This window comes from Demequina rhizosphaerae (assembly GCF_000971255.1).
Classification (GTDB): domain Bacteria; phylum Actinomycetota; class Actinomycetes; order Actinomycetales; family Demequinaceae; genus Demequina; species Demequina rhizosphaerae.
Map to the genome: position 1 here is coordinate 168,575 of NZ_BBMC01000006.1, position 53,728 is coordinate 222,302.

A 53,728-nucleotide genomic window follows, 5' to 3' on the forward strand; every position below is an offset into this window, starting at 1 on the left:
TTCGTCGCGGATCTGTCGCGCGAGCTGGGCCGGGAGTTCGACGTGCGGGTGCTCGCGCCGGCGGTCCCGGGCGGCGCGGAGCGCGAGCGGCTGAGCGACGCGGTCGAGGTGGTGAGGTACCGCTACTTCCCGTCGCGGTGGGAGGACCTCGCCGACGGCGCGATCCTCGAGAACGTGCGGTCGCGCCGGTCGCGCATGGCGCAGGTGCCGTTCCTCCTGGGCGGGATGGCCGCCGCGGTGCGGCGCGAGATGCGCGACTTCCGGCCCGACGCCGTGCACGCCTTCTGGATCATCCCCCAGGGGATCGTCGCGCACCGCGTCGCGCGCTCGGTGCCCACGGTGGTGACGACGCTCGGGGGCGACCTCTACGCGCTCGACAACGCGCCGGCCCGCGCCGAGAAGTCGCGCGTGGTGCGCGACGCCGCCGCCGTCACCGTGATGAACGCCGACATGCGCGAGCGAGTGCTGGCGCTCGGCGCGGACCCGGCGACCACGCACGTCATCCCCATGGGCGCGCGCTTCGTGCAGGTCGAGCACGACGACCGGCAGGTGACCAAGCCCGCGACGTGGAAGCACCCGGTGCACCTGCTCGCGGTGGGCCGGCTGGTCGAGAAGAAGGGGTTCGACGTGCTGCTCGAGGCGCTGCGGCGCTCCCGCGCGCGCATCGACCTCACGATCGTGGGCGACGGCCCCGAGCGCGCGCGGCTCGAGGCCCTGGCGGAGGGGCTGCCCGTGACGTTCCGCGGCCAGCTGAGCCGCGCGGAGCTCGACGCGGCGCTCGCGCGGGCCGGCATCGCGGTCTTCCCGTCGCGCCGGGCGGCGTCGGGCGACCAGGACGGCCTGCCGGTGGCGATGCTCGAGGCGATGGGCGCGGGCTGCGCGATCGTGGCCTCGGACCTGCCGGGGCTCAACGAGGCGATCGAGCCCGGCCGCTCGGGAGTGCTCGTGCCCGAGGGCGACGCCGGCGCGCTCGCCCGCAGCCTCGAGGTGCTGGCCGAGGACCAGGAGCTGCGCGCCGCGCTCGGCGTCGCGGCCCGCGAGCGGTCGCGCCGCTACTCCGTCGAGGCCGTGGGTGCCGACTACCGGGAGCTGTTCCGCTCCGTGCTGCGCTGAGCCGCACCAGGAATCGCACTGTAGTTGGCGCGCGCCGCAAGCAACCCGATCTATTTCCTGCTATTTCACTGGCATGACCAGTGTGCCAGCTAATACCAGCCGTTCAGTCGAGGATCGATTCATCGGGTCCGTTGGAGGAATGCTGTCTCGACCCGACTTCCTGCTGCCGCTCGCAGCGGCAGACCGCCAGTTTCGCGAGCACTACTACGGGCTCAACTCCGCAGCGCTGCTTGAGGACCTGTTCTACGACGCGCTCGGCAACTACATCAAGCAGGTCGAGCCTGCCACCGCGCTCGTCCGCCCACCGGCCGGACAGAAGGGCTGGGACTACGAGTACGAGGGGGTGAAGTTCTCGCACAAGGTGGCTCAGTCGATAGGAGCGATCGCCGCGATCTGGGACGCGACGATCGTCGTAGACCGATGGACGGTCAATGAGCCAGTGGTGTACTCCGTGACCGAGAATGCACCGGCCAAGGGCATTCGCGTCACCCTGCCTACGGGCTCCGAAATCCGGACGCGATCGCTCGCTTCGCTGAATCGCAATGACCCGCTCGGCGGACGCTCGATTCTCATGGTCGAGTGGCCCCAGTCCTCGCGCACACCCAAGTTGATTTCCGCGTTCCACGGCGGCGCAAACGACTCCGTTGGCGCGGTCCTGCCGTTTGCGCAGGCGTGGGCTTCGATCACGGATGCGGTGACTCCGAACCGAGCGATCAACGAGATCGACTTCCTCGTGAGCGCTCGCGCGCTTTCCAAGAGCGAGTTGCAGGCCCTCGCTCAGGAGGCACCGATCGACATTGCCGCCAAGGTACGCGCCGGCTTCTATGTCTTCCCACGCAGTGAACTCGTCGATCTTGAGGTCGAACGCAACAACCGGGCGGTGCTGATTCCCAAGCGCATCGTCGAGCAACTCGTGGCGAATGCCCGCGCGTTCGGACATTTCGTTCCGATGCCGCGCTGGTACGGACCGTACGCCGCCGACACGCCTCCAGACATGTACCTCGCCCAGCGCCGGGAGTTCGACCTGCGCTTCAGCGCCCGCGGCGCACATTGAAACCGCTGGTAGTTGAGCCGTACTAGCTATTGTCTGGACCGACAGGTAAGCTTTCAGCGTGTTCACTTTCATCGACCTCTTCGCCGGCATCGGAGGCTTCCACCACGCGCTCAGTGGGGCAGGTGGCCAGTGCGTGTTCGTCAGCGAGATCGATGAACAGGCGAAGCGAATCTACGAGCAGAACTGGGGCGACCACGTCACACCCAGAGAGGGCCGTCCGCTGCTCGAAGGCGACATCATCCCGTTGACTGACCCTGAGGTCCAGCACATCCCCGACCACGATGTGCTTGCCGCCGGCTTCCCATGCCAGCCCTTCTCGAAGAGCGGCTTCCAGCGCGGCATCAACGAGACTCGCGGAACGTTGTTCTTCAACATCGCAAAGATTTTGGAGGCAAAGCGGCCCCGCGTGATCATTCTCGAGAACGTTAGAAACCTCGCAGGTCCACGCCATCGCGAGACGTGGAGCACGATTATTCGGACCCTGCGGGACCTCGGCTACAAGGTGAGCGACACGCCCACCGTATTCTCGCCGCACCTCCTTCCACCGGAGCTCGGGGGCACACCCCAGATCCGCGACCGCGTCTTTATCGTCGGCACCCATGTTGGGCGGGAGCGTGCGTGGGCGGAAGCCGACTCAACGCCCACACTCGAGCGCAAGCCCGTGGACGGCTGGAACCCGAGCATGTGGGACCTGGACACTCACGTTCTCCTAGACGAATCCGAGGTCCCATCAACTGGGCCGCACCGGCTCTCGGCAGAGGAGATCCGCTGGATCGACGTGTGGGACGACTTCGTCACGACGCTCCTAGAAGTCCGAGATGGAACACCGCTACCGGGGTTCCCGATCTGGGCCGACGAGTTCCGGGACGTCCCTGCGATCACTTCCTCGACTCCGAAGTGGAAGGCAGATTTCCTGCGCAAGAACTCCGAGTTCTACGTCGAGCACAGAGACGCCATTGACACCTGGCTGGCACGCCACGGCGGTCTCGCCGGCTTCCCGCCCTCGCGCCGCAAACTCGAGTGGCAAGCTCAGGATGCACCTTCGCTTTGGGCCACCGCCATGCACTTCAGGCCGAGTGGAATCCGGGCCAAGAAGCCGACGTATCTTCCCGCTATGGTCGCGATCACCCAGACATCGATCATTGGACCTCGACGTCGTCGCATTACGGTCCGTGAGGGCGCTCGACTCCAGGGCCTACCTGACACATTTTCATTCGAAGGCCAGCCCCAGTCAGCCAGTTTCAAGCAGTTGGGCAATGGCGTGTCCGCCGGAGTGGTTGGTTTCATCCTGCGTGAGTCAGGCGCGCTGGAACTGCTCGCCGAACAAACCCAAGCGGGAGCCGCGTAGTCACCGCCCGAGGCGCTGGTACCGGAGCTCGGTCTCGAGCTTCTGGGGCCGCCACCACGCCTCGTTGGCCCGATACCAGTCGATCGTCGCGGACAGGCCGGCACGGAAGTCACCGTAGAGCGGCTCCCAGCCCAGCTCCTCGCGCAGCCGCGTGGCGTCGATCGCGTACCTGAGGTCGTGGCCCGGGCGGTCGGGCACGTGCGCGTAGTCGTCGCGCTCGTGCCCCATGAGCTCGAGGATCGTCTCGACGACGTCGCGGTTGGACGCCTCGCCGTCGGCGCCGATGAGGTAGGTCTCCCCGATCCGGCCGGACTCGAGGATGGTCCACACCGCCCGGTTGTGGTCGTCGACGTGGATCCAGTCGCGCACGTTCAGCCCCGCGCCGTAGAGCTTGGGCCGCACCCCGTCGATCAGGTTGGTGATCTGGCGCGGGATGAACTTCTCCACGTGCTGGAGGGGACCGTAGTTGTTCGAGCAGTTCGACAGCGTCGCCTCGAGCCCGAAGGACCGCACCCATGCCCGCACCATGAGGTCGCTGCCGGCCTTGGTCGACGAGTACGGCGACGACGGGTTGTAGGGGGTGTCGGGCGTGAACCGGTCGGCCCCGTCCAGCGGCAGGTCGCCGTAGACCTCGTCGGTGGAGATGTGGTGGAAGCGCACGCCGTGGCGGCGGGCCGCCTCGAGCAGGTGGAACGTGCCCACGAGGTTGGTGTGGACGAACGGCCACGGGTCGTCGAGCGAGTTGTCGTTGTGCGACTCGGCGGCGAAGTGCACCACCGCGTCCGCCTCGGCCACGAGCGCGTCGACCGTCTCCGCGTCCGCGATATCGCCCTTGACCAGCGTCACCCGCGGGTCCTCGGGCAGCGACGCCGCGTTGCCCGCGTACGTGAGGAGGTCCAGCACCGTGACGTCGACGTCGGGCCGCGTCTCGAGCGTCAGCCGCACGAAGTTCGCCCCGATGAACCCCGCCCCGCCGGTGACGAGCAGCCTCATCGGGCGGCCTCCGCGGCGGCCCGCTCGCGCGCGAGCAGGTCGAGCAGGTACCGGCCGTACCCGGACTTCACCAGGCTCTCGGCGCGGGTGCGGAGCTCGTCGTCGCTGAGGAATCCGCGGCGCCACGCGATCTCCTCGGGCGCGCCGATCTTGAGGCCCTGGCGGCGCTCGACCGCCTGCACGAACTGGCTCGCCTCCAGCAGCGAGTCGAACGTGCCGGTGTCGAGCCACGCGGTGCCGCGCGGCAGCACCTCGACGTGGAGGCGGCCGCGCTCGAGGTAGTGCCGGTTGACGTCGGTGATCTCGTACTCGCCGCGCGGCGAGGGCTCGATCGACCGCGCGATCTCCACCACCTCGTTGTCGTAGAAGTACAGGCCCGGGACCGCGAACTCGGAGCGCGGGCGCTCGGGCTTCTCCTCGAGCGACAGCGCGCGGCCGTCCGCGTCGAACTCGACCACGCCGTAGGCCCGCGGGTCCGCCACCCGGTACGCGAAGATCGCGCCGCCCTCGACGTTCTCGAAGCGCTGGAGGTGCAGGCCCAGGCCCGGGCCGTAGAAGAGGTTGTCGCCGAGCACGAGCGCGACCGGCTGGTCGCCGATGAAGTCCTCGCCGATCGTGAACGCCTGCGCGAGGCCCGCCGGGCTCGGCTGCTCCGCGTACTCGAGGCGGATGCCGAACTGCGAGCCGTCGCCCAGCAGCCTGCGGAACTGCGGCAGGTCGTGCGGCGTCGAGATGAGCAGCACCTCGCGGATGCCCGCGAGCAGCAGCGTCGACAGCGGGTAGTAGACGAGCGGCTTGTCGTACACGGGCAGCAGCTGCTTCGAGACGCCCTGGGTGATGGGGTGCAGGCGCGTCCCTGAGCCGCCCGCGAGGATGATGCCGCGCATGGGCGCCAGTCTGCCGTGCCGGGACGATGCGCCGCCACCGTCCCGCGGGCGCGCCGCGCCCGCGCCTCCCGCGCATCGTCCCTGCGCACGTCGCCGCAGGGGACGAATGTTAAATGTGCGAGACGTCCCGGGCGAGCGCCGCGGATAACGCTTACATTGGCCAGTGTGAACGACTTCCCGCCTCCCATGGCCGCGCCCGACCACACCGTCGAGGCCTTCACCTGGCATTTCCTGCACGAGATCAACTTCGGGCAGGGCACGGACCTGTACCGCGCGTCCACGAACGACAAGTACCTCGCGCTCGCGCGGACGGTGCGTCACTACCTCGCGGCCCGCTGGCTCGTGAACCTGCGCCACCAGTACGAGACCCAGTCGAAGGCGGTCGCGTACCTGTCGGCGGAGTTCCTCCTGGGCCCGCAGCTCGAGAACAACCTGCTCGCCGCGGGCCTCGAGGACATCGCGGCGCAGTCGCTCGCCAACCTCGGGATCGACATCGACGAGCTGCGCGGCGTAGAGGTCGAGCCGGGCCTGGGCAACGGCGGCCTCGGCCGCCTCGCGGCGTGCTTCATCGACTCGCTCGCGACGCTCAACGTGCCCTCGGTGGGCTACGGCATCCGGTACGAGTACGGCATCTTCCGCCAGACGTTCGTCGACGGCAAGCAGGTCGAGAAGCCCGACAACTGGCTCGCGATGGGCTCGCCGTGGGAGATCGCCCACCCGGAGAACGCGGTCGAGGTGAGCTTCGGCGGCCACGTCGAGGACGAGGGCGAGGGCCGCCGCTGGGTGCCCGAGTGGTCCGTGCTGGGCGTGCCCTACAACTACATGGTCCCCGGCTACCTCAACGGCCGCGTCAACACGCTGCGCCTGTGGAGCGCGGAGGCGACCAAGGCGTTCGACCTCAAGATCTTCAACGCCGGCGACTACGCCCAGGCGGTGCGCGCGCAGACCTTCGCGGAGAACATCTCCAAGGTGCTCTACCCCGAGGACTCGACGCCGCAGGGCAAGGAGCTGCGCCTCCAGCAGCAGTACTTCTTCGTCGCGTGCTCGCTGCGCGACTTCATCGAGACGGTGCTGCCGGAGGACTACGACCTGCACCGCCTGCCCGAGCGCATCGTCTTCCAGCTCAACGACACGCACCCCGTCATCGCGGTGCCCGAGCTCATGCGCCTCCTCATCGACGAGCGCGGCTGGGACTGGGACGAGGCGTGGGCCGTCACGCAGCAGGTGTTCGCGTACACGTGCCACACGCTGCTGCCCGAGGCGCTCGAAGTGTGGTCCGTCGACCTGCTCGGCCGCCTGCTGCCGCGCCACCTCGAGATCATCTACCGCATCAACGAGGAGTTCCTCGTGAAGGTGCGCGAGGCGTACCCGGGCGACGAGCTGCGCGTGCGCCGCATGTCGATCGTCGCGGAGCAGCCCGAGCGCGCCATCCGCATGGCGCACCTCGCGACCGTGGCGGGCCACAAGGTCAACGGCGTCGCGGAGCTGCACTCGCAGCTGCTCGCCGACAAGGTGCTGCACGACTTCGCCGAGATGTGGCCCGAGAAGTTCACCAACGTCACCAACGGCGTGACGCCGCGCCGCTTCGTAAGGCTCGCGAACCCGAGCCTGTCGGGACTCATCACGGAGGCGATCGGCGACGGCTGGATCACCGACCTCGAGCAGCTGCGCGGCCTGGAGCCGCTCGCCGAGGACGCCGAGTTCCGGCGCCGCTTCCGCGAGGTCAAGGGCTTCAACAAGCGCCAGCTCGCGGAGACGCTGTGGGTGCGCGACGGCGTCGAGCTCGCGGGCGACGCGATGGTCGACGCGATGGTCAAGCGCCTCCACGAGTACAAGCGCCAGTCGCTCAAGCTGCTCCACATCGTGTCGCTGTACGAGGGCATCACGTCGGGCCGCATCCCGCTCGAGTCGGTCACGCCGCGCACGTTCGTGTTCGGCGCGAAGGCGGCGCCGGGCTACGTCCGCGCAAAGGAGACCATCGAGCTCATCAACGCGGTGGGCCGCACCATCAACGAGGACAAGGCCCTCGAGGGGCGTCTCAAGGTGGTCTTCCCGCCCAACTACAACGTCACGCTCGCGGAGCGGCTCATCCCCGCCGCCGACCTGTCGGAGCAGATCTCGCTCGCCGGCAAGGAGGCATCCGGCACGGGCAACATGAAGTTCGCGCTCAACGGCGCGCTCACCATCGGCACGGACGACGGCGCGAACGTCGAGATCCGCCAGCTCGTGGGCGACGACAACTTCTTCCTGTTCGGCATGACGGAGCCGGAGGCGGCCGCGCTGCAGTCGAAGGGCTACGACCCGGGCTCGTACTACGAGTCGGACCCGCAGCTGAAGGCCGCGCTCGACATGATCGTCTCGGGCGTCTTCACGGACGGCAACCGCGACGGCGCGGCGGGCTCGATCTTCTCGAGCCTCACCGAGCGCGACCGCTTCATGGCGCTCGCCGACTTCCGCTCGTACATGGACGCGCAGGACCGCGTCGACGCGGCGTACACGGACCACGAGGCGTGGAGCCGGTCCGCGGTGCTCAACGTGGCGCGCAGCGGCTTCTTCTCCTCGGACCGATCGATCCGCGACTACCTCGACCGGATCTGGGGCGCGCACCCCGTCGACAACGGCTGAACGCGCATCGCCCCTGGCAGGTCGGCGCGCCTGCCACCTGCCGCGGCGACGGATCGATGTCGCTTCGGTCCGTCATGCGGGTCGGAACCGACCCGCATGACGGACCGCCGGGCCATGCCTCCGACCGCGAGGCTGGCGCGGCGGGAGGCAGGCTGGCGCGGCGGGTACGCGGGGCTGCAGCGGGGCGCAGGGGGACGATGCGGCGGCCGCCTGCCGTCAGCGCGCGGCGAGCGCCTCCCGCGCGGCGACGATCACGCCCTCCGCGCCCGCCTCGACCTGCGCGAGCGTGGTGCGGAAGTCCTCCATGCCGCCGTACCAGGGGTCGTCGATGTCGAGCACGTGCTCGTCGAGCCCGTCGACCGCGGGCGCCTCGGGGTCGAACTCGCGGTACATCCGCACCACCGGCCGGTCGGTGAGGTCGCGCAGGCGGCGGGCGTGCCCGGCCGTCATCGCGAGCACGAGGTCGGCGGAGCCGAGGTCCGCGGCGGTGACGCGCCGGGCCGCGCGGCGGGGCACGATGTAGCCCGCGTCGCGCAGCACGGCGGCCGCGCGGCGGTCGATGGGGTTGCCGTGCTCCTCGGAGCTCACGCCCGTCGACCACACCTCGACCACATCGCCCAGCCCCGCGTCGGCGAGGCGCGCCTTGAGCACCACCTCCGCCATCGGGGAGCGGCAGATGTTGCCGGTGCACACGGTCATGATGCGGAACGGGGAGGCCATGGCCCCATCATCCCTTGCCGCCCCCGCGCCCCTTCCCGTCACGATCCCGCCGCGTCCAGCCGGCCACCCGCGGCCGCGACGCGCGCTCCCACGCGTCGCGCTGCGCGTCGAGCGCGTGCCTGGCGCGCGTGTGCTCGCCCGCCGCGAGCACGCCATAGGTGAAGGACGGCTCGCCCGCCTCGTGAGCGTGCCTCGCCTGGCTCCGCAGCAGGTCCGCGAGCGCGATCGCGTCGTGCTGCGTGCCGAGCGCCTCCTGCACCCCGTCGAGCCGGCTCGCGAGGCGACGGGCGCGGTGCCCGAACACGGGCTCGACGGCCTCGGCCGCGTAGCGGGCCCGCTTGGCGGCCTTGCGCGCCTCGTGCAGCAGCTCGTCCCGGTGGGCCGCCGGGGCGGCCGCCGCGGCCGCATGCCTCCGGTCCACCCGCCTCCACGCGCGGCGCACGTGGCGTCGTAGTTCGCGGTCCGCGCGACGGCGCGCGCGCGGCGTGAGCGGCGGGTCGGCCGCGAGCGCCTCGAGCCCGCGCAGCAGCGCCAGGTAGCGCGGCCCCGCCATCTTCTCGGTGGCGAGCCGCCAGGCCTCGCGGTACTCAGTCGTGGCGCCCCCCACGAGCTCCTCGCGCACCGGGCCCACCACGAGCGCGCCCGGCAGCGCGTCGATCGCCGCCGCGAGGCGGTCGCGCCGCACCTCCGCGTCGCGCGCGACCCCCAGCACCCTGCCCCACCAGCGGAGCTCGTAGCGCAGCGGCTCCGTCACATCGGGGTCGAGCAGCGGACCGAAGCTCGCGAGCGCGGCACGCAGCCGGCGGGTCGCCACCCGCGCCCGGTGCACGGAGTCGGGAAGGTCGCGCCGCACGTCGGGGTCGCGCCGCGCCAGCTCGTCGACCTGCGCGCGCAGGTACGCCGCGACGACGTCGCCCGCGGTCGGCCGGTCCGGGATCGCCGGCTCGGGCTCCTCCTCGAGGGCGAGCGCGCGGGCGAGCTTGGGGCGGGACGATGCGGCGGTCGCGCCCGCCTCGACGAGCGCCTCGACCACCCGGCCCAGCAGCGCATCGTCCCCTTCCACGGCCTCGGCCTCGATCTCCGCCCACCCGCGGTCGCCCTCCCGGTCGCCGAGCCCGGTGGCGGCGACCTCGTCGCGCGCGATCGCGACGAGCGGGGCGCCGGCCCGGTCGCGCAGCTCGGTGACGCGGCGCCGGGTGACGAGGCGCGCCACGGGGACGAGCGGCTCGCCCAGCGCGAGCCCCGTGACGAGCGCCGTCAGCGCGGGGGGCGACTCCTCGCCGGACCCGAGGGGACGCTGGATCTCGGTGCGGGAGCCGTCGCCGGCCGGGAGCTTGAGGTGCCAGCCGGGCTCGTCGTCGCCGGTGCGGCGGCGCAGGGTGACGCCGCGGCGCAGCAGGCGCAGGTCCGCGGTGTCGAGGTAGAGGGCGTCGAGCTCGACGGCCGGGAGGTCCGCCGCGGCGGCGACGCCGGCCTCGCGCAGGTCGTCGCGTCCGGCCAGGTCGGGAAGGTCCCAGCCGCGCGGCGCCTCGAGCGTGACCTCGAGCTCCCGGTGCTCGCTCATCCCTCCGGTCTAGCAGGCGGGACGGCGGCGCGTGCGGCGGGGCGCCGGGTCAGCGGGACGTGCGTCCCCGGAGCCGGTCGATCTCGCGCCTCTCGCGCTTGGTGGGACGGCCCGCGCCGCGGTCGCGCTGGCCGAACGGCGAGGCGAGCTCCTTGGGCGGGGGCGGCGGGCTGTGGTCGAGGTAGGCGGACTGCGCGACGGGAGCGCCCACGCGCTTGGTGAGGAGCTGGCGCACCTCGACGATGCGGAGCCGCTCGCCGCCGCGCACCTCGACGGTGCTGCCGACCCCGACCTTCTGCGCGGGCTTGGCCCGCTCGCCGTCGATGCGGACGTGGCCGGCGCGGCACGCGGCGGTCGCCTGCGAGCGCGTCTTGTACAGGCGCACCGCCCACACCCACGCGTCCACCCGCACCGACTCGGCCATCCGTCGAGGGTACGCCCGCAGCGCATCGTCCCTGGGCCACGCCTACGCTGAGGGGCATGGACACCCTGCTCGAGGTGATCGGCTGGATCGGCACCATCCTGGTGGTGCTGTCGCTCACGCAGTCGCGCGTGATGCGCTTCCGGTGGATGAACCTCATCGGCTCGCTGCTCGCGACGCTATACAACGGCGTGATCGGGATCTGGCCGTTCTTCGCCATGAACCTCGCGATCAGCATCATCAACACGTACTGGATCCTGCGCCTCAACCGCGAGCGCCACGACCCGGGCGTGTACAAGGTGCTCCCGATGGACCCCGAGGACCCGTTCCTCCAGCACGTGCTCGCGGTGCACGCCAAGGACATCGCCGCGCACCAGCCCGACTTCACCGCGAAGGCGCTCGGTGCCGCGCGGCGGGCGACCTTCCTGGTGACGCGCGGGGACGAGGCGGTGGGCGTGGTCGCGGTGCGCGACGAGGGCGCCGGCACCGGGCTCGTCGAGCTCGACTGGGTCAAGCCGCGCTTCCGCGACTTCACGCCCGGCGAGTTCGTCTACCGCGACTCGGGCGCGCTCACCGCGGCCGGGTTCCGCCGCGTCGAGATCGAGACGCACGAGGCGCTCGACCGCGAGTACCTGCGCAAGGTCGGGTTCAGCACGCAGGGCACCCGCTGGGTGCGGGACCTCTAGGCCTCCCGTGCGTGCCGTCCGTCCCGCGAACGCGTGACAGACTTCTGAGGTGAACCGCACCGTCCACTTCGCCTCCGACAACTACGCCTCCGTCCACCCCGAGGTCATGGCCGCCATGGCCGCGGCCAACGAGGGCCACGACGTCGCGTACGGCGCCGACGCCGCCACCGCGGCCTTCGACGCGGCCATCGCCTCCACCTTCGGCGACCACGCCCTCGGCTTCCCCGTCTTCAACGGCACCGGCGCGAACATCGTGTCGCTCATGGCCCTCAGCCCCCGCTGGGGCGGGATCGTCGCGTCCGAGCACGCGCACATCAACGTCGACGAGAACGGCGCGCCCGAGCGCGTCGGCGGCCTCAAGATCCTGCCGCTGCCGTCGACCGACGGCCGCCTGCACCCCGATCAGCTCGCCCGCTACGCCGGCGACCTCGGCGACGAGCACCGCGCGCAGCCCGTCGTCCTGTCGGTCACCCAGTCGACCGAGCTGGGCACCGTCTACCCGCTCGACGCGATGGCGGACCTCACGTACGCGGCGCACGAGCTCGGCATGCGCGTCCACATGGACGGCGCCCGCATCGCCAACGCCGCCGCCGCGCTCGGCGTGAGCCTGCGCGAGGCGACCGCCGGCGCGGACGTGCTGTCCTTCGGCGGCACCAAGAACGGCGCGATGCTGGGCGAGGCCGTCGTCGTCCTGGCCGAGGACCTGCGCGCCAGCCTGGCCCACGACCTCCCGTACCTGCGCAAGTCGACCATGCAGCTCGGCTCGAAGATGCGGTACGTCTCCGCGCAGCTCACCGCGCTGCTCGCCTCCACGGACGTCGCGGGCGAGCCGCTGTGGCTGCGCAACGCGCGCCACGCCAACGCCATGGCCGCGCGCCTGCGCGCCGCGCTCGCGCCGCTCGCGCAGGCGGGGGTGCTGCGCTTCACGCAGCCGACCGAGTCGAACGCCGTCTTCGTCGAGCTGCCCCGCACCGCCGCCGACGCGGTCCGCGCCGCCTTCCGCTTCTACGACTGGCAGGCGGGCGCGACGCCCGGCACGGTCGAGGCGCGCTGGATGTGCGCGTGGGACACCAGCGAGGAGGACGTCGACGGCTTCGCGCAGGCCATCACCGACGCGCTCGAGGCCGCCCGCTGATGGCCGCCGCCTGCCCCTGCGGCTCCGGCGCATCGTTCGCCGACTGCTGCCGCCCGTATCTGCGGGGGCAGGCCGAGGCACCCACCGCGGAGGCGCTCATGCGCTCGCGCTACACGGCCTTCGTGCGCCGCGACGCGGGCTACCTCGCCCGCACCTGGCACCCCTCGACGCGCCCGCTCGACCTGGGGGCCGGTCTCGACGACGTCGAGTGGCGCGGGCTCGAGGTCCTCGCGACCGAGGGCGGCCGCGAGGGGGACGACGCGGGCACCGTCACCTTCGTCGCGCACCACGCGACCGGCGTGCTCGCGATGGACGCGCTGCGCGAGACCAGCCGGTTCGTGCGCGAGGACGGCCGCTGGCTCTACGTCGACGGCGACGTCGCGTAGATCACATCCGCAGCATCGTTCCTGGCAAAGTTGCCTCACGGGGGCAAAGGGGACGCTTCGGAGGTGCCCCCGGGGCACCCTGTGACGATGTGCCCACGGAGCACCCCTGAACTTCCCTCACAATGGAGGCCGTGACCGAACCCCTGCTTCTCGCGGTCGTGGTGCTGACCGCGCTCGCCTTCGACTTCACCAACGGGTTCCACGACACCGGCAACGCCATGGCGACCTCGATCGCCACCCGAGCGCTCAAGCCCAAGCAGGCCGTGCTCCTCTCCGCGTCGTTGAACCTCGTGGGCGCCTTCCTCTCGCTGACCGTTGCGGCGACGATCGCCAAGGGCATCGTCGACGCCGGCATCATCACCCTCGACGTGGTCCTCGCCGGACTCGTGGGCGGCATCGTCTGGAACCTCGTGACATGGCTGTTCGGGATACCGTCCAGCTCGTCCCATGCGCTCATCGGAGGTGTGGTCGGCGCGGCCCTCGCGGCCGCCGGCACCTCGGGCGTGCTGTGGTCCGGCCTCGCCGCGAAGGTCCTCATCCCCGCGCTGGTCGCGCCGCTGGTCGCGATCCTCGTCGGCTCGATCGGCACGCGGCTCGTCATGCACTTCACGCGGGACGTGCCCGAGGACCAGAACGAGCGCATGTTCCGTTGGGGCCAGATCGGCTCGGCGTCGCTCGTCTCCCTCGCGCACGGCACGAACGACGCGCAGAAGTCGATGGGCATCATCCTGCTGGCGCTCATCGCCGCGGACGCGGTGCCCGAGGACTCGGGCGTCCCGTTCTGGGTGGTCCTGTCGTGCGCCCTCGCGATGGCGATCGGCACGTACCTGGGCGGCTGGCGCGTCATCCGCACGCTGGGCAAGGGCCTCGTCGAGCTCGAGTCCCGCCAGGGCATGGCGGCGGAGACCTCGTCCGCCGCGGTCATCCTGCTGTCGAGCCACTTCGGCTACTCGCTGTCGACCACGCACGTCGCGACCGGCTCGATCCTGGGCTCGGGCGTCGGCAAGAAGGGCGCCGCGGTCCGCTGGTCGGTCGCCGGCCGCATGTTCATGGCGTGGCTCATCACCGTGCCCGCCGCCGGCCTCGTCGGCGCCGCCGCCTACGGCCTCGACGTGTTGGTGGGAGGCACCGCCGGCTCGTACGTCGTGTTCGCGGTGCTCGTGGCGGTGTCGTTCGGCATCTGGCTGTGGTCGCGCCGCGAGCCGGTGGGCCACCACAACGTCAACGACGAGTGGGAGCCCGAGGCCGACAACGAGTCGATCGTGGCCGAGTCCGTGGTCGACCACGACATGGAGCTGCTGACGGTCGCCGCCGACCACGAGCAGCCGCGGGAGGAGCAGCGATGAGCGAGTTCGTGGAGTGGGGCGCCCTGGGCCAGGTGGTCCTGTTCGGCCTCCTCGTGGGCGCCGGCCTGCCGGCCATGTTCGCGCTCGGCGTGCGGTCCCTCGCGGGCCCGGGCGCGCGCGGCGACGACGGGCAGGTGCCGCTCGTGCGCCGGGTCGTCGCCTACGCGTGCTTCAGCACCGTCGTGCTGGCCGTGCTCGGCGCGGTCGCGTACATCGCCGCCGGCGGTCACTGAGCGCGGGCCGCACGGCCGGCCACCTCATCGTCCTGCCCCACGACCTCCCTCGTGATGGACTGGAGGGGTGGACGGTGAGAGCCCCGGCGGGGCGCCACCGGAGGACGCCCAGGCACGCGCCCGGGTGGACTCCGCCTTCGCGGCCCAGCCCCGCACGCGCTTCCTTCCCGAGGGCGCCCGCTTCGCGGCGGACGTCGATGCGCCCCTGCAGATCGGCTACGGCCAGACCAACAGCCAGCCCCGCACGGTCCGGGACATGCTGCACCTGCTCGACGTCCGGCGCGGGATGCGCGTGCTCGATGTGGGCGCGGGCTCGGGCTGGACGACGGCGCTGCTGGGGGAGCTGACCGGCCCGGAGGGATCCGTGCTCGGCACCGAGATCGTCCCCGAGCTCGTCGACTTCGGGTCCGCCAACGTGGCGGGCGCCGGCGTGCCGTGGGCGCGCCTCGTGCCGGCCCTGCCCGGCGTGCTCGGCGCGCCGGACGAGGCGCCGTTCGACAGGATCCTGGTGTCCGCGATGGCGCGCGGGCTGCCGGTCGAGCTGGTCGCGCAGCTGCGTCCCGGCGGCGTGATGGTCCTCCCGTCCGACGGGACGATGCTGCGGGTGGTGCGCGGCTTCCCGCCCCGGGAGGATGTGACCGATGCGGAGGTCACCGAGCACGGCTCCTACCGCTTCGTGCCGCTGCTGGGCGGCTGACGGCGCTCGCGCCCCGACCCGTAGGGCGGATCGATGGCGGAACGGTCCGCCATCCGGGTCGGAACCGGCACGTCTGGCGGACCGATCCCGATCCGATCCGACAGGCGGGATCGCCGATCGGCTCAGAGCGACCCGGCACACCCACAGCGCGAGACAAAGAAGAAGGCCCCCGGGGATACCCCGGGGGCCATTCTGTTGGTGGGTGGTTCGGAGAATCCTGGTACCTGGGGTGACACCCGGGGTCGGATGTCCGTTTCCCACGGCGACCCGTGCGATTTCCCACGGCACGGCCGCCGCAACGCGATCTGCCAGGCACGAGACGTCCGCTACACGGCCGGCGGCTTCAGCAACAGCATCCGCAGGGAGGATCGGTCGGATCCGTCAGCCATGCCGCCGGCTGGCCGTCAACCAGGTCAAGCTCGCCACCCCGGAGCAGGTCTGCCGGTGGAACAACAGCGCCCGCACCGCGGGATCGGGACGCGGACCGGCTCCAAGTCGAGGATGCTCACCGCGCTGACCTCAGTCGTCCCAAGCCGGCAGCTGCCGTACAGGAAGGCTGAGCGGAACGAAACTCAGGCCGATTCATATACCGCTTCGCAGCCGCCACCTCACACCTCCACAAGCACTCTCACCATTGGACAGGACTCACAGAAGAAACGGACCAAGGAACGGGGGGCAGGACAATCCCAATCATGGAAAGGGCCTGCCCTGGAATCGATTGACTCTGACCGCCACGCCCGGGGGTCCTCCCGGTGTCCAGGAAACCCGGTCAGGCTCCACACGCCCTCTAGGAAACACTGGGCGCTTCAATCGACCATCTTGAGCACTCGGAAGTCATCCGTGCGAGGGCTAAGCCGGCGTCGCAGGGCAAATCGTCATTGGCTCGCCTCGTAGCGATCGCGGTGCTCCGCGAGCTTCGCCACTTCGTCGATGCCCGCAACGAACTCATGACCGCCAACGACGAGTTGCTGGAGGTCATCGTCGACGCGGCCGAACTCGACTTCTTGCCATTGATGGTTCGCCGGACTCCTCAACGGCCTGAAGCCGACGGCCCAATACCTGGCGACGAGAACGCCATCAGGGCCATACCCGAGTAGGTAGTGGCCGGAGCGCCTGAGGGCCCGCGGGCAGAGCAGCCATTGGGCGATCGAATATTGACGCGAGGCGATAACGAACCACGCTCGCGCGCGCGAAGTCGCCGCTCCACACGGACAGTGCGCCATCAAAGCGCCGCCGGTAACGGAGAGTAAGCATCCGTCGAGCGCCTTTCGCCGGGATCTCGGCCCTCTCCGCGTGCTTATCCACCAGATGAGTCCTCCAAGGTGATCCGACACCCAAGTCCAGTCAGGCCCGAAGTCCGAATACGAGGTTCGGTACTCCTCCGAGGGAATCAGCGATGTCTGCTGACCTGCCCCGATGAATTGGTCCACTTCGGCTGCGAGTAGTTCGGGATCTCGGGGGCCTCGAGGGCGATCTGGACCGGTCCAGCCAGAGTATTGGTAGTCACTCTCATCCACCCCCTCTCACTTCAGACCGGCTGCCGTGACGGGGTGTCGTGGCTGCCTGCTCGGCACAGTAGCGCGCGAACGCCGCCGGGGTCTGCATCAGCAGTCCCGTAACTGCGAAGATCGCTCGAGACGACGGGTCACGAACAGCCCGCCTCCTCTCCTCGCCATGTGCCCACTCGCCGACAGCCAAGTTCCCTCGGCCCGTTCCAGAACTGCTCGCCGGCCTCTCACAGGGCACCTGACCTGCCCCGATGATTTGGTCCACGTCGACTGCGAGTGGGTCGTGATTCCGGGGCCCTCGAGGGCGATCTGGACTGGTCCAGCCAGCGTGTTGGTAGTCACCCTCATCCACCCCCTCTCACGTCAGACAGGCTGCCGTGGCACGGGTGTCGTAGCTGCCTGCTCGGCACAGTACGGCGGTGGAGCAACCAGCAACTGCGCGGCGAACTCGGGACGCGGACCCGCTCCAGGCCGTGGGTGGCTACCGCACCGACCTCGAACCATCCCGCCGGCACCAGCCGGACAGGAAGACTGAGCGGAACGAAAGTCAGGCCGATTCATCCGACCGCGAATGGCACCAGCAATAGTCCACATGCAAGCGTGGTGCCCCACGTTGACGGCGCACGAAGGACGCCCATAGAACCGCTTAGGGTCAGCCTCAGAGAACGCCTGTTCGGAACCCCGCGGATGAACGACGCCCCGTCGCCGTATGCAATTACTGGCACTCCGAGACTTTGCGCCAGATCGTGCGCTGCTTGAACCTTGTCTCCGACATGAGATGCCTTGCCACGGGATGCATCGGTAAACACGACGGTCGTGTCGCCCAACTCGATGCCGATGCCGCTCGCCAAGGGAGGAAGGTGAAGCCGCGTGATCGCGCCAATTGGAACTCGCTCCGCAATCAATAGCGCGCGTATCTCAATGTCATCGCCTGAGAGTCGCACTCCGCGCCTTCGGATGGATCCGAAGAACACCCCGGCAAGTAGCGCGAGCACAAGAGCAGGCAACTTCCCGATCCCCGGCGGGAGCGTCGCAGCCATCCCTACGTACACCACGAGCAGCAGCACTGATCCAACGGCGGTGCTCACCCGCTCTTGGATCGTTGGGCGCACCAGCCAGACGTGCGCCTCTTCCAAGACACCGACGCCGTCACTCATCGAAAATTCCAGCGACCTGCCCCGATAACTTGGTCCACGTCGACTGCGAGTTGATCGTGATCTCGGGGGCCTCCAGGACGATCTGGACTGGTTCAGTCAGAGTGGTGGTACTCACCCTCATCCACCCGCTCTCACGTCAGACCGGCTCCGGTGACCCGGGTGTCGCAGTCGCATGCTCGGCACAGTAGCGCGCGGATGCCGCCGAGGTCCGCGTCTTGCCGTTCAACGAGATCCCCATCGCCGAGGGCACGCTCCGCATCGCCTTCGCCGCCACGGACCCGCGTGGCGGAGTCTCATGCCCACTGCGCGAGCAGGTCGTCGCGCAGATCGAGGACGCCAAGCTTCGCAACAAGCTCACCGACCGCATGAACGACGGCAAGACCCGCCGCCGCATCACCAAGCCCCCCGTCATGCCCGGTCCGATCTGCACCAGTCCGCAACTGACGCACAAGGTCGGGCTCGACGACACGACCGGCAAGTACTACCAGGACTACGCCTACAAGTCGCCCAAGTGGTACAAGATGTACGGCCAGCGCAACCAGGTCGAGACGTTCAACAAGGACGTGAAGGCCAACGGCATGAGCGACACCAAGCGTCGCCGCGTCCGCGGCTTCGCCAAGCAGGGCATCCTCGCCGCCATGTTCTCCGCCGCCACCAACGTCAAGCGCATCAACGCGTTCCTCGCCGTCCAGCGCGCCAACGCACAGACCAGCCCCAAGGACCCCGGACCGTCCGGCCATCCAGGCCGCGGCAACGGCGCCTCGGTCCTCGGCGAGGACCTCTCGCCACCCGAACAGCTCGCCGCGTAGCCGGCGGCCACCGGAACAGAACAGCAGCGATCGCCTCCGGACCCGCAAGGGCCGGAGGCGCAAGCATGCCCGGAAACAGCCCAAACAGCCCCGACACACCTCTACATAGGCGCACAAAGCAGAAGGCCGCCCCCGACATCAGTCGGGGGCGGCCTTCTTGCGTTGGATTCTCGCCAGAACCGCCCCTCCGGGCGATCCTGGCGGGCATTTACCCAACCGCGGGGGCTCGTTGAACGAACCACCCGTTGGTGGGTGGTTCGGAGAATCCTGGTACCTGGGGTGACACCCGGGGTCGGATGTCCGTTTCCCACGACGTGCGACGCGATTTCCCACGGTTCGACCGCCGCACTGCGATCTACCAGGAACGCGACGTCTTCGACGCGGCGGGCGACCTCGGCGACAGCAACCGCCGTGACCATCGGTCCGATCGGTCAGCGCAGCCGGTGGCGGAACCTCAGGCAGGTCGAGCCCGCCACCCCGAGTGCGTACGGCGGCCGGGTAGCCAGCGCCTGCCCGGCGGGCTCGGGATGCACACCCGCTGCAGACCGAGGCTGCCGACCGCACCGACCTCGAACCATCCCGCCGGCACCAGCCGGACAGGAAGACTGAGCGGAACGAAAGTCAGGCCGATTCACCTCGCTCGACCTGCCCACGCGGGCCCGTGACGGTGTAGACAGAGCGAAGGACAGGCCGACGGCACCAACCGGGTTGCCTGTCACGCGCGACCACCAAGGAGTGCGAGATGGCTGAGACGATGGGGGCGATCCGATCGACGGCGGGCGGAGCGCTGGAATGGGTCGAAGTGCCGCGGCCACAGCCGGGCGGGACCGAGGTCCTGATCCGGGTCGAGGCCGCCGGCGTCAACCCCGCGGACTGGAAATCGATCGAGCCGTCGGCTGATGGCGACGCACCAGTCGTCATCCCGGGCTGGGACATCGCAGGCACCGTCGTCGAGCTCGGCCCGGGGGTGACGCGCTTCGAGGTGGGCGACCGCGTCTTCGGCATGCCGAGGTTCCCCGAACGCGCGGGCGCGTACGCGCAGTTCGCAACGTCTCGCTCGCGGGAGATCGCCCGGATCCCCGACGGCGTCGACACCGTGACCGCCGGGGCTGTGCCGCTGGCCGGCCTGACCGCTTGGCAGGCGGTAGTCGATACGCTCGGTGTCGAGTCCGGCGACCGGGTCCTGGTGCACGCTGCCGCGGGCGGCGTCGGGCATCTCGCCGTACAGATCGCGAAGGCGCGGGGCGCGGAGGTGTGGGGGACCGCATCCGAGCGGAATCACGGTCGGCTGCGGGAGCTCGGCGTTGACCATTGCATCGACTACAGGACCGAGCGGTTCGAGGACGTCGCTGACGCGATGGACGCGGTGGTCGACCTTGTCGGCGACGGCGAGACGTCCCGCCGCTCGCTCGCGTGCCTCCGACGCGGGGGTCAGCTCGTTGCGATCTCACCTGTGCTGCCAGAGCCTGACCTCGTGGCGGATGCGGGTGTAACCGCAAGGTTCATGCTGGTCGAGCCCGACGAATCCGGGCTGGAGAGCCTCGCGGCGATGCTCGCTGACGGGTCACTCGAGGTGGTGATCGCCGCAACGCAAGAGATGAGCTCTATGTCGACACTGCACTCGATGGCCCGACGCGGCGGCTCCATCGGCAAGTACGTCGCCACCCTGTGATGGTCAGCATGGTCGCGCACGCTGCGCATGTCCACGATGCGGCGCGCACCGCGCATCCGAGGCGGAAGGTGAACAACGGCCACGCTCCCCGTTGACGAAAGGAGACACCGCATGACGCGAGGCGATATCGCCATCACCGGAGCAACGGGAAAGCTCGGCGGACTCGTCGCCCGGATGGTCCACGCCAAAGGAGCACCGGAGCGCCTGCTCGCACGCACACCCTCGCGCGCTCCGATGCTCGACAGCACGCCAGTCCGTCACTTCGACTATGCCGACCGGACAGCATCGCGAACCGCTCTCGATGGCGCTCGCATCGTGTTCATGGTCTCGGGCCCCGAAGCCCCCGATCGCGTCGACCACCACAAGACGTTCATCGACGCCGCCATGGACGCCGGCGTCCAGCACATCGTTTACACCTCTTTCGTGGCGGCAGCGCCTGATGCCGTCTTCACGCTCGCGCGGGACCACTTCGAAACCGAGGAGCACATCAAGGCGACAGGGGTCCGATGGACGTTCCTGCGCGACAGCTTCTACATGGACTTCATGTCGGCTCTCGTTGGCGACGACGGCGCCATTCGGGGCCCCGCCGACAATGGCAGCTGCGCGGTCGTCGCCCGCTACGACGTCGCGCGAGCCGCTGCCGCGGTACTCGTCTCCCCCGACCGGCACGCCGGGCACGCGTACGACATGACCGGACCGGCCGCCCTGACGCTGGAGGACATCGCCCGAGAGCTCAGCGACGCCACCGGCGGGCGCATCGTGTACAGCCCCGAGACGACCGCCGAGGCATACGCATCCCGCGCCCGCTTCGGCGCCCCCGACTGGCAGGTAGCCGCCTGGGTATCGACGTACCTGGCCTTCGCATCGGGTGACATGGCCCAGGCCTCCGGCGATATCGAGAAGATCACTGGCTCACCGCCCATGTCATTCCGCGAGTTCCTCAGCCGGCAGACCCTCGAACGACACTAGCCGCCTACGCGGCTCCCGTTCAGTCCAGCGCGACCGGATTCAGCAACGCCCGTCCGAGGCTGCCGGCAGTCGGGCCTCGCGTACGGCAGCAGCAACCTCCGCGCTCGTCCCGAGGGCAGCGATCAGGGGCACGAGCGCGGCCTCAACATCTTGCAGCAGGGGATCGACCCTTCCGCGCCGCACGAGCTCGTAGGCGAACTCAGGCGCTCTCCCCGTCAATTCACTCAGGCGTCCCGTGGCGGCCACCTCAGCCCCCGGTCCGGGTGATTGCGCTCGAATCAAGGCAACCGAGAAGCCGACATCGAAGACAGAACCGAGTCGGTCCTCGTCGATGAGGAGCCAAACGTCCCACCGGACGCCATTCGCTTGACGTGTCCAGCCGGCGCCGCCCGGCTCAAACCCTCCACATCGGAGCGCGGCAGCCAATGCGGCCTCCCGGCGCCCGCGCGCGTGCTCGCGCTCTCGACGCACGGCTCACCTTCCCTTCAAACCGTTACACGGAACGGTGTTCCTTCCAGCGAAACTAGAGTATTGTGAATCGGGCGCGCAGCAACCTCTTCGACCCTGTGCGCGGTGATCTACGAGCAACGGAGTTCGCATGCACGCCTCACAAGAGCCATCCCACGTTCAACCGTGGAGCGGGTGCCCCGTCGTCCCCGTCGTCGTCGCCTCTGGACGCACGCAAGGACTCGGCGTCGCCGATGCCCTGGCTGCGGGGAACATCCGGGTCGCCGAGGTCACGTTCCGAGTCGACGGCGCTGCCGAGGCCATCCGCGCCGTGGCGGAGGAGCGCCCGGAGATGGTCGTCGCGGCGGGCACCGTGATCAACACCGACCAGGTCGACGTGGCCGTGGACGCGGGCGCACAGTTCTTGGTCTCCCCCGGCCTGAACCGCTCGGTGATCGAGCGGGCGCATGAGCATGACGTGCCCGTCATCCCGGGCGTGGCTTCGCCCTCGGACATCATGGCCGCGCTCGAACTGGGGATCACGACCGTCAAGCTCTTCCCGGCGGTACCCCTCGGTGGCATCGCGATCCTTCGCGCGTTCGCAGCACCGTTCCCTCAGGTCAGGTTCGTCCCCACCGGCGGGATCGGCATCGATACCGCGGCCGACTGGTTGCGCGAGAGCGCCGTCGACGCGGTCGGCGGGTCGTGGATGGTGCCCCCGTCGAAGATCGCGGATCAGGATTGGGACGCGATTTCGCGGTTGAGCGCCGCCACATGGGAGCAGCTGGCGGCCGAGGTCGAGGGGGCCGTCCGATGAACGCCCTCGAAGTCCGTGCCGCCGCCGACTGCGCCTATGACGTCGTCTCGCTCGGAGAGGTCATGCTCCGGCTGGACCCGGGCGAGCGTCGGGTCCGCACCGCCCGGACGTTCTCTGCTTGGGAAGGGGGCGGCGAGTACAACGTGGCGCGCGGGCTCCGTCGCTGCTTCGGGATGCGTGGCGCGATCGTCACGGCACTCGCCGACAACGAGGTCGGGCGATTGGTCGAAGACCTGATGCTCACAGGCGGCCTCGACACCTCGCACGTCATGTGGAAGACGTACGACGGTATCGGCCGCAACGTCCGCAACGGCCTCAACTTCACCGAGCGAGGGTTCGGGGTGCGCGGCGCCGTCGGCGTGTCCGACCGAGGCCACACAGCGATCTCGCAGATGCGCCCCGAGGACGTCGACTGGGATGCGCTGTTCGCTCGAGGCGTGCGCTGGTTCCACACCGGTGGAATCTTCGCCGCGCTCTCCGAGTCCGCCGCCGATGTCGCAGAAGCCGCGATGGCCGCCGCGCGGCGCCATGGCACGATCGTGTCGTACGACCTCAACTACCGCCCCTCCCTATGGAAGGGCGTGGGAGGGCCGGAGCGCGCTCAGGCCGTCAACCGCCGCCTCGCATCGCTCGTCGACGTGATGATCGGCAACGAGGAGGACTTCACCGCTTGCCTCGGACTCGAGGTCTCGGGCGTCGACGACAACCTTCAGGACCTCGAGACCGCCGCGTTCAAGTCGATGATCGAGCGCGCCGCTAAGGAGTACCCGAACTTCCAGGTGATCGCCACGACGCTGCGCGGAGTGCACACGGCGACCATCAACGACTGGGGCGCCATCGGATGGTCACGACGCGAGGGCTTCGCGGAGGCGACGCACCGGCCGCGTCTGGAGATCCTCGACCGCGTTGGCGGCGGCGACTCCTTCGCGTCCGGCCTCGCCTACGGCCTGATGGAGCTCGGCTCGATTCATGACGCCGTCGAGTACGGCGCCGCACATGGCGCGCTCGCCATGACCACGCCCGGCGACACCTCGACCGCAACCCTCGCCGAGGTCCGCAAGCTGGTCGGCGGCGGCTCGGCTCGCGTAGACCGCTGAGCTCAAGCGCCTTCCACTGGGGCAATGCAGACAGGGACCGACCTTGGAAAACATCTCAGGCGACCAGATCACGATCTCCCGCGGCGGCATGTCCGCGACCATCGCGACCGTAGGCGCATCGTTGCGCCAGTACCAAGTCGACGGCACCGACGCAGTGGTGCCTTTCCACTCCGACGAGATCGCGCCGGCGTACCACGGCATGGTGCTTGCGCCGTGGCCGAACCGAGTGCGCGACGGGCGATACACGTTCGACGGAAGAGATCTGCAACTGCCCCTGAATGATGCCGAGTTCTCCGCCGCCCTCCACGGGCTCGTGAGTTGGCAGAACTGGGCAGTGGTCTCCGTGCAGCACGATGCGGTCGCACTGTGCCTCGAACTGCCTGCCTCTCCTGGCTATCCGTTCCGGCTTGTGCTCGAGGTCAGCTACAGGTTGTCGAGCGAGGGCCTCGCCGTTTCCGCGACCGCGACCAACGCGGGTGACCATGCCTTGCCGTACGGACTGGGCTTTCATCCGTGGATCTCACCCGGTACAGCCAACCTCGATGACTGCACGCTCGAGCTGTCTGCCCGCTCTCGGATCCTGGTCGACGATCGGTGGATGCCGGCCGCGGTCGTGCCAGTGCGTGACACCTTCGACTTCCTGGAACCGCGACCTCTCCTGGGGACCTCTGTCTGCGACACCTGGGTTGATCCGGTGCGAGACGCGCGCGGCCGCTCCTGGGCGAAGCTCCGGCGCCCCGACGGCGCCACGGTGACCGTGTGGGGAGACGCCGAGGTGCAGGCATGGCAGGTATGCACCGGCGACGGCGTCCCCGCGATCGCACGCTCCGGCATCGCTCTCGAGCCGATGACATGCGCCGCCGATGCGTTTCGAACCGGCGAACGCCTGATCCGCATCGAGCCGCGTGCGCACCATTCGCTCACTTGGGGCATTGCAGTCGACTGACCGCGACTGAGCGCATTCGCCTGGAGGACGCGGCGGTGTCGCTCAGCGGTGGGGCGCCCGCTCGGGCGCCCCACCGCCTGCCGCCGGTCAGTTGTAGTTCAGGTAGACCGTACGTCGCTGGAGGTAGTTGTCGATGCCGTAGACACCGTCCTCACCGCCGACCCCGCTGCGCTTGTGGCCATTGTGGTAGCCCTGGATATACCCGACGATGGGCTGGTTGACGAAGACGGTGCCCACCTCCATGTGGTTGATCGCATGGAAGATGGTGCTTGCGTTCTGCGTGAAGATGTAGGCCGAGAGAGCGTCCTCGCGGTCGTTGCAGATCTCGAGCGCCTCCGCGTAGTCCTTCACCGCGACGATCGGCATGATCGGGCCGAAGATCTCGGTCGTAGCGAGCGGCATCGTCCGGGTGACGCCGCTCACCACCGTGGGCAGGTACCAGTGGCCGCGGGCGAAGCGATCGCCATCGGGCCGGCCACCTCCGACCTCGACACGCGCTCCGCCCTCCACGCTTGCCCTCAGCATGCCGTCGATACGGGCGATACTGGCGCCGGTCACGCTCGGCCCCATGCCCCGGGTCATGGCGTCGTCCGCAAGCTCGATCTCCTTGACCTTGGCGACCACGCGGGCGGTGAACTCCTCAGCGATGCTCTCGTGGACCAGCACGAGCTCGTTGCAGATGCAGACCTGCCCCGAATTGGCGAAGCGCGAAGCCACGGCCGCATCGACGGCCTTGTCGAGGTCCGCGTCCTCGAGCACGATGAACGAGGCCTTACCTCCGAGCTCGAGGATCAGGCCGTTGACGTTCTCGGCGCTCGCCCGATAGATCGCCTGCCCTGCCTGCGTGCTGCCGGTGAGCGAGACGAGCCGCGTGAGCGGGCTCGACACGAGGGCCGCGCTGGCTTCGATGCCGCTACCCGTGACCACGTTGAGAACGCCTGCGGGGAGTCCGATCTCGGAAGCGATACGGCAGAACTCCGACGCGGTCACAGGCGTCGCCTCGTGCGGCTTGAGCACCATGGTGTTACCCGTCACCAGTGCGGGGCCGACCTTGCGGCCGATCAGCGCGAGCGGGAAGTTGTAGGCGCACATCCCGACCGTGACACCGTACGGCACGTTCTGGATCCACAGCTGCTCGCCGCGATTCTCCGAGGGGAAGATGCGCCCCTCGATCCGGCGTGCCGCCTCCGCGGCGTAGGTGAGGTAGGTCACCGTGTCCGTCACCTCGCCGTGCGCGTCCGGCACCGTCTTGCCCTGCTCGCGAACGAGCAGTTCGACAAAGTGGTCCCGGTTCTCCTCGACCGCGTGCGCAAGGCGATGCACCCATCGTCCGCGCTCGACCGCGGGGAGCTCGGCCCACGCGCGCTGAGCGTCGCGGGCGCTTTCCAGCGCCCTGACCGCCTCATCCGCACCGCAGTCGGGCACCGTCGCCCAGACCTCCTCGGTGGCGGGGTTCTCCACCTCAAGCAAGGCGCCGGAAGCGGCGTCGATGCGTTCTCCGCCAATGAAGCAGGGGTAATGCTTCAGCTCGGCCATGGTCTCCTCCTTCATGGTGATGAATCTCCTCTACGCCCGCCGATTGTCCCGGCAGGCGGACGACGCAAAGGCCTTAGCTGCCGCCGAACTGCGGCTCTCGCCGCTCAAGGAACGCGGCGAGGCCCTCGGCCGCGTCGTCAGTACCGAGAAGCGGGGACGATTCGGAGCGTTCCACCTCGAGCGCCTCGGCCAACGGTACGCCGGCGCCTCGGCGAAGTGCCCGCTTGGTGGCGGCCAGCGCGAGCGGCGCCTGCCGTCCGATCCGCACTGCAAGCTGGTCAGTCTGGTGCCTGAGCTCGGCCGGGTCGTGCAGCTCGGTGAGCAGTCCCCACCGGAAGGCATCCTCGGCGTGGAAGGTGCGGCCCGAGACGAGCAGCTCCATCGCACGGGCGTGACCGACGAGTCGCGCGAGCCGCTGGGTGCCGCCGTTGCCGGGGATGAGCCCCAAAGCGATCTCGGTGAGCCCGAGGAGATGCCCGCCGGTGGCCCCGACACGGATGTCGCACGCCATCGCGAGCTCAAGACCGCCACCGAGCGCATGCCCACCGATCTCGGCGATGAAGATGACGTCGGATGCTTCGATGCGCGCGCACGTGGCACGCGCGGCGTCAGCCACGGCCGCTCGTTCGCCCGGCGTCGCGGCAGCGAAGTGCTTGATGTCCGCGCCCCCGCAGAAGAACTTCGGCGACGCGCTTCGCAGGACGGCGACGCGCACCGCGCCCGAGTCGTCAAGCCGCGCGACGGCGGCCAACAGATCGCGCTGCAACCTTTCGTCGTAGGCGTTTGCCGGGGGCCTGTCGAGCGTGACAACGGCCACCGCCCCCGCGATCTCGATGGTGACGGCCGGCGATTCGTTCATCGTCCGAACTCCGCTCGAATCGACTCCGTGTGCTCACCGAGGCGTGGCGCACGCGCAGGCGAGCGCAGAACCTGGCCGTCGATACGGATCGGGCAGCGCGTGACACGGTACGAGTCGGCCCCCTCGCCTACCTCCTGCACCATGTCGAGCGCTAGGAAACCCTCGTGTATGACGAGGTCCGCCCACGAGAGCACCTCGGCACACCACACGTCGGCGGGCTCAAGGCGGTCGAGCCAATGCCGTGTGGACTCGCTCGCGAGGTGAGCCGCCAGCACACCCTTGATCTCGTCCCGCTCGTGGAACCATCGGCCTCGATCGGTGAACTGGGACAGCTCCTCGCAGCCCACGAGCGCGGCGAGCGTGTCGATCGGCGTCATGGCAAGGGCGAGGTATCCGTCCGATGTCCGGTAGACGCCATAGGGAGCGGCGACGAGCGGGTGCGCGGGGTTCACACCGCCGCGTTTCGGCTCCTCGCTGTCCTGCAGGTACAAGGTGAAGGGCTCGAACTGCAGGTCGAGCACCGCTTCGAGCATGCTGACGTCGACTCGAGTCCCTCCGCCGCCGGCAAGGGCCGCGAGCACGCCTTGAGCGAGCATGGCGCCCGCGCAGTAGTCCGCCATCGCGATACCCATCGGGACAGGGCCATCGTCATCGGCGCCGGTGAGCCACATCATTCCAGATGCGGCCTGAAGCAGCAGGTCCTGGCCCGGCTCGAGCGCCCACGGGCCTTCGGCTCCGTAGCCGGTGATCTCGCCGTAGACAAGGGCGGGGTTGCTCGCATGGAGCCGCTCGTAGCCGAGTCCGTGGCGGTCCATGACCCCAGGCCGGAAGTTCGAGACGACGACGTCGGCCTCGGCAGCGATCTTTAGCAGAAGGGCAACGTCGTGCGGGTCGCGCAGGTCCGCAGCGACGCTCTCCTTGCCCCGATTGATCGCCTGGAAGAACGCGGGAGCGTCTCCGAGATCGAACGCGGGCGCGTAGGCGGTGCGGGACAGATCGCCCCGCTCCCGGTGTTCGACCTTGATCACGCGCGCTCCCAGATCTGCAAGCCGCAGCGTGGCCGACGGACCCGACATGAACTGTGTGAAGTCGAGAACGAGAATGTCTTCGAGCGGTCGATTCACGATGCCAGCTCCGCCATGATCTGCTCGTTCGCATCCCCGAGGCGGGGCGCGGCGCGATCCGAGTAGAGCCGTTCGCCTCCGACCCTTATCGGGCACCGCGTGGTGCGCACCGAGATCCCGTCGTCGCGGGACACGACCTGCTCCATCCCCAGCACCCGGTAGCCGTCATGATCAGCGAGGCGGGCGTAGTCCAGCACCTCGCAGGCCCAGTGCCCGACGCCGTTGAGGCGTGCCATCCACTCCGCGGTGCTTCGGGTGGCCAGCTGCACCTCGATCTGAGCCTTGATCTCGTCGCGCTCGACGAACGCGTCTGCGCCCGGCGCCTCCTCGACCGGATCGAGGCCCAGCGCGATCAGTACCCGCGAGACGTCTCCCATGCTCAGCGCGATCGCGGAGTCGCTCGTCGCGTAGACGCCGTAGGGCGCGCCGAGGTAGGGGTGGGCGGGTGCCACGCGGCTACGCGCAGGCAGCTCGCCCGCGTGGTTCAGGAAGACGGTGAGGCCCTCGAACTGCACGTCGAGCAGGGACTCAGCGAGGCTGACCTCCACGAGACCCCCTTGGCCCGTGCGCCGGCGACGCACGAGCGCCGCGAGGATCCCTTGCGCGAGATGGAGCCCGCAAGCCATGTCCGCGACAGCCAGACCCAACGGGGTGGGAGGGTCGTCCGCCGCGCCGGAATGCCACATTGCGCCGGTGCGCGCCTGCGCAAGCAGGTCCTGCCCGGGGAGCGCCGCCCACGGACCTTCCTTGCCGTAGCCTGACACCTCCCCGTAGACGACCTCAGGGTTGATCGCCTTCACCGCCTCGTAGTCGAGGCCGATGCGCTCCATCACGCCGGGTCGGAAATTGTGGGTGACCACATCGGCCGTCGCGACGAGCTCGCGCACGATGTCAAGGTGCTCGGGATCCTTGAGGTCGGCCGCGAAGCTCTCCTTGTTCCTGTTGATCGTATGGAACAGCACGCTGTCCTCGCCGGCCCACATGTCCTTCGTCGCGAGCGCACGACATGCGTCTCCGCCACGCGGGCGCTCGACCTTGATGACGCGTGCCCCCAGGTCAGCAAGACGCAGGCCGGCATAGGGTCCCGCGAGGTATTGGCAGAACTCCAGGACAGTGACGCCTTCGAGCGGCAGCTTCGTCATCGCGCCATCACGCACCTGCAGAGGTGATTCCGAGCGACTCGCGATAAAGCTCGTTGAGCTCCCGGAGCAGCTGAGCCTCGTCGCCCCCGTGCATGAGGTACTCGCGAATGGGAGCCCCCGCGCGGTCCTGGAAGTACATGTGCCCGTCGTAGCGCGGTCGCAGGTATGCGCGATCGAGCGTGGGCAGGGTCTTGGCGAAGTAGCCGGCGGTCAGTTCGTTGACGCGATCCGACACCCACGCTGTGCGGTGACCGGGCTGCCCGCCCATGTCGACGTAGTAACCGGCCTGCATCTCGGGCGAGGCGACGTAGCGGGCGTACTCGGCGGCGAGCTCTTTGTGGGGCGAGGAAGCGGAGATCGCGAGCCCGGTGCCGCCGAGGGTCGTCCGCAACCGGCCGTGGTCGCCGAGATGCACCGTGTCCATGAAGGTGAGAACGCGCCGCGCGTACCCGGCGCGCGCGTAGTTCGCGTAGCCGTAGGCGAACGGGCAGTACCACGCGTCATCGGTCTGGGTCATCCGCTCGTAGACCCGAATCGGGTTCGCGTCGAAGCACCATGGGGCGAGGTGCGTGCTGAGCTCGCGCAACATGCCCAACGCCTCATGCCCGGTGTCGGCCGTGACAACTTCGTCGGGAGTCGTGCACACATCCTCGCCGAGCGTCGAGCACAACATGTAGAAGTTCATCAGCGTGTCTTGGGGGATAGACGGCACCGCCACCCGGCCATGAGTCGCAAGCTCGACGAGCGCGGTCCACGTGTCGGGGACCTCGAGCCCCGCGGCGGCGAAGAGGTCGCCGCGCGCCGACGCGACAGGTGTGGCTGCGTCGATGGCAAGTGCCACCTGCTTGCCGTCGGACCGGTAGCTCTCGTGGGAGCGGCCAACGGACTGGCGCTCTTGGTCTGCGAGAAACTCCGCGGGGAGCCATTCGTCGAGCGGAACGATCACTCCGGAGCGGGCGGCGAAACCGGCCCACGGGTGATCGATGACCAGCAGATCGAAGCGGGCAGCGAGGGCATCGATCGGCTCGTCGGCAAAGGCCTGCAGCGACCGCTTCTCCCACGTGATGCGGACATTCGGGTGCAGCTCCTCGAAGCGCTGAGCCGTCGCAACCATCGGGAGCACCCCGCGCGTGTGGTTCCACGTCACCCCACGCAGCTCGATCTGCGGTGCGTTCATCGCACGCCTCCCGAACGATCGTCGTGACGGGCGCCTGGCGCTTGGAGAGTCATCCGAGTCCTCTTGATCTTTCCTCGACGGTGAGAAGTGGTGAGCACACATCTTGCGACGGCGCGCAACCGGTTTTTCAAACTACACTGTCCGGCCAGTCTCAGCAAGCCGGCCGGTTTGGGGGCGACGAGGCGCAGGGTGCCTGGACGACCCGTGGAGCCAGCGGGACGCGTCTCGCCTTCGGCATCGTCCAGACCCGGCCTTGCGTCGCGCCCTACTTGACCGAGCCCAGCGTCAGACCCTGCACGACGCGCCGCTGCATGAGCGCAAAGACGAGGACCAGCGGCAGCACGCCGAGGATCGCCGCTGGGAACAGCGTGGTCGGGTCGACCGCATTGGGATTGATGTTCGAGTAGGCGTTGACCATGACCGTCCGCAACCCAGGATCACGAAGGAACACGAGCGGCAGAACAAGGTCGTTCCACACACCCAGAGCGATGAAGATGCCGAGGGTCGCCGTGATCGGCTGAAGGAGCGGGAACACCACCACGCGGAACGTCCGGAAAGGGCCAGCGCCATCGAGCTCAGCAGCCTCCTCGACCTCAATGGGAACCTGACGCAGGAAGCTCGTATAGAAGAAGATCGCGACCGGCAGGTTGATGCCCACGTACGTCAGGATCACTCCGGCCCACGTGTTGAGCAGCCCAAGATCGCGCTGCAGCAGGTAGAGGGGTCCGATGATTACGAAGATCGGGAGTGTCATGCCGAGGATGAAGCTGCGGTACAGCCACGGCGTCCACCTGCGGGTGAGGCGCGCGAGCGGATACGCGGCGAGCGCCCCGAACACGACCGTGATGAACACCGACGCCAACATGATGACGGCAGTGTTGCGAACAGAGACCAGGTAGTCCATCTGCTTGAACGCGTCGACGAAGTTGTCGAAGGTCGCCGGGATGGGAAGGCCCAAGGGATCCAGCGCCACCTCGGTGGGCGTGCGGAGCGACGTGAACACGGTGATCAGCAGTGGGGCCATGAAGAGCGCGATCACCACGCCCAAGCCGATGTTCGACAGCAGGCCGGGCCTGTCGGCACTCGACTTGCGCAGCCTGAGCCGGCCGCGGCCGCCGCCAGCGGCGTCGGGCGTAGCGGCAGAGTCCACGATGTCCGTACTAGCGGGAGCAGTCATTGCTCAGATCCTCTCTTCACGCCGGCGCAGGAAGCCGTTGACAAAGGTCGACAGCACGACCACCACCGCAAGCAGGAGCAGCGCGATCGCCACGCCGTAACCGAACGAACCTTGGCCGCCGAAGATCGTCTGATAGATGACAAGGGTCAACGTCGTGGTCGATCCAGCAGGGCCGCCATTGGTCATCACGAGCGGATACTCAAAGACCTTGAGGCTGCCGATCAGGGCGAGCGTCACATTGACGGTGAGCGCCGGTGCGAGCAGCGGCCACTCGACGTGGCGGAACCGCCTCCAGCCGTCGGCGCCATCGACTCGCGCCGCCTCAAGGACCTCGTTCGACATGTTCATATAGCCGGCCAGGAAGATCGCGCACGAGTAGCCGGCGAACATCCACACGTTGACGAAGGCGATCGCCCACAGAGCTGTCGTGGGATCGCCTAGCCAGATGCGGGTGAGGCTGTCGAGCCCGATCGCCTCCAGCGCAGCGTTGACCGCGCCATTCGGCGCGTAGAGCGCGGACCAGATGAAGGCGGCCATGAGAGGCGAGATGAGCATCGGGAGCAGCAGCATGACGCTCAGCGGTCGCTGTGCTCGGATGCGGCGGAAGAACGCCCGCGCAAGAATGAGGCCGAGCCCGTTCTGCACGACCACGACGACCCCGGCGTAGGCCAGGGTGCGCCACAGTGCAGACATGACATCGGGGTCGCCGAAGAGCTGTTGGAAGTTCTCGAGGCCGATGAACTCACCCACGTTGCCGGCAGGGCTGTCGGTCAGGCTGAGACGCGCACTGCTGATCAGAGGGTAGATCACGACCACGAGGTAGATGATCACTGCGGGTGCAAGGAAGCTGAGGGCCGCGAGGGGCCGTCGGGCAATCATGAGAAGTCCTTCAGGAGATGTTCGCGGCGTGGTGGGAGCGCATCACTGGCGCCCCCACCACGCCCGAGCCAACGCGATCCTACGGTCGCAGCTGCTCGTCGAGGGTCGCGATGAACTCATCGATGTCGATCTGGCCCAGCTGGAGGGACTGGATCGCGCTTTCCATAGCCTTGCGGCCGGACTCGGTGTACCAAGTCGTGTTGGCGAGGATGCGGTTCCGACCGTCCTCCAGGGCCGCGACCGTCGGCGCCGTTGCGGCATCCTCAGGGTTCGCACCACCAACCCAGGGCGACTGTGCGCGCTCCGACTCGAGGAACGGGAGTGCGTTGTCGGCGTCCGCCCAGAAGTCGACGTAAGCGCGAGCCGCCTCCTCGACCTCCGTGTTCGCGTTGACCGACCACATCACACCGACGAAGTAGTCGTTGTTCGACTGCGTGCCGTCGGGACCCGCGGGCCACGGCGCGATCTGGAAGTTGTCGAGGCCGGCATCGACCACACCTGCGGACACCCAGGAACCCTGGAGCATGAAGGTGTTCTTGCCGGCGGCGAAGTCGAATGCACCGTTGGCCCACTCGTCGTTGCCGAGCTCGGTCTTGTAGTCGATGTAGCCGTCCTCCTCGAGGCTCATCATCTGCTCGATCGAGCCTCGCCAGTCCTCGAAGCTCACCTCGCCGTCCATGAACTGCTGATCCCAGTCGGGATTGTCGTTGTACACCAGCGTCGCGGCGATGCCGTTGAGGATCCATGCCCCGGTGTTGCCAGCCTTGTTCGGCAGCGCGAGGGGCGTCATGCCGGCGTCCTTGAGCTTGTCCATCGCGGCGGTGAACTCCGGGAAGGTCTCCGGCACCTCCGTGATCCCCACCTCCGCGAGCTGGTCCATGTTCGCGAAGAGGCCGATCGGGATGAGCTCGGTCGGCGTCGCGTAGACGTTGCCGTCGAAGCTCACGAACGGCGTCACCGTATCCTGCATGTCGCCGACCCAGCTGCTGTCCGAGATGTCCTTCAGGTAGCCGGCCTTGGCCCAGTCCGCGACCTTGGTCGGGTCCGTCATGATGACGTCGGCACCCTCGCCAGCGAGGAGCTCGGGCTGCACGCGCTGGAGATAGGCGTCGTTCGCAGGCACGAACTCGTAGTCGAGCGTGATCTCCGGGTGGGCCGCCTCGAAGGCCTCGTTGATCTCCGTGATGTTCGCCGGCTCGGCGTCGTTGCCCTTCCAGCCGTAGACCTTGAGGACGGTCTGCTCGGTCGAGCCACCTCCGTCGCTGGCCCCGTCGGTCGACTCGGACGTGGTGGCCGAGGTCGAACACGCGGCGAGCGCCAGGCTGAGGCCCGCGCCGGCAACCGCGACTGCCGCAAGACGGCCGTGCCGCCCACCGAATCGGGAGGCGTTGAGTCCGCCTCGCCCACTAGGGTTGATCATCTGATTTCCCTTCTCGATATCCGCCGTTGGATAACCGGTTCTCCGAACTGTAGCCGAAGACCGCGCGAACGCAAAGCACAATCTCGCGGAAGGCATGGTCACGGTTTGGCTACGGGGCCATCGACGCGTTCTTTACCAGGCTTGATGATGCTTCATCGGTCCCGGCGCGGTCACGCGCGAACGCCTCGTGGCTCGCCTCGTCACGCACCAGAACGAGCTGTCCTTCGCGACCTCGACCCGCGCCTGTGGATAACCGGTTGCTGTACCATGCCGACATCCTGTTGGACTGAGGTGGAGCAACGCGAGGAGGCGTCACACCATGCTGCCCGTTATCGGCGCGACCCGTCCCTGGGCGGATCCCTCGATCGTCGCGATCGGCCGCTTGCCCATGCACACGGTGCGAACCGGCCGGGAGCGCGTGCGGCTCGACGGGCCGTGGAGCTTCGCTCTGTTCGACGCGCCCGACGCCGTTCCGCACCAAGCGGTCGACGGCACCCGGGACGGCGACGGCATCGAGTGGCGGCAGATCGCCGTTCCGGGCGTATGGCCGCTCCAGGTAGCGACCGACATCCCGCATTACACCAACGTCCAGATGCCGTTTCCCGGCCCGCCTCCCCACCTCCCCGACGTCAATCGGGCCGGCGTCTATCGCAGGCGGATCGACGTGCCCGAGGATTGGACGCAAGACCGCATCGCCGTGCGCGTGGGCGGCGCGGACAGTGTCCACGCGGTGTACGTCAACGGAGCTTTCGTCGGCTACGGCACCGATGCGAGGCTGCACTCCGACTACGACGTGACAGACGTCGTCGCTCCGGGGATCAACGAGCTCGCGGTCGTCGTGATCCGGTACTCCGCTCACAGCTACGTCGAGGACCAGGATGCCTGGTGGCTCGCAGGGATTCATCGGCAGGTCGAGCTCGTACGGATACCGCCACGCTCGATCGCGGATGTACACGTCGATGCAGACTTCGACGCGGACTCCGGACTAGGCGCGCTGTCCCTCAAGGTTCACGCGGATCTGGGCGAGAGCCCGACGGCAGGTTTCGCCGTCGAGGCATGGGTAGAGCGGCTGGACGGCGAACGTGTGACAGACGTAGCGCAGTCACAGGTCGATCACGAGCATGCGAAGCCGTACGAGTTCACCGGATTCGTGGCGCACGTGTCGTGGACGGACCTCACGGTCGTGCCTTGGAGCGCGGAGGCACCTCACCTCTACCGTTGCCGAGTGGTGCTCATGTCACCAGCCGGTGCCGTGGTCGACAGCACCAGCTACGCCATCGGGTTCCGCCGCATCGAGGTCCGCGACGCCCAGCTTCTGGTCAACGGCGCTCCAGTGTGGATCTTCGGCGTCAATCGACATGACCATCACCCGGACCGTGGCACCGCGGTGACCACAGCGGATATCCGCGCAGACCTCAGCACGATGCGCCGTCACAACATCAACGCGATCCGAACATCGCACTACCCGAACGACCCTGCGTTCTACGATCTTTGCGACGAGCTCGGGTTCTACGTCATCGACGAGGCGAACATCGAGGCCCATGCGTACAACCGCTACCTGTGCGACGCGCCGGACTTTCGAAGCACCTGGCTCGACCGCGGCGCACGCATGGTCGAGCGGGATCGGAACCACCCGAGCGTGATCGCGTGGAGCCTAGGGAACGAATCGGGCTACGGGGCCAATCACGACGCGCTTGCCGCATGGATCCGACGAGCAGATCCGAGCCGACCGCTGCACTACGAGGACGCGATCAGGATCGAAGGCTGGAGCACGGGTGGGACGCTCGCCACGGACATCGTCTGCCCGATGTACCCGACGATCGCAGAGATCGCCGATTACGGGCACGCCGTCGCGTCGGGCGGCGCGTCGCGCCCGCTGATCATGTGCGAGTACAGCCACGCCATGGGCAACAGCAACGGATCGCTGGCGGACTATTGGGAGGTCATCACGACCACACCAGGTCTTCAAGGCGGCTTCATCTGGGAGTGGAAGGACCACGGCCTCCGTCAGGAGCTTGGAGACGGCACTGCCCGGCTGGCCTATGGCGGCCAGTTTGGCGACAGTCCCCATGACGGGAACTTCGTCGCCGACGGCCTCGTCGGAGCGGACGGGGACCCGCACCCGGCCATGGCCGAGGTCGCCTGGGTCCATCGGCCGGTCGAGACGCGGCTCGATGGCGCTGATCTCACGGTGAGGAACCGGCGGTTCTTCACCAGCACCGATGACCTCGAGGCGACCTGGATCCTGGTGGCCAACGGCGACGCCATCGCGACGGGCGTCTTCTACGATCTGGTCCTCGGGCCGGGCGAGGAGCGCACACTTCCCCTTCCTCACGCGGTACCGCCGCGCGGGGATGTGCGCCTCACCGTCGAGTGGCGCCTTCGCCGCAGCACGTGGTTCGCCAATGCGCACCACGTGGTGTCGCGAGATCAGGTGGTCGTGCGCGATGACGCCGCAAGCCGGCGTCCGCCCGCGCCCCGAGCAGGCATCGGCGAGTTCGCACGCACACGTCTCGCCTCGATCGCGGAAAGCGCCGAGCCTGCCGTCTGGCGCGCGGCAACCGACAACGACGGGATCAAGCTGCGACTTGAGAGCCATCGAGCTCTCGGACTCGGCGACGCAACCCTCGGCCGGTGGACCTCCGCCGGAATCGACGTGGTTCCCGCCGACCGCCTGGTCGCGCACTCGGTCACCCGCAAGGATGACGGCGACCGCATCGTGCTACGCCACACGTTCGACGTGCCTGACGAATTGTCAGACCTGCCGCGGATCGGGGTGAGGTTCGAACTCGACGCGAGGTACACCGTCATGCGGTGGTGCGGTCGCGGACCCCACGAGAACTACGCGGACCGCAAGAGCTCCGCGGTCGTCGGCACGTGGACATCGGGCATCGAGTCTTGCCCGTACCTCGTCCCGCAGGAGTTCGGCCTACGCACCGACACGACCTGGTTGGAGTTGATCGACGACGCGAATGGAGAGCGCATCAGGATCACCGGTCTTGGCGCCCCCTTCTCGTGGTCCGCGACGCGCTATCGCGCCGAAGACCTCTTTGCCGCACCCCACAGCTCTGACCTCCGCGAAGCCGACCGCCTGATCGTGCACCTCGACGCGGCGCATCGCGGCGTCGGCACAGGAGCATGTGGACCGGATGTGCTCGAGCAATACCGCATCGGCACCGGTCGCTTCGTGCTCGAATACGCTCTCGAGGCGACGGGACGACGACCAACCGCTACCGCGCATCCTGCGGCGGAGCACCCGGTCAGCGCACGCGGCTCAGACCTCGACGACGAGGCCGACCACACGCTGTCCATCGCGCGTGCGACCGATCGCACGCACGGCTGAAAGGAGTCATCACGTGAACGAGGTCATCAGCGCAGCGACGCGCCGTCTCGACCGGTACCCGCGGTCGGCGGAGTGGTTCTGCGACTTCCGCTACTACGACGTGTCGGGGCTCGGGGTCGAGGATGGCGTGCACCGCCGCGACCCGAGCTCCGTCATCGAGGTCGATGGCACCTTCCATGTCTGGTACACGAAGTCGACCGGCGTCGCCGAGGGTTTTGCAGCGGGCGACGATGCGAAGGTCTTCCCTTGGGATCGCTCGGAGGTGTGGCACGCCACCTCCACCGACGGCCTCACGTGGATCGAGACCGATCGGGCGCTCGGTGCGGGGGAACCAGGCAGCTATGACGACCGCAGTGTCTTCACGCCTGAGGTGCTTCACCACGAGGGTCGCTTCTACCTGGTCTACCAGGTGGTCGCATCGCCGTACCGGCTGAGGAGCAAGGAGAGCATCGCGATCGCGTGGGCGGACGACCCCGCCGGTCCGTGGACCCGCTCGCCGCACCCGATCCTGCGCCCCGCGGAAGGCGGCGAATGGCTCGGCGATGAGGACAACCACCTGCAGGTCGTGCACACGGGACCCTTTGACAGCCTCAAGGTCCACGATCCTCTACTCCTGCCGTTCGGGGGAAGATTCCACCTCTACTACAAGGGCGAGCAGATGGCGGAGAAGTTCGCCGGCGGTGGCCGCGCAACGCGTTGGGGCGTCGCGATCGCCGACGCGCCGGAGGGCCCTTACGAGAGGTCGCCGCTCAACCCGATCACCAACAGCGGCCATGAGACATGCCTCTGGCTCCATGCTGACGGGGTCGCAGCGCTTCTCACCACCGACGGCCCGGAACGCAACACCGTGCAGTTCGCCCGCGATGGACAGAACTTCGAGATCATGGCGCACCTCGCTGATCCTCCGGTCGCCGCGGGTCCGTTCCGTGAGGAGCGGCCGACCGTGCGGGGCCTCGACGGTCTGCGCTGGGGCCTATCCCACGACGTCACCGGGCCGTGGCACTACATCCGCGGGTTCGCGGCGGATGAGCGTCGCAAGGACCTGTACGCGGCCGGCAGCCCCCCAGAGCTTGCGGACCTCTCGTCCCCGCCGCCCGGTGCGCCCGGCGCCGCGACGCCCTAGGAACACGGAACGGCCCCGGAGACCTGTCGTCTTCGGGGCCGTTCGCTTGCGCGCCCGCCTCGTGGGCGGGGCGCACACCCCCGGGGGCGACCGCAGCACCGCACGGACGCCCCCGGGGCCAGCGTGTCAGTCCTGCAGCAGGCCTCCCCACCGACGGTCGTAGAGCTCGCTGTTGACCTCCCTGGCAGCGTCCACCATCTCGGGGTACGGACGATCCGTCACAGACACGAAGCCGATGTTGTAGTTCTCGCCATCGATCTGCCGACCCGTGATGGGCGAGTCCACATACTGGAACCAGTGGCCACCGACCATGTACGGGTTGTCGATGAGGTTCTCCATGTACTCCGTGTACATGAGGCCCCTCTCCTCCTGCGACCCGGCGGAGACGAGCGCGGGATGCGGGCTTCCCGCGTCGGTCGCACCGAAGTGGAATTCACCGATGAGGCTCGGCTTGTCGAGGTCGGCAAGGAACGACCACTGCTGCGGGTGCAGACCCTCCCGGTACTCGTTGTAGGCCATCACATCGACGTACTGCGCAGCGGCCTCGAGGATCTCGGGCGTGCGTCCCCAGCTCGCGAAGCGCGGCCCCATGTACATGTGGTGCGGGAGGACCGTCTCGAGTTCGGTGGAGACGACGCGGAAGTACTCGGAAGCGTAATGCTTGAGCAGCCACGAGTAGTCCGGCGTCTTCGCCGCGGTGTTGGTGCCTTGATCGAAGGTGCCCGCGTCGAAGGCGGCCCACGACGGGATCGCCGTGCCCCACGCGGCGTTGAGAGCCTCGATGGTCCCGTACTTCTCCTTGACGACGGCACTGAACTCGGCCTTGGTCGGGCTCGCCGTCACGTCGCGCTTGAGCGTGTCGATCACGATCCCGTAGTGCGTCGCGAAGCTGCCGGTGCTTCCCCAGCTCTTCTCGTTGTCCATGAAGACGCCGACAAGCCACGGGTTCTCCGCACCTGTCTCCGCAGCGACCGCCTCAGCGGTCTCACGTGCCGCATCGACGAACGCAGGGTCGTAGGGGTCGGGGAGCGGACCCCAGTAGTCCTGTCCGGTGCTGACGGTCTTGTAGTCGCCCGTGATCCACCCGTGAGCGAACACGGGGATCCGGCCGTTGTCGTACTGGGCCGGGTCGGTCCAGTTGCCGAAAGACGTGAAGCCCCACGAGAGCATGCGGTCGACGGTGTTGTCGTGCCACGTGTCGATGAACGCGTTCGTGTTCTTCTTGCCCGGGTACTTCCGATCGAGGTTGGCGCGATAGAACTGGAAGGTCTCGCCCTGTTCGAGAGGACCGGCGAACGTCTGCGGGTAGTAGCCGTAGTGCTGGCCGAGCTGCTGCCCGTACTTGGGCAGGTCGAGAAACATGTTCGCGCGAACCTCGTTCTCCACGTGACGTGACTCGAGGATGGCGCCGTCGAGGCGGTTCAGGTCCTCGGGGGTTGCAGCCGTGCGGCCGCCGACGTACTCGTCATCGAACTCGGGGAGCTGCGCATGGTCGAAGTCGTAGCCGGTGAGGGTCTGACCGTCGAAGAGCCGCGCATTGTCGATGCCGGTCGAGAAGTAGAGGTAGCCGTCCGGGTCGACCATGGCCCACTTGCCGTCGACCTTCTCGGTCCGGAAGTACCCGGTCGCCTCGAGCTTCGGGCCGTCGGCCCATCCGCCGTACGGCGAACGATCGGCGAGCGGTGGGTGGGCAGCCAGGTCGGCGGCCTCGGCCTTGCGCTGCTTGACGAGGTCGGCATCCGTGCGGACCTTGCCCTCATACTCCACCTTCGCGTTCTGACCGTACTTGTCCACGATCCCCGTGAGGTAGTCGGGATCAGCAGGCGCGTCACGCGCGATGCGCACGTTGTCGACGATGACCTCCTTGTCATGAAGGGCGCCCGCGACATAGAACGTGACCTCGCTGATGCTGGACGGATCGATCTCCTTCGTGCCCCACATCCAGACCGCCTGATGCACCGACTTGTCTGCGAGCCAGGACGGGTCGGCACGGAGTCCGCTGTCGAGCGAGTTGGCGGGGCTGGCGATGTCGATGTAGTACGTCCCAGAACTGTGCGCGGCGACATTGATGCTGCGCGTCGCGACACCGTTGCCTGCAGCGATGTTCACAATCATTTGAGTCGAGCGATCGGTCGGGTTGCTCAGATCCATGGCCAGGCCGACTGAGGTCGACCCGGAGAGGTCCCACGGCGCGGCGGGACGGAAGAGCATCGACGCGAAGAACTGCTCCTTGGAGTTGTAGTGCACCAGCATCCGGCCGTCCTCGGCGCCCACCCGCGTCCGCGTGGCGTTCCACGACAGCACCTCCGACGGGATCGTGGGGGCATCGAAGTCGTACAGCACGGTCTCGTCGCCGAGATCAGGTCCGTCTGGGGCTGCGTCCGCAGCGGTGCCGACAGCTGTCGCGGCGACCGCGACTGCGATCGCGCCGGCGGCCGAGGTCATCCGCCATCGACGTCGGCGGGCACGTGAGTCGGTCGCGCAAAGGAGCGCATCCGTGGTGGGTAGGAGATTGGTCACAGCGTTGTGTCCTTCCTGATCGGGGCCGTCGGAGGGGGTGAGCCGATCTGCGGTCTCCGTCGACCGTCCTGGGCGAGCCGCCACCGACTGCGGGCATCTCGCACGAGCAAGGTAAACCGCTTTTCCGGGGTTGCGCAACCGATATTTCAAAGATTTCTGGACATATCGATCACGACAGGTCCGCCGAACTACCTGGGGTAGCACCGGCTGTCGTCGACGGCCAGGCGCGCCGAGGGACAAGCGCGCGGCAGGCCACCGCAGCGTCGGCGCTATGCTCGGCCTATCACCGTTGCAGAACAGCTGGCATCCGTACCCGGAACGCTCGCGTCAGCGCATGCCAGGGAGGGCCTCCGATGAGCGAGACGACCACGGGCGCGGGTAATGCGCCGCGTGTCCGGGCCAGACTTGTCGACGTGGCCGAGCTGAGCGGTGTCACGAAGTCCGTCGTTTCCCGAGTGCTCAACAACGACCCGACACTGCGTGCCCGCCCCGAGACGAGGGAGCGGGTGCTCGAGGCTGCGCGCGAGCTCGGCTACCGTCCGCACGCTGGCGCGCGCGCCCTCTCCGTGGCACGGACGGGCACTTTCGCATTCCTCATCCCCGACCTCACCAACTCGGTTTACGCGGTCATCCTCCGCGGTGCGATCCGGCGAGCACGTGAGCTCGGCTACGTCGTGCTGATCGCGGAGGATGCCTCGCACGCTCCGGCTGGCGCCGAGGAGTACTCCGAGCTCGTCGACGCGGGTCGAGTCGACGGCCTGCTTGTCGCGTCTGCTCGGCCCGAGAGCCCTCTCGTGGCCGCCTTGGTCGAGCACCCGGACTCGGTCGCCCACGTGTTCGTCAACCGCGAGGTGCCGGGCTCCCGGAGGAACGTCACGGTCGACATCCGCGGCGCTAGCCGCCTGGCGGTCGAGTATCTCGCCAGCTTCGGCCATGAGCGCATCGGGATCATCTCCGGTCCGCCCGACCTGCAGCCGGCAGTGGCCCGCACGGAGGGCTTCAAATCGAAGATGGCGGACCTCGGCCTTGCAGGCGATCTCGTTGCGGCCGGCGACTTCGACGAACAGGGCGGTTTCGAGGCTGCCCACGAGCTGCTGTCTCGCGCGCCAGAGGTGACCGCGCTCTACGTGTCTACGTTCGGACAAGCGGTCGGCGTGCTTGCCGCGGCCCGGGAGGCCGGCCGGGTCGTGCCCGACGACCTTTCGGTGATCTGCTACGACGACGTTCCGGTCGCCAACTACCTGAACCCCGCGCTGACGACCGTGTCAATGCCTCTCAACGCGCTCGGCGTGGCTGCGGTCGACGCTCTCATGGAGCAGGTGGGAGGCGCGCCCGCAGCTTCGGTGGCGATCGAAGATCATTTCGCGGTTGTGCCGCGGAAGTCTGTGGCGGCACCTCCCGCCAGCTGACCGACACATGCGTAGGCGCAGCACCATGCTGCCCGCCGCCTTGGCCCACGCGACGCCCGCCATCGTCGACGCGCAGACCCGCGCGAGCGTGGGGTCGCGCGTCCATGAAAAACCGGTATTCTTTGGAGCAGTGGGATTCTGAGCGAACGTCTCGATCCCCCTATGTGCAAAGGAGCAGCATGGGACGCATCGTCCAAGACCTCAGTGGGCACCGTTGGCAGATGGAGAGGATGCGCCCCGGGCAGGGCGTCGTCGAGGGCCTGCACCTCCTACCCGCCGAATACCAGGGCACACACTTCAGCTGGAACTTCGCCTCGGTGCCGGGCGACGTGTACACCGACCTGCAGCGCGCCAACGAGCTCGATGACCCGTACATGGGCCGCAACATGCACCGCGCGAAGTGGGTTGCGGAGTACGAGTGGTGGTACTGCCTTCGCTTCGGCGTCGACGAGGCGATGAAGGGGAAGAAGCTACGGCTCGTCTTCGACGGGGTCGACTACAGCTGCGATGTTTGGCTCAACGGTGTTCCGCTCGGCCGCCACGAAGGCATGTTCTCGTCCTTCGACTTCGACGTCACCGACGCGATCAGCTGGGAGGACTGGCGCGGCGGCGCGAACATGCTCATGGTGAAGCTTGACCCGCCGCCGAAGAACTACCGCAACTGCGGCGGCAAGAAGGTCAACTTCTCGGGCGACTACTTCTCCGGTCTGGTTCCGTTCGGAATCTGGCGTCCCGTCCGCCTCGAGGCGACCGGCGAGACCCGGATCGCCGGCATTCGAACCGATGTCGCGGTGCACGGCGAGGACGCCGCCGTCGTCTCGGTGACGGCGGAGCTGGTGAACCACACCGAGGTGTCTCAGGAGCTTCGCCTCGAGTCCACCCTGACGGGCTGGAACGTCGATGTCGCGACAGTACGGTCCAACCAGCCCGTCGTTGCGCCCCCTGGCGAATCGTCTTTCACGTTCGACATCGAGGTCGCCGACGCAAAACTCTGGTGGCCGTGGGACATGGGTGACCAGAACCTGTACGAGCTGTCAGTCTCTGCTGTGGGCAACGACGGTGTGCTGGACCACCAGACCGAGGTCATCGGACTCCGGGAGATCGAGATGGCCTTCAACCCCGGCTACTCGGCCGAGGAGGTGGAGTTCCCGTGGACGTTCATGGTCAACGGGAAGCGACACTTCCTCCGGTCGGCGTGTTGGGGCGGGCAGCCTTCGTTCCTTTATGGGAGGAACACCCTCAAGAAGTACGAGGACCGAGTCGCGCTGGTGCGCGAGGCGAACATCAACAACCTCCGCATCTTCGGATGGCACCCACCGGAGACGCCTGAGTTCTACCGACTCTGCGACGAAGCAGGCATCACGGTGTGGACGAACTTCAGCCTCGCGACCCAGGCTTACCCCGACGACCAGGAGTTCATCGACGACGTGGTCCAAGAATGCGTCTCCGTCGTGAAGGCGCGGCGCAATCACGCCTCTCAGATCTACTGGATGGGCGGCGAGGAGGTCTTCTTCTCGGGGGCGCACGAGGAGAGCGGCAATCTCGCCCTCATGAAGGCGATCGGCGAGGGTGTCGCGCAGCACACGAACATCCCGTACGGGCTCGCCTCGCCGCTCAGCTCTGAAGCCGGGCAGCGCCTCGGATTCGGGCCTCACGAGAGCATGCACGCCAATGAGCACTACTACCAGGGCGGCGGCGAGTTCATGGAGGAGTACTACCCCCGGCTCGACTGCGCGATCATCCCGGAGCTGACCGCAGCGTCCGCCCCGAGCATCGACAGCCTGCGCCGATTCATCCCTGAGGACGAGCTTTGGCCGATGGGTCCGAGCTGGGCCTATCACTGGGCGGACATCGACATCCTCAAGGCGCTCAACTTCGAGGTCTTCGGCGATCCGCGCGATGGGAGCCTCGAGGAGTTCGTTGAGGCCACGCAGCTGGCGCAGGGCACCATCATCCAGTTCGCGCTCGAGACCTACCGTCGGCGCAAGCCCAAGATGAGCGGCGTTGCACTGTGCCACTTCATGACCCACGTGCCTGACATCAAGTGGGGCGTGATCGACTACTACGGACGGAAGAAGGCCTCGTTCGACTGGCTCAAGCGCACGTACCAGCCCGTCCTGCCGAGCCTCGAGTTCGAGAAGCGGCGCTGGTCCGCCGGCGACCGCTTCGACGCCATGGCCTGGGTGATCAACGACTACCACCGCGACCTCGGACCCGTGCGCCTCGACTGGCAGGTGCTCACAGGTGACGGTCAGCGCGCGGCTTCGGGTTCGACGCAGATCGACGTCGTCGCGGACAGCGCGGCGGCCGTGACGGCCGTGTCGTGGCAGGTGCCGACCGACGCGGTCGGCACCTTTGACGTGACGCTCTCGCTCACGAGTGAGGATGGCACCCCGATCGCGGAGAACGCCTACACGCTGCTCGTGGGCGATCAGGATGCGGCGAAGGCGCGCAGCCTCGCAATGAAGCAGGACGCGGCGACCCGCCTCGAGCAGCACGGCCATAGCGTCTACCGCTACTGGCCCGACATGTGGAGCGAGGAAGACCCGGCGTGAGCCGTGGGTGCGGCGCAAGGATCTTGCGCCGCACCCACCTCATTCACTAGCCTGAGAAAAACCGGTTACCTTAACGTGGGCCCGCCGTCACGAACGCCGGCATCAGCTCACCGAGGAACCTCGTCGATCCAATGGCGCAGACGAGGACGACAAGGGACCCGCATGCGCCGAGAAAGAGGCCTAGACCCGTGGCAAAGATCGCCCAGGTACGCACTGATCTGTACCGAGTCCCACTCAAGCAGACGCTCACGGACAGCACGCACGGAACGATGATGGACTTCGAGCTCATCACGGTCCGCATCACGGACTCCGACGGCGCCACCGGTGTCGGCTACTCGTACACCGTCAATCATGGCGGCGCCGCGGTGGCCACCATGGTCGACCGCGATCTTGCCGACGGGCTGATCGGCCACGAGGCGTACGCCATCGAGCAGCGCTGGCAGGACATGTGGTGGCGCCTTCACTACGCCGGGCGCGGCGGTCACCAGACGTCCGCGATCTCCGCGGTGGACATCGCGCTCTGGGACCTCATCGGCGTCCGTGCGGAGGCACCGCTGTGGAAGCTCTTCGGTGGGTATGACCCGAAGGTGCCGGTATACGCGGGAGGCATCGACCTGGAGTTTCCGCTTGGGGCCCTGCTCGACCAGGCCGACCGGTTCGTTGCCGAGGGCTACCGTGCCATCAAGATGAAGGTCGGCCGCGCCGACCTCCGCGAGGATGTCGCCCGCGTCGCAGCTATGCGCGACCACCTCGGCGACGGCTTCACCCTCATGGCCGATGCCAACATGCGCTGGACGGTGGACGAGGCGCTGCGCGCAAGCCGCGCGCTCGAGCAGTTCGACCTCACCTGGCTCGAGGAGCCGACGATCCCCGACGACGTCCGCGGCCACGCACGTATCGTCGCCGAGGGCCGGCACGCGATCGCCGCCGGCGAGAACCTCCATACCATCTACGAGTTCGCGCACGCGATCGACTCCGGCGCGGTGACGCTTCCCGAGCCGGACGTCAGCAACATCGGCGGGTACACAGGATTCCGCAAGGTGGCCGCGCTCGCCGAGGCGCGCAACCTCCGTCTCACCTCCCACGGTGTCCACGACCTTACTGTCCACGCGATGGCCGCCGCGCCGCATCGCACGTTCATGGAGGCCCACGGCTTCGGCCTCGAAGACTTCATCGCGCATCCGATGGAGATCGAGGACGGCTGCACCACCGCCCCCGAGCGGCCGGGCCACGGAGTGGTGCTCGACTTCGACAGGCTGGGAGCGCTGATTCCCGCGTGAGACTAGCCGTGAAGCGTCTCGGGCCGTCCGCGGCACCAAGACGCTTCACGGCCACCGCGCCCGTGCGACCGCACCGGTATCGCTGCGGGCCAGCCGGCGCTCCATAGGCGCCGAGGCGCCCGCGCCATGCCGCTCCCGCACCGTCGACAGAGTCGGACCACCTTAACCGCCTCAAAGCGCCGGTCCTGGGCCCATCGGGCTGCTCGCGCGGCGAGGCGTGCGAGAGGCCCCGCCCTCGCGCGGCGCGAGACCCGGCCGCGTCAACCGACCGCGCTCTGGACCGGCCTGATACACGGGGCAGGGATCTCACACGAACGCCGGGGCGCGAAGCAGGTGTCGTGCGACGACGCCCCACTGCGGCCAGCACCCGGGAGCCGTCCGAAGCTTGCCGTCCGGGCGCTCAGCGTCCACAGAGAAGGCCGGGCGGCACCCAGGCACTCCGGTCCGTTCCCGCCTCGTAGCCATCCCGTCGGCTAGCGCGCCAGCCAACCGCCATCCACTGCCAGCACCTGTCCGTGAACGTAGGCGGCGGCACGCGACGCGAGGAAGACCACCGCACCGCCCATGTCTGCCGGCGCCCCCCATCGCCCCGCGGGGATCCGGCTGGAGATCTGGGCCGACCGGACCGGGTCATCGAGCAGCGCCTCGTTCATGTCCGTCGCCATGTACCCGGGAGCGACAGCATTGACGTTCACCCCGCGGCCCGCCCATTCATTGCACAACGCCTTCGTGAGCTGCGCGACGGCACCCTTGCTCGCCGCATACGCCGGCACGGTGATCCCGCCCTGGAAGCTCAGCAGCGAGGCCACGTTGACCACGGCGCCCTCTCCGCGCTCCACCATCGGAGCTCCGAAGAGCTGGCAGAGCTGGAAGACCGACCGGAGGTTGACCTGGAGGACGCGATCCCACGCCTCAAGTGGGAACTCGACAGCGGGGTAGCGCTCCTGAGTCCCCGCGTTGTTGACGAGGATGTCCACCTGGTGACGCGCGAGCACCGCAGAGGCGGCGCGTGCGATGTCGACGTCGCTTGCGAGGTCGCACTGCTCGTGGTCGATCGTGCGACCGGCCGCGGCGGCATGCTCACGCAGCTCGGATGGGACATCTCCGCGCGACATCACCACAACGTCCGCCCCTGCATCGAGCAGGCTCCGGCTGATGCCCGCTCCAAGGCCGCGTCCGCCACCGGTGACGACGGCGGTTGTGCCTGTGAGATCGAATGGATTCACGCTGCACCTCCGGGAGAAACGAGGACCTTGAGCGCTCCGCCGCCGTCCGCCGCGGCGTGGAAGGCATCCTCGACCGCGGACAGGGGATACGACGCCACCGGCAGCGTCGAGAGGTCGAGGTCACCCGCGAGCAGCTCGACGGCACGCTGCACGTCGGCGTGCGTGTAGACGCGCACGCCGACAAGTGACTGCTCCTTGAAGCACACCGCGCGGAGGTCGACCTCGGCGGGCTTCTTGTGCACGGCGACGATGACGATGCGCCCGAGCACTCGCGTGACCTCCGTAAGCGCGGTGGTGATCGATGGATGCCCGGCTGCGTCGAAGGTGACGTCCGCACCCTCGCCGTCCGTGAGGTCGAACAGTTCCGCACGGAGGGCTTCGGCGCCGTCGACCGCGACGAATCCGAGGTCGGCGGCGACCTTGCGCCTCCAATCGTTGGGCTCGGCGATCACGACGGCTCGCGCGCCCGCCTGCCGCGCGACCATGGCGACCAGGATGCCGATCGGGCCGCCGCCGAACACTGCGACCGTGTCACCTTCGCTCAGCCCCGCCATGTCGACAGCGTGGACCGCCACCGCGAGCGGCTCGACCAACACTGCTTGGAGCGCAGGAACATGGCCCGGAACGACGTGAAGCGACGCAGCCGGCAGCGCGACGTAGTCCGCCAGTCCACCAGCGGCATCGATGCCGAAAAGACCGAGGTTCTTGCATACGTGCGACGATCCGGTCCGGCACGCTCGGCACTCGCCGCAGGTGATGAGCGGCTCCGAGACAACTCGGGCACCCACCGGCGGGCCGTCTGCCGTGGCCGCGGCCACCACACCGACGATCTCATGGCCTGGAACCAGTCCAGCCTGAGCGCGCGGGTGCGCGCCATGCATGATCGCAAGGTCGGTGCCACAAATGCCCACGTGCTCGACGCGGACCAGCACCTCACCGGCGGCCGGCTCGGGCCGAACGATGTCCCGGACATCGATGGTGTCGGTTCCAGTCCACACTGCCGCCTGCATCATCTGCGTCATCGCGCGTCCTCCTCGGTCGCCTTTGGCCCGAGAACCTCGGGATTGAGAATGTTCCGCGGCTGGCCGCCCTCGAGCACGGTCACGACGTTCTCCATGGTGCGGCGCTTGAGCTCGCCGTAGGATTCCTCGCTGTACCAGGCGAAGTGAGGAGACAGCACGACGTTCTCGAAGCGCGTCAGCGGGTGGTCGACCGGGAGAGGCTCGACGTCGTGGCAGTCGATGGCCGCACCTCCAAGATGCCCGGCGTCGAGCGCAGCGACGAGCGCCGGGGTGTCGATCACTCCTCCGCGCGCCGTGTTGACCACGATCGCGCCGGGCGGCATGGACGCGAGCCGCTTCTGATTGACGATGCCCCGGGTGCTCTCATCGAGCGGCACGTGCACGGACAGCACATCGGCGCGCGCGAAGAGGTCATCGCGCGCCACGATCTGAACCCCGTTGAACGTTTCGCCAGGGTTGGCGCGCTCGTCGAAACCGATCACCTCGAACCCGAGGCCGCGTGCCTTTCTGGCCACCGCGGCTCCGATGCGTCCTGCGCCGAGGACGCCGAACGTTCTGCCGCCGATCAGGCGCAGCGGCCTGACCGCGCTGAGGTCGACCTCGCCCCGGCGCACCGCTCGGTCGAGCCGCGTCACACCGCGCGCCACCGCGAGCGCCATCGCGATCGCGTGATCGGAGACCGCCTCGGTGCCGTAGTCGGGCACGTTGCAGACTGCAATTCCGCGCGCGGTCGCGGCGGCCACGTCGACGCTGTCGACGCCCACCCCATATCGGCCGATCGCCTTGAGGTGGGGCAGAGCGTCCATCACGTCTGCGGTGATGGCGGCGTACTGGACGAGGATGCCGTCCGCGTCCGCGCATCGTTCGACAAGCTCGGCGTCAGTAGCCGCGTTCGCGAACCGGAGCGTGATGTCCCGCGCGTCGGCGACCGCAAGCTCCTCCGCGAACGCATCGTGGTCGCACTCGGTGACAACTACCGTGTGCTTGCGTGCTTCACTCGACATCTGTGGTCGGTCCTCCGGTCGTGGGTGCGCCAAGCGCTGCCTCAATGGCGCGCGCAGCCGCGATGACTCGGGGCGCCATCGCGATCATCTGCTGTGTCGTGTGCTCGATCGCGAGAGTGGATACCGACACCGCGTGCGTCACGCGGCCGGTGTGGTCGGTGATGGGCGCAGCGACGCACGCTACGCCGGGGACGTTCTCCTCGCGCTCCATCGAGAAGCCGCGCTCGCGAGCCTCGGCGACCTCGCCGACGAGGCGCGCGGCGTCGGTGATGGTGCGGGGGGTCTGGGGGTGAAGCCCCGTGCGCACCGCATACGTGCGCACCGCGTCGTCGTCGAAGGCGGTGAGGATCGCCTTCCCGATCGCCGTTGAGTGCAGGGGCACCGACGCCCCTACGCGCGACGGCATGCGGTAGGCCTTCGCCGCGTCGCGGCGGTGGACGTAGATGACCTCGTCGCCATTGAGCACACCGAGGTGGACGGTGCACTCGACCTGATCGCCGAGTTCGTCGATGAACGGCTTGGCGATTCCCGAGATGTCGAGCCGCTCGAAGGCCTTGCCGGCCAGACTGAGGAACTTGGGTCCCGGCGCATACTCACCGCGTTCCGTTGGCGTGATGTAGCCATGCTCGGACAGTTCCGCCAGAATTCTATGGACGGTGCCCTTGGGCAAGCCCGTCGCTGCCACGATCGATGAGAAGCGGGTCGCGCCGACTGCGGCCTCGAGCACCGCAAGCATCTTCTCGACGGCGGAAGACGATGCCGCGCGCTCGGGGGTCGGGTCCGTCACCTCTTGCCTCCTGATTTCGTACCAGCTGTCACCAACACCTCCTTTTTACCACACGGCAGAACTATGTTCCATCACACGGAACCCCGAGGCAGCGCGCGGTCCTGTACTGCGCCTCGCCGTGACCAGGGCCGTCCACTGTGCCCTGCGAGCGCGAAGCCGGGTCGAAAACGAGCGCTCCGCGTTCAGTGGCCCCATTCGTTGCGGATCTCACGTGTCAAGGCGAGCACGTCGGCGGCCTCGCGGGGTGCGCCGTGGGCAAGGACATCGATGGCGCGGCGGGGCTCGAACCGCGCCAACCGCCAATGATCCAGACTCGACGCCGGCCACTCCGGCCAGCCGGATCGCGGCCACGGCACCTCGGTCCTCGGCGAGGACCTCTCGCCGCCCGACCAGCTCACCGCGCAAGCGGCGGCCACCGGAACAGAACAGCGGCGATCGCCTCCGGACCCGTAAGGGCCGGACGCGCAAGCATGCCCGGAAACAGCCGTGACAGCCCTCGAACACGAATACACAGGCACACAAAGCAGAAGGCCGCCCCCGACATCAGTCGGAGGCGGCCTTCTCGCCTTGCTGGGAGTCCCAGTCGGCCCTTGCGGGCCCTCCCTGAGGGACCTTCCCCAACATAACTGGCTCGATTTCCGAACAAGCCTGTGGTGGCCGGTTCGGAGAAGTCCGAGGTAGACCGGCTACCTGGAGCGTTGGCCTCCGCCGCGACAGGTTCACCCTACGCGACGAGGTCCAATGCTCGACGCCTAAACTCCGGCGACTTCGGTGCGGGCATTCGTGGGACTCCCTTCCAAGACGATCATCGCCTCAGATCAGGTGTCCACGGAAGCGGGTCAGGCTCCGCGAGATGTCTGGGGGCCTGGCGCAGAGCGCGACCTGTGGCGCGGTCGCCCTTCAGCTACGCGCAGGTGATGTTGCCGATACCGATTTTCGTTCGCATGATCCTGGGATCGCCTGATCGAGTGCAGGGCACACGGCGGCGTACTCGCTGTAGCCGTTTTGCTTGCAGCCTGCGCCTCGCGAGACGACTCCGGCAATGCGCCCATCGGCGTCTACCAGTGGCCCGCCGGAGTCGCCTGAACAGACGTCTTGGCCCACGGCCCGGGCGCAGATCGTTTCAGGCTTGGACGGCTCCGCAGGGGTAGCGCCGGCCTCGGCGCAGTGGGACCCCGCGACGATGTCGACCTCGGTGGCGTGAAGCCCACACGTGCGAATGCCGCTGGATTGCACGGTGGCCCACCCGAGCGCTGCGTACTCGACGTTGATGGCCACGGGCTGGGTCGCATCGAAGTCGTCCCGGATCGGAAGGATGGCGAGGTCGCCGCGGTCCTTACCTGTGTCATAGGGCTCGCCCACATTCAGGCGCGTCGCACCGTCGGCGTCGCATGTGCCATTTGGCAGTACAACGACATCGACGCTGCCCATGTCGAGGCAGTGCGCTGCTGTCACGACCACGCCATCGACGATGCCCGCGCTGCACACGGCGCCTGTAGTGAGGGCGTCGAGCGACGTGCCCTCGAATACGACGAGCGCCGGCGCGTCGACCACCGGCCCCCAGTCCAGCTGCTGCGCAGAGCCATCGTCGTGAGTGCAAGCGGCAAGCGCCAACGCAACGAACCCGGCGAGCACGGCGGCTCGTGCTGGATGCGCTCGACTCTCGCGGCTCATTCGCCGCACGGTTCAGTGGAGGTGCCGCACATGTACAGCTCGGATGGGATCTCGAGTCGATAATCGGATCCCTCGACCACGTATGAGATCCCGACCCCGCGCCAACCCCCACCCGTGGTGTCGAGCGCTCGCAGTCCCACGACGAGCCCCTGTTGAGGGTCGTTCGAACCGCATCCCGAGGTGATCGGCGTGGCCTCTGCGGGCCCGAGCTCATCCCCCTCGGCGAGGTCGGGAGGGTATCCCGCTTTGGAGATGAACAGGAGGCTTTCGCTGCCAAGTGTCAAGACCAAAGGGGGAAGCACCTCGACCTCGCCCACACTGTTGAGTGGCTCGACTGCGGTGATCGTCGCCTGTGCGTCGCCGTCCACGCAGAGGTGGAACCCGAAGGACGTAGCCGACTCAGTTTCGGTCCACCACGAGACGACCGTCGACCAGTCCGCTCCATCGGGGACGAAGTCGGAGTCGACGCCATAGTGCAGCGGTTGATCCACGTCATTGTTGATTGCAGCGTCCGGATACACCTGATCGCTGTCGTCGGCGCCACAGGCACTCAACGCGGCCACTACAACAGTTGTGGCTACACACCATCGCAAAGACCGCGCAATGGCACGAGCCACGCGTTCATCCCTTGCCACGGATGCGGCCTGCGGACCCCGGGTAGGCGTTATTGCCACACATCGTCTTCGAGGTGCTCTGCTTGAAATACAGGGTGTGGCTCGAGCTGTACTGGCTCTTCGAGGTAACACTGACCCGCCCCGATGATTTGGTCCACGTCGACTGCGAGTGGGTCGTGATTCCGGGGCCCTCGAGGGCGATCTGGACTGGTCCAGTCAGCGTGTTGGTAGTCACCCTCATCCACCCCCTCTCACGTCACACGGGCTGCCGTGACACGGGTGTCGTAGCTGCCTGCTCGGCACAGTAGCGCGCGAACGCCGCCGGGGTCCGCATCTGCAAACCAGAATGGGGTCGCTCGGTGTTGTAATGCCGCACCCACTGCCCGATCAGGACGCGGGCCTCCGTCAGCGAGTGCAGCACCTCTCGATGCAGCAGCTCGTCCCTCATCGACCCGTTGAAGCGCTCGATGAAGCCGTTCTGCTGCGGGCTGGCCTTGGCGACCTGCACCGGCCTCACCCCCAGCTCACGCAGCCATCCCAGCAGCGATGTGGCGATGAACTCCCGTCCGTTGTCCGACCGGATCACTTCGGGTCGACCATGCTCGGCGAAGACCCGCTCCAGGACGCGTCGCACCCCGGCCGCGCCGATCGAATAGTCGACGTCGTAGCCGACACAGACCCTCGTGTACTCGTCGACGATGTTGAGGACCCGCAGCGCCACCCCACGCTCGGTACGCACGGACATGAAGTCGTACGACCACACATGCCCCGCCCGCAGCGCTGGCAACGCCCACAAGGCATGCTCATCCGAACCCAACGCCTTCTGACCAGCACCTTTACGCCGCGAGGGCACCTGCAACCCCTCCGCCCGCCACAACCGCTCGACCCGTTTGACGTTGACCTGCCAGCCATCCGCGACCAGCCCCGCATGGACCCGCCGATACCCCCACCGCGGATGAGCGTCGGCGATCACGCGCATCGCGGCCACCAGGCGCGCCTCGAAGTCCGACGCCACCGGCACGTACCGCTGGCTCGAGCGATGCTGCCCCACCACCAAGCAGGCACGCCGCTCCGACACCTTGAAACGGCGCACCAGCCGCGCCACGGCAGCCCGGCGGCGAGCCGGGCTCACCAATTTCCCCGGGTCAAGTCCTTCAACATGCTGATGTCCAGAGCCTGCTCCGCCACGATGCGCTTCAAACGGGCATTCTCGGCCTCCAGAGCCTT

The 53,728-nt window shown here is 68.2% G+C and carries 43 protein-coding genes (1 of these 43 only partly in view); 22 read left to right on the forward strand and 21 right to left on the reverse strand.

The features are described 5' to 3' along the window. From AOM07_RS10040 to AOM07_RS10050, 3 genes are all read left to right on the forward strand, one after another. Positions 1–1,113: the 3' portion of a glycosyltransferase gene (locus AOM07_RS10040; protein ID WP_062313371.1), read on the forward strand. The gene continues 69 nt to the left of window position 1, outside the view; 1,113 of the gene's 1,182 nt are visible here — the last part of the coding sequence; its start codon lies beyond the left edge, outside the window; its stop codon occupies positions 1,111–1,113. A 139-nt stretch (positions 1,114–1,252) separates the two neighbouring features. Continuing rightward, positions 1,253–2,167, forward strand: coding sequence for a hypothetical protein (locus AOM07_RS10045; protein ID WP_062313373.1), 915 nt, complete (start codon positions 1,253–1,255; stop codon positions 2,165–2,167). A 58-nt stretch (positions 2,168–2,225) separates the two neighbouring features. Further along, complete coding sequence (locus AOM07_RS10050; RefSeq protein WP_062313375.1) at positions 2,226–3,515, forward strand: DNA cytosine methyltransferase; 1,290 nt, start codon at positions 2,226–2,228, stop codon at positions 3,513–3,515. Here AOM07_RS10050 and rfbB read toward each other — a convergent pair whose 3' ends face one another. Beyond that, positions 3,516–4,508 (reverse strand): dTDP-glucose 4,6-dehydratase, encoded by a 993-nt coding sequence (gene rfbB, locus AOM07_RS10055; protein ID WP_062313377.1) that lies wholly within the window; start codon positions 4,506–4,508, stop codon positions 3,516–3,518. It lies immediately after the preceding gene. Then, on the reverse strand, positions 4,505–5,395 hold the full coding sequence (gene rfbA, locus AOM07_RS10060) for a glucose-1-phosphate thymidylyltransferase RfbA (RefSeq protein ID WP_062313379.1): 891 nt from the start codon (positions 5,393–5,395) through the stop codon (positions 4,505–4,507). The genes rfbB and rfbA overlap by 4 nt, the downstream gene beginning before the upstream one ends. Before the next feature lie 186 nt (positions 5,396–5,581). On the opposite strand from rfbA, the gene AOM07_RS10065 reads away from it, so the two are divergent. Further along, positions 5,582–8,020, forward strand: a complete 2,439-nt coding sequence (locus AOM07_RS10065) for a glycogen/starch/alpha-glucan phosphorylase (protein ID WP_084830243.1) — start codon at positions 5,582–5,584, stop codon at positions 8,018–8,020. Between the two features lie 216 nt (positions 8,021–8,236). Here the strand turns inward: AOM07_RS10065 and AOM07_RS10070 are convergent, their stop codons facing one another. The 3 genes from AOM07_RS10070 to AOM07_RS10080 are packed head-to-tail and all read right to left on the reverse strand — an operon-like array spanning position 8,237 to position 10,728. After that, complete coding sequence (locus AOM07_RS10070) at positions 8,237–8,740, reverse strand: low molecular weight protein-tyrosine-phosphatase (protein ID WP_062313383.1); 504 nt, start codon at positions 8,738–8,740, stop codon at positions 8,237–8,239. 7 nt (positions 8,741–8,747) lie between these two features. Beyond that, positions 8,748–10,304, reverse strand: a complete 1,557-nt coding sequence (locus AOM07_RS10075; protein ID WP_062313385.1) for a CYTH and CHAD domain-containing protein — start codon at positions 10,302–10,304, stop codon at positions 8,748–8,750. Between the two features lie 49 nt (positions 10,305–10,353). Further along, complete coding sequence (locus AOM07_RS10080; protein ID WP_062313386.1) at positions 10,354–10,728, reverse strand: RNA-binding S4 domain-containing protein; 375 nt, start codon at positions 10,726–10,728, stop codon at positions 10,354–10,356. A 56-nt stretch (positions 10,729–10,784) separates the two neighbouring features. Here AOM07_RS10080 and AOM07_RS10085 point away from each other — a divergent pair, with 56 nt between their 5' ends. The 13 genes from AOM07_RS10085 to AOM07_RS10145 all read left to right on the forward strand — a co-directional run bounded on the left by AOM07_RS10085 (position 10,785) and on the right by AOM07_RS10145 (position 24,630). Then, positions 10,785–11,411: a hypothetical protein gene (locus AOM07_RS10085; protein WP_062313388.1), complete on the forward strand. Its 627-nt coding sequence runs from the start codon at positions 10,785–10,787 to the stop codon at positions 11,409–11,411. Positions 11,412–11,460: 49 nt separating this feature from the next. Beyond that, the gene (locus tag AOM07_RS10090; RefSeq protein WP_062313391.1) at positions 11,461–12,546 is read left to right on the forward strand and encodes a threonine aldolase family protein; all 1,086 of its coding nucleotides are present in this window, start codon (positions 11,461–11,463) and stop codon (positions 12,544–12,546) included. Then, positions 12,546–12,932 (forward strand): YchJ family protein, encoded by a 387-nt coding sequence (locus AOM07_RS10095; protein WP_062313392.1) that lies wholly within the window; start codon positions 12,546–12,548, stop codon positions 12,930–12,932. The genes AOM07_RS10090 and AOM07_RS10095 overlap by 1 nt, the downstream gene beginning before the upstream one ends. A gap of 122 nt (positions 12,933–13,054) precedes the next feature. Continuing rightward, on the forward strand, positions 13,055–14,278 hold the full coding sequence (locus tag AOM07_RS10100) for an inorganic phosphate transporter (RefSeq protein ID WP_062313395.1): 1,224 nt from the start codon (positions 13,055–13,057) through the stop codon (positions 14,276–14,278). Next, on the forward strand, positions 14,275–14,511 hold the full coding sequence (locus tag AOM07_RS10105; RefSeq protein ID WP_062313397.1) for a hypothetical protein: 237 nt from the start codon (positions 14,275–14,277) through the stop codon (positions 14,509–14,511). The genes AOM07_RS10100 and AOM07_RS10105 overlap by 4 nt, the downstream gene beginning before the upstream one ends. A 67-nt stretch (positions 14,512–14,578) precedes the next feature. After that, entirely contained in the window at positions 14,579–15,208 is a 630-nt protein-coding gene (locus AOM07_RS10110) for a protein-L-isoaspartate O-methyltransferase family protein (RefSeq protein WP_084830244.1), read from the forward strand. A gap of 902 nt (positions 15,209–16,110) precedes the next feature. After that, positions 16,111–16,305 carry a hypothetical protein gene (locus AOM07_RS10115; RefSeq protein WP_062313401.1) on the forward strand — a complete coding sequence of 65 codons (195 nt, stop codon included), beginning with the start codon at positions 16,111–16,113 and terminating at the stop codon, positions 16,303–16,305. A gap of 1,783 nt (positions 16,306–18,088) precedes the next feature. After that, positions 18,089–18,682: a hypothetical protein gene (locus AOM07_RS10120; protein ID WP_062313403.1), complete on the forward strand. Its 594-nt coding sequence runs from the start codon at positions 18,089–18,091 to the stop codon at positions 18,680–18,682. A gap of 742 nt (positions 18,683–19,424) precedes the next feature. Next, positions 19,425–20,354, forward strand: a complete 930-nt coding sequence (locus tag AOM07_RS10125; RefSeq protein ID WP_228374429.1) for an NADP-dependent oxidoreductase — start codon at positions 19,425–19,427, stop codon at positions 20,352–20,354. Positions 20,355–20,465: 111 nt separating this feature from the next. Beyond that, on the forward strand, positions 20,466–21,323 hold the full coding sequence (locus AOM07_RS10130) for an SDR family oxidoreductase (RefSeq protein WP_062313405.1): 858 nt from the start codon (positions 20,466–20,468) through the stop codon (positions 21,321–21,323). A gap of 598 nt (positions 21,324–21,921) precedes the next feature. Further along, positions 21,922–22,587: a bifunctional 4-hydroxy-2-oxoglutarate aldolase/2-dehydro-3-deoxy-phosphogluconate aldolase gene (gene eda / locus AOM07_RS10135; RefSeq protein WP_062313407.1), complete on the forward strand. Its 666-nt coding sequence runs from the start codon at positions 21,922–21,924 to the stop codon at positions 22,585–22,587. After that, complete coding sequence (locus AOM07_RS10140) at positions 22,584–23,684, forward strand: sugar kinase (RefSeq protein WP_062313408.1); 1,101 nt, start codon at positions 22,584–22,586, stop codon at positions 23,682–23,684. The genes eda and AOM07_RS10140 overlap by 4 nt, the downstream gene beginning before the upstream one ends. Before the next feature lie 43 nt (positions 23,685–23,727). Beyond that, positions 23,728–24,630: an aldose 1-epimerase family protein gene (locus tag AOM07_RS10145; protein WP_228374430.1), complete on the forward strand. Its 903-nt coding sequence runs from the start codon at positions 23,728–23,730 to the stop codon at positions 24,628–24,630. 87 nt (positions 24,631–24,717) lie between these two features. Here the strand turns inward: AOM07_RS10145 and AOM07_RS10150 are convergent, their stop codons facing one another. The 8 genes from AOM07_RS10150 to AOM07_RS10185 form a co-directional block, all read right to left on the reverse strand. Further along, the gene (locus AOM07_RS10150) at positions 24,718–26,166 is read right to left on the reverse strand and encodes an aldehyde dehydrogenase family protein (RefSeq protein ID WP_062313463.1); all 1,449 of its coding nucleotides are present in this window, start codon (positions 26,164–26,166) and stop codon (positions 24,718–24,720) included. 73 nt (positions 26,167–26,239) lie between these two features. Then, positions 26,240–27,025: an enoyl-CoA hydratase/isomerase family protein gene (locus AOM07_RS10155; protein WP_062313411.1), complete on the reverse strand. Its 786-nt coding sequence runs from the start codon at positions 27,023–27,025 to the stop codon at positions 26,240–26,242. Continuing rightward, the gene (locus AOM07_RS10160) at positions 27,022–28,149 is read right to left on the reverse strand and encodes a CaiB/BaiF CoA transferase family protein (RefSeq protein WP_082101729.1); all 1,128 of its coding nucleotides are present in this window, start codon (positions 28,147–28,149) and stop codon (positions 27,022–27,024) included. Before AOM07_RS10160 ends, AOM07_RS10155 begins: the two co-directional genes overlap by 4 nt. Continuing rightward, positions 28,146–29,291, reverse strand: a complete 1,146-nt coding sequence (locus AOM07_RS10165; protein WP_062313464.1) for a CaiB/BaiF CoA transferase family protein — start codon at positions 29,289–29,291, stop codon at positions 28,146–28,148. The genes AOM07_RS10160 and AOM07_RS10165 overlap by 4 nt, the downstream gene beginning before the upstream one ends. Before the next feature lie 7 nt (positions 29,292–29,298). After that, on the reverse strand, positions 29,299–30,468 hold the full coding sequence (locus tag AOM07_RS10170) for an ABC transporter substrate-binding protein (RefSeq protein WP_062313413.1): 1,170 nt from the start codon (positions 30,466–30,468) through the stop codon (positions 29,299–29,301). Between the two features lie 265 nt (positions 30,469–30,733). Beyond that, the gene (locus AOM07_RS10175; protein WP_062313415.1) at positions 30,734–31,645 is read right to left on the reverse strand and encodes a carbohydrate ABC transporter permease; all 912 of its coding nucleotides are present in this window, start codon (positions 31,643–31,645) and stop codon (positions 30,734–30,736) included. Positions 31,646–31,648: 3 nt separating this feature from the next. After that, a complete protein-coding gene (locus AOM07_RS10180; RefSeq protein WP_062313416.1) occupies positions 31,649–32,524 on the reverse strand; it encodes a carbohydrate ABC transporter permease in 876 nt (291 codons plus the stop codon). Positions 32,525–32,603: 79 nt separating this feature from the next. Further along, complete coding sequence (locus AOM07_RS10185) at positions 32,604–33,944, reverse strand: ABC transporter substrate-binding protein (protein ID WP_062313418.1); 1,341 nt, start codon at positions 33,942–33,944, stop codon at positions 32,604–32,606. 319 nt (positions 33,945–34,263) lie between these two features. Here AOM07_RS10185 and AOM07_RS10190 point away from each other — a divergent pair, with 319 nt between their 5' ends. Both AOM07_RS10190 and AOM07_RS10195 read left to right on the forward strand, forming a co-directional pair. Continuing rightward, complete coding sequence (locus tag AOM07_RS10190) at positions 34,264–37,287, forward strand: glycoside hydrolase family 2 TIM barrel-domain containing protein (protein WP_084830245.1); 3,024 nt, start codon at positions 34,264–34,266, stop codon at positions 37,285–37,287. Between the two features lie 13 nt (positions 37,288–37,300). After that, on the forward strand, positions 37,301–38,410 hold the full coding sequence (locus tag AOM07_RS10195) for a glycoside hydrolase family 117 protein (protein WP_062313420.1): 1,110 nt from the start codon (positions 37,301–37,303) through the stop codon (positions 38,408–38,410). A 126-nt stretch (positions 38,411–38,536) separates the two neighbouring features. Here the strand turns inward: AOM07_RS10195 and AOM07_RS10200 are convergent, their stop codons facing one another. After that, positions 38,537–40,855, reverse strand: a complete 2,319-nt coding sequence (locus AOM07_RS10200) for a beta-galactosidase (protein ID WP_228374431.1) — start codon at positions 40,853–40,855, stop codon at positions 38,537–38,539. 428 nt (positions 40,856–41,283) lie between these two features. Here AOM07_RS10200 and AOM07_RS10205 point away from each other — a divergent pair, with 428 nt between their 5' ends. From AOM07_RS10205 to AOM07_RS10215, 3 genes are all read left to right on the forward strand, one after another. Further along, entirely contained in the window at positions 41,284–42,339 is a 1,056-nt protein-coding gene (locus AOM07_RS10205; RefSeq protein WP_062313424.1) for a LacI family DNA-binding transcriptional regulator, read from the forward strand. Positions 42,340–42,443: 104 nt separating this feature from the next. Continuing rightward, complete coding sequence (locus AOM07_RS10210; protein WP_228374432.1) at positions 42,444–44,894, forward strand: glycoside hydrolase family 2 protein; 2,451 nt, start codon at positions 42,444–42,446, stop codon at positions 44,892–44,894. Between the two features lie 188 nt (positions 44,895–45,082). Beyond that, positions 45,083–46,174 carry a mandelate racemase/muconate lactonizing enzyme family protein gene (locus AOM07_RS10215; protein WP_062313428.1) on the forward strand — a complete coding sequence of 364 codons (1,092 nt, stop codon included), beginning with the start codon at positions 45,083–45,085 and terminating at the stop codon, positions 46,172–46,174. A gap of 473 nt (positions 46,175–46,647) precedes the next feature. Here the strand turns inward: AOM07_RS10215 and AOM07_RS10220 are convergent, their stop codons facing one another. The 7 genes from AOM07_RS10220 to AOM07_RS10250 form a co-directional block, all read right to left on the reverse strand. Then, complete coding sequence (locus AOM07_RS10220; RefSeq protein WP_062313431.1) at positions 46,648–47,400, reverse strand: SDR family oxidoreductase; 753 nt, start codon at positions 47,398–47,400, stop codon at positions 46,648–46,650. After that, positions 47,397–48,422, reverse strand: a complete 1,026-nt coding sequence (locus AOM07_RS10225; RefSeq protein WP_082101724.1) for a zinc-dependent alcohol dehydrogenase — start codon at positions 48,420–48,422, stop codon at positions 47,397–47,399. The genes AOM07_RS10220 and AOM07_RS10225 overlap by 4 nt, the downstream gene beginning before the upstream one ends. Beyond that, positions 48,419–49,426 (reverse strand): C-terminal binding protein, encoded by a 1,008-nt coding sequence (locus AOM07_RS10230; RefSeq protein ID WP_062313438.1) that lies wholly within the window; start codon positions 49,424–49,426, stop codon positions 48,419–48,421. The genes AOM07_RS10225 and AOM07_RS10230 overlap by 4 nt, the downstream gene beginning before the upstream one ends. After that, positions 49,416–50,213 carry an IclR family transcriptional regulator gene (locus AOM07_RS10235; RefSeq protein WP_228372758.1) on the reverse strand — a complete coding sequence of 266 codons (798 nt, stop codon included), beginning with the start codon at positions 50,211–50,213 and terminating at the stop codon, positions 49,416–49,418. The genes AOM07_RS10230 and AOM07_RS10235 overlap by 11 nt, the downstream gene beginning before the upstream one ends. A gap of 900 nt (positions 50,214–51,113) precedes the next feature. Then, a complete protein-coding gene (locus tag AOM07_RS10240) occupies positions 51,114–51,848 on the reverse strand; it encodes a S1 family peptidase (protein WP_062313440.1) in 735 nt (244 codons plus the stop codon). Positions 51,849–51,883: 35 nt separating this feature from the next. Continuing rightward, the gene (locus tag AOM07_RS10245) at positions 51,884–52,450 is read right to left on the reverse strand and encodes a hypothetical protein (RefSeq protein WP_062313443.1); all 567 of its coding nucleotides are present in this window, start codon (positions 52,448–52,450) and stop codon (positions 51,884–51,886) included. A gap of 307 nt (positions 52,451–52,757) precedes the next feature. Then, the gene (locus AOM07_RS10250; protein ID WP_062311905.1) at positions 52,758–53,633 is read right to left on the reverse strand and encodes an IS3 family transposase; all 876 of its coding nucleotides are present in this window, start codon (positions 53,631–53,633) and stop codon (positions 52,758–52,760) included. Positions 53,634–53,728 lie beyond the last annotated feature (95 nt).

Bases quoted from the DNA above. Each gene is read 5' to 3' on its own strand.
- rfbA (WP_062313379.1), bottom strand. From the start codon at position 5,395: ATGCGCGGCATCATCCTCGCGGGCGGCTCAGGGACGCGCCTGCACCCC.
- AOM07_RS10190 (WP_084830245.1), top strand. From the start codon at position 34,264: ATGCTGCCCGTTATCGGCGCGACCCGTCCCTGGGCGGATCCCTCGATC.
- AOM07_RS10185 (WP_062313418.1), bottom strand. From the start codon at position 33,944: ATGATCAACCCTAGTGGGCGAGGCGGACTCAACGCCTCCCGATTCGGT.
- AOM07_RS10095 (WP_062313392.1), top strand. From the start codon at position 12,546: ATGGCCGCCGCCTGCCCCTGCGGCTCCGGCGCATCGTTCGCCGACTGC.
- AOM07_RS10205 (WP_062313424.1), top strand. From the start codon at position 41,284: ATGAGCGAGACGACCACGGGCGCGGGTAATGCGCCGCGTGTCCGGGCC.
- AOM07_RS10045 (WP_062313373.1), top strand. From the start codon at position 1,253: ATGCTGTCTCGACCCGACTTCCTGCTGCCGCTCGCAGCGGCAGACCGC.
- AOM07_RS10200 (WP_228374431.1), bottom strand. From the start codon at position 40,855: ATGACCTCGGCCGCCGGCGCGATCGCAGTCGCGGTCGCCGCGACAGCT.
- AOM07_RS10170 (WP_062313413.1), bottom strand. From the start codon at position 30,468: ATGAACGCACCGCAGATCGAGCTGCGTGGGGTGACGTGGAACCACACG.
- AOM07_RS10180 (WP_062313416.1), bottom strand. From the start codon at position 32,524: ATGATTGCCCGACGGCCCCTCGCGGCCCTCAGCTTCCTTGCACCCGCA.
- AOM07_RS10075 (WP_062313385.1), bottom strand. From the start codon at position 10,304: ATGAGCGAGCACCGGGAGCTCGAGGTCACGCTCGAGGCGCCGCGCGGC.
- AOM07_RS10125 (WP_228374429.1), top strand. From the start codon at position 19,425: ATGGCTGAGACGATGGGGGCGATCCGATCGACGGCGGGCGGAGCGCTG.
- AOM07_RS10065 (WP_084830243.1), top strand. From the start codon at position 5,582: ATGGCCGCGCCCGACCACACCGTCGAGGCCTTCACCTGGCATTTCCTG.
- AOM07_RS10230 (WP_062313438.1), bottom strand. From the start codon at position 49,426: ATGTCGAGTGAAGCACGCAAGCACACGGTAGTTGTCACCGAGTGCGAC.
- AOM07_RS10210 (WP_228374432.1), top strand. From the start codon at position 42,444: ATGAAAAACCGGTATTCTTTGGAGCAGTGGGATTCTGAGCGAACGTCT.
- AOM07_RS10165 (WP_062313464.1), bottom strand. From the start codon at position 29,291: ATGACGAAGCTGCCGCTCGAAGGCGTCACTGTCCTGGAGTTCTGCCAA.
- AOM07_RS10155 (WP_062313411.1), bottom strand. From the start codon at position 27,025: ATGAACGAATCGCCGGCCGTCACCATCGAGATCGCGGGGGCGGTGGCC.
- AOM07_RS10105 (WP_062313397.1), top strand. From the start codon at position 14,275: ATGAGCGAGTTCGTGGAGTGGGGCGCCCTGGGCCAGGTGGTCCTGTTC.
- AOM07_RS10175 (WP_062313415.1), bottom strand. From the start codon at position 31,645: ATGACTGCTCCCGCTAGTACGGACATCGTGGACTCTGCCGCTACGCCC.
- rfbB (WP_062313377.1), bottom strand. From the start codon at position 4,508: ATGAGGCTGCTCGTCACCGGCGGGGCGGGGTTCATCGGGGCGAACTTC.
- AOM07_RS10130 (WP_062313405.1), top strand. From the start codon at position 20,466: ATGACGCGAGGCGATATCGCCATCACCGGAGCAACGGGAAAGCTCGGC.
- AOM07_RS10085 (WP_062313388.1), top strand. From the start codon at position 10,785: ATGGACACCCTGCTCGAGGTGATCGGCTGGATCGGCACCATCCTGGTG.
- AOM07_RS10070 (WP_062313383.1), bottom strand. From the start codon at position 8,740: ATGGCCTCCCCGTTCCGCATCATGACCGTGTGCACCGGCAACATCTGC.
- AOM07_RS10140 (WP_062313408.1), top strand. From the start codon at position 22,584: ATGAACGCCCTCGAAGTCCGTGCCGCCGCCGACTGCGCCTATGACGTC.
- AOM07_RS10080 (WP_062313386.1), bottom strand. From the start codon at position 10,728: ATGGCCGAGTCGGTGCGGGTGGACGCGTGGGTGTGGGCGGTGCGCCTG.
- AOM07_RS10100 (WP_062313395.1), top strand. From the start codon at position 13,055: ATGGAGGCCGTGACCGAACCCCTGCTTCTCGCGGTCGTGGTGCTGACC.
- AOM07_RS10150 (WP_062313463.1), bottom strand. From the start codon at position 26,166: ATGGCCGAGCTGAAGCATTACCCCTGCTTCATTGGCGGAGAACGCATC.
- eda (WP_062313407.1), top strand. From the start codon at position 21,922: ATGCACGCCTCACAAGAGCCATCCCACGTTCAACCGTGGAGCGGGTGC.
- AOM07_RS10225 (WP_082101724.1), bottom strand. From the start codon at position 48,422: ATGACGCAGATGATGCAGGCGGCAGTGTGGACTGGAACCGACACCATC.